We start from the raw sequence: 57,671 nt of genomic DNA, 5'->3' as shown, positions 1-57,671 counted from the left end.
TCGTATAAATCAGAGCACCACTCCCAAACATTTCCCAACATATCGTATAGTCCCCATTCATTCGGCAATTTTAGTCCGACATCGTGCGTTGTTCGATTCGAATTTTCTTTATACCAAGCGATAGCGTCCAAATCATTGACACATTTCAATAACCCCGCTTTACAGGAGTATTCCCATTCTGCTTCAGTCGGTAGTCTAAACCCATCCGCCTCAATGTTCATCGAAACATGCTCGTTTTCAAGTTTGCCGACGCTATAGTAAGGGGTAAGTTGAAAAAGGTTGGAAAGTGTATTGCAAAAATTAACAGCATCAATCCAGCTTATCGTTTCCACCGGTTTGTTGATTCCGATGAAAGAGCTGGGGTTATGGTTTAATAACAACGTATATAAGCGCTGGGTGACAGGGAATTTTGCAAGTGAAAAAGATTCGATATTTGCATCCCATTTCATTTTTGTTCTATCGTCTCTCATTTGTATTGTCCCCGATGGGATTTGTACAAATAGATCTCTTAAAATGGATTTGATCTCTTCAGTATTCATCTGCTGCTGCTCTTCAATTCTAATGGTTAGCCTAGCAAATATATCATTATTATATAATTTTCGTTAGGGACGATACTGGACTGATGGCGAGGGCACAAAGCAGTAAAGGATAGATATCATTTATGTTTGCTTTAAGTTTTAGAAAGTTTATTGGGGGAAATAGTAGGTTAGTGGATGGGAGGTAAGTAGGTATGAGGTGGGATCTTAATCCTCTTCTGAATTAAAATCATCACCATCATACATAAATTCTACTAGGATCGTATTGATCTCTGCTAATAATACTTCGTCTTTAATCATTTCTTTTAATTTTTATTAATACGAATATAAGGCGGCTCTTTGATGTTAATATTAATAGTGTATTAAGATTGTGTTAAGTGTAGTATAGGATAATATTATGACCGATTTATAGCATTCGTTCTTTTAGTTCTGCACATTTTTTTTCAAAAGTTGCAAACGTGTCGTCTGCCCATGGTTTAGCGAAGTTGTTTCGCGATCTTAAAATTGTGTCGTTGCTAATAACTTGACCTTCAGTTGGTATTCCGTAAAGATAGATTTTATGGTTTTCATCCAGTCCGACCGGTTTCCCATTTTTATCGATTGCAATCTTGCCTGTTGACAACTGGTCGTTCATCCATTCCTTGATAATACCTTTACTCAGCATCCGATCATATAAGGGATGATTTTTTGTCCGCAGATTGCCTTTTTGAATCCGCGCATTCAACAAATACTGAAAATCTTTTTCCATGTATTTATTCTTCAATCGAATTTTATTACCAGCTTGTGTAACCGATGCAGTTTCTGAAAAAATAAATTTGACGAATCCTTCGCGCATCAAACAGAAGAATTTTTCAGACACCTCACGTGGAGGGCCATACGCTAGATGATTTATGTTTGGAAACCATCTGTCTTCAAACGCTTTTTGTGAGTTGGCGGTAAAACCTACCTGATTATTTATTTTTACAATTTGCTCAAAAGCTTCTCTTAACGCGGCTGTCGCTGCTGCCATAGGACTGTGGAATTCTCCAAATTCAGTCATCTGCAGACAGTAATTGCTCAGATCTAAGATGAATTCTTGGTAATTGGTATCCGATGGTAACTTAGAGTAGGACATGGGATTGACCAAAGCAAAAAGACTAAACATTTTCTCTTGACTATCATCATGCAGAAAAGCTAGAATACTTTCATTGTCAAGCCCTTTGAATTCAGGAATAAGAGGATAGAAGGCGAATTTAACTTCAAGATCTAGAATTGGAATAATCTCGTTGATGAAGTCAATCTTTCTGTTCTGAGCAAGCAAGTTTTCCAACCACTCGTCCGTCATAAATGCGAGCGTCCGCTTATGGGAATTGGAATAAGCGTTGACTGGCATATTCGGTAGGTTCCGACGAGAAAACGGATACATGATAGGTTCATGTCCCGAACTGAGATAATGGTATTCGTCATCCTTTTTATAGAATATCCCTCCACGGCCCTCAGTCAATTCTAGCATAGCGTCTAAAAAAGTTAAGCCTGTTCCATAAATTGCTACGTCTTCACGCGCAGGAATCTCGCTTAGTCGCTCAATCGGATATACCTCGTCAATAATCGTGTAAGATGCATTGGCGTCCTGTTTCAGATGCGAGAAGCTTGTGCTTTCGTAGGAGTGCCCAGTCGCCAAGATGACGGAGTCATAGTGAAAGGGTATCTTTCCTTTTGCGCAAGTTAGTACTGATTTGTCATCTCCGATATCAAGATCACAAATACGTTCTTTTACTAGGTGTATCTCAAGCATGGGGTTTTCTTCTTTCATAATGCTTAGAACAGCATCGATGAAATAATATCCCAATAATTCGCGTGTGCATAGGTGATTCCATGCGGGTTCTTTACCTGATATGGAATGCTTTTTCAGCCATTGCATCAAGGAGAGCTGATGTGGAATGTCGCTCTTCACAACTTCTTCCCAGCAGGTAATATCAGCGATATACCTATTTACCAGGAAATATTCAGGGAGATCGGTATGGAAGTTAGGTCCAGTTCCGAAATGATAATCATTATTAAACCAGTGTATATGAATCTTTTGATTTCCGTGTGTTGATTGACCTAGTCTTTTATTGGCTAGATCTTGGAATGTATCTAAAGCATAGAAACCTTTTGGTCCTGCCCCAACTATAGCGATATGGAAATCACTAGGAGAGGTGGTCGGAAGCTGATTTACAGATTTGACAAACGATTTAAGCTCGTTAGGTAAATTTAAAAGTTCTGAGTTTAAGCTCGATGAATTCCAAATCATAGGTTTCGTCCTGTAATTTTTTGATAAATAATACTCAAACGTTCGCTATTCATAACAATTAGCGGATAGATGCTGTTTTAAAAATATAAATTTTCCCATTAAATAAGAAACACTTTGTTTTCTGTTTTGAGTAATCTTTACTAAAATGGTAATAAAAAAGATTTATCCTTGATTAAATAGCAGTAATTGGTTCAATTATTTAGAAAGATGTTATAACAAATATTGTTTTATTTGTTTCTTATCTCTCTTTGTTATTAACTAAAATAAAGAAAATGTAAAAGAAAAGTTGAAGTCATCACTTCTTTGTGTTTTACATTTTTAATATCTCGGTTAAATATATTGTTATAGGATAATAATAAATAAATCGCGTTATCTGGAAACCCGACTTATCCTAATTATCTTTTTCGGTATAGGAATGCTAATTCATTTCTTTAAAAGCATCCGCAATTAGCTCGAATGCATGAAGTCGTTTAGCATCGTCAAAGATGTTATTGGTAATCATGATTTCTTTAGCGTGCAACTCAGTAGCGAAGCTTTTTAATTCTTTTGCAATCTTGTCTTTAGTTCCAATAAAAGTGCATTTCGTCATGCCTGCAACAGCCTGTTCAATTTCCGGAATGCCATGATATATGGGTTTCTCGGTTGGTGGCGAAAGTGGCATTCGATGATTGGTGATGATGCCGGCGAACATATTATAGACACTGTTTGCTAGTAATTCTGCCTCTTCTTGGCTATCAGCGGCAACGACATTGACACATACCATAAAATAAGGTTCCTGTAATTGCTCAGAGGGCTTGAAATGCATACGATATATCATGGCTGCCTGTTCTAACATGGCAGGTGCGAAATGCGCCGCAAATGCATAAGGTAGTCCTAATTCAGCAGCGAGGTAAGCGCTGTCTGTACTGGATCCTAAAATCCAGATAGGTACGTCGAGACCTTCGCCTGGGAATGCGCGGACTTTTGCAGTTGCATTTGTATCACTGAAATACTGTTGTAAAGCTTGCACATCGTCGCGGAAATAAAACTGTGTATTGATGTTGTTTCTTCGTAATGCCATAGCAGTCCCTTGGTCAGTGCCAGGTGCTCGTCCTAATCCTAAGTCAATGCGTCCCGGGTAGATGCTTTCTAGCGTACCGAATTGTTCCGCAATCACTAATGGCGAATGATTGGGGAGCATAACTCCACCGGATCCAACACGGATATTCTGCGTATGGGCAGCAATATGACCGATCAATACGGAAGTGGCAGAGCTTGCAACATATTCCATATTATGATGCTCGGCAAGCCAAATACGCGTATAGCCTAGTTTATCGATGGTTTCCGCACCGATTTTAGCACGTTCAATTGATTGTGCAATCGTCTTATTCTTGCCCACATTGGCTAATTCTAAAAGAGAATATTTTATCTGCTCCATAACTTCAAAGATAAGAGCAAATTTGATGTGGTATTGTAATAGAATTGTAGGATTTTATCGCAGACGCCGGCAGGCTATGGCAATGTAATTATTGTTGATATCCGTCGTAAAGAATAAATAATTCTGTCCCCCGTCTTTGATTTTAAGCTTCTTCCGTATCAGTTCTACCTTATCCGGGAAGTTGCGGGTCGCGACATTGGCTTGGGGATATGGGTTGTTCTTTTTAAAGTTGCCGTAAGGGATTACTTCGATGATTTCGAAGATGCGTCCGGGGAACTCTGGGATAAAGTTGTCGGATGTATACAGGTGGGCATGCTGATGAAGTTTGCCCAATCCAAAAGACTTACCTACAATTTTGAATGCACCGGCTTTACTGATGGCGACATCGGGATCATAGAGGTAATGTTGAGGCATTGAAAAGCGACTGATCGTTCCTCTTTCATCCGCATAGGTAAATTCAAAATCTTGTAATTGGTCGTGAAAGAGACGGATAGCCTTGATTGTCGTTTCACCAGTATACCCGCGTTCTTGAATAAAGAGCAATTCCTTGCAGTCGTTATCTAAGCTGATCACATATACATATTTTACATGTTTCAAGCTGCTCAATGCTGTTGATATATCGAGGAGCGGAGCGAGCTTGGCAATAACTATACGTGCTTTTTGGAAATATAAGTCTTGATGCGCCACGATATTTGGCTCGCAATCCTCCAACAGAAAGACCTTGCCCTGATTCACTCGCCTAGATGGGTCGACATAGATATAATCAAATGCGTCATCCTCGCTTTCTTGCAAGTACTTGATACCGTCGGTAACTACACATTGTAGATTATGTACGCGAAGGATCTTTGCGTTATAGTCTACAATCTCGGAAAGGTTGGCATTGAGTTCGCAATGTATAACTTCAGATGCTTCCTGTGCCAAATAACAACTATCTACGCTAAATCCTCCAGTCAAATCAATAACGCGTGCGCCTTTCTTAATAAGAGTCTGCTTGATAAGAGCGGTATGCTCGGAAGAGCATTGTTCAAGATTGAGCTTGTCGGGATAGTAGATACCATCGCTGAACGCCCAGGTAGGGAGTTTGCGGACGCTTCGTTGCCATCCATCAATTTGGGAGGCAAGTTCTGCAGAAGAAACGGTAGAGAAAGGGCTCTTCTTTAAAGCAATTTCTGTAGGCGATTTTTCGCGGTTTGCTTTAATAAAATGTTGAACCTCTTTGTCTAAAATTGCTTTATTCATCTTTGTTCTTCACCAGCATTTGGCAGGTATAACTATCCTTAAGTTCGCGAATAATTTCCTTATTTACCAAAACACGGTTGATAGTTTCTTGATTGTAGTAGCGAATCGTAATCAATTCCAATCCTGTAGCCACGGAAACCTTGTATCGTTTTTCTAATTGATCAAGTAAGTTCCATACGTTTTCTCCCGTATCATCCACACTGACGCTAAAGCTAATAGCGGAGTTGTGCATCATGTTTATTTTGATGCGGTTTTTGTGGAATTCATTGAAGATGGAACTTAAATTGTCCTCTACGATAAAAGAAAAATCTCGAGGTTGGATGTTGATGAAAACCTGGTTGACCTTGAAAATAAAAGAAGGTACCGGTAGTGTCTGATTCGTTGTTTTAATCTGGGTTCCTGGAGCCTCAGGGTTCAAAAATGAACGCACATTTAACGTGATTTTCTTGTTCTGCAATGGCTTGATTGTCTTCGGGTGAATAACAGTTGCGCCATAATACGTCAATTCAATCGCGTCGGTATAGGATAGTTCTGGAATAAGCTCGGTTTGATCGAACCATTTTGGGTCAGCATTCAATACACCCTGCACATCTTTCCAGATCGTGATGTTTTCCGCGTTCAAGCTCGCTGCAAAGATTGCGGCAGAATAATCGGAGCCTTCACGCCCTAACGTCGTTGTGAAGTTTTCTGAGGTAGAGCCAATATAGCCTTGCGTAACGATGATATGCTCATCAAGGATAGAAGGGATTTCTTTACGAATTTTTTCTTCAGTTTTTACCCAATCAACATTCGCTTCGCGGTAGGTGTTATCGGTAAGGATATAGTCTCTCGCGTCGACCCATTTGATAGGGAGGCCCATGTATTGCCCGTATCCGGCAATGATTTTCGTCGATAAAAGCTCGCCGATAGACACGATTTGATCAAATAAATAATCATAATCGTCTTGCGGCTCATCTTCCAATATCCATTCAATTTCAACGAAGGTGTTAGCAATGTCGTCGAAAATAGGGAAGGACTTGTTTTCGAAAAGCTCGTTTAAGATTTGGAAATGCTCATTTTTAAGTTCCTCTAGGAGCGTAAAGGCGTCAGGGCTTCGCTTTACATAGCTATCCGTTATTCTGGCTAGCTTGTCCGTCGTTTTTCCTATCGCCGAGACAACGACTAGTAGTTCGGAGTTTTTGTATTTCTCGATAATGGAGACTACATTTTTGATATTTTCTGAACTCTTTACAGAGGCACCTCCAAATTTAAAAACTTGCATTTATGCTATTGTGTTGAATGATTATACTCTTTTACCTGCTTTATATAGTTCTTTCCTGTTTCGGTTAATACATCCTGTATGGCGTCAAATGGAACAACTATAGTTGTCGTTCCGGCAGCATAGGGCTTAATTTCGTATTGATTGTAATGAAAGAAGAGTCCCTCTTTATTTATGCCGTAATTAGCAGCGAGGGAAAATTTTCCATTTTCGAAGAAATATGCCTTGTCTAAACTTGCAGTATCGGATAAACCTTCTTCTTCGCGAAAGAATTTCTCTGCAATTTTAGTAAATTCTTTCATCTTATTTTCGGAAATAAACGTATTTAATGCCAGTTTTTGATAATTTTCTATATCATATACGTTAATTAGTTCAAAAGTGTTGCCATGAGCGCCTCCAGAGAACTCGTAAGTCATGTTTTTTAAGGTCAATAGCTGCGGTGTATTCAACAAGATATCCACGTCGGTAATCTTCGACCAGGATAGGTTATAGCTGATCTCATTCTCCTCAATAAAATTCCCATAACCTTCAATAAAGTTATTCGCATATTGATCTATCGACTCTTCACCTTCCAGCAGAATCGTCTCTGTCACTAGCTCGTTCATTGTACTGTCCTCAAATCGAGGATAGGTCACCCGGACGAAGGTTGTATCGATAGTGCCCTCGTTTTCAGAAAAATATTGGCTTATTTTTTTTACCTCTAGTTTTTGATAAGTTAGTGTGTCGGTACGGGAGATAGTGCTGTTTCCCTTATGATTTATTCGTGTGTTTTCGACCTTGTTGCTTTGGCAAGCTGCGATGCTCGATGCCAATAATGCTAATGCTAGCGTTGTTTGTTTACTGTTTTTTAAAATCAATTGAAACATTTATCCATTCCCCATCTAATGTTGTATCATATTTTTTGTAGAAGTTTATCGCCGGTTCGTTCCAATCGAGCACCTGCCACATCATTCCACTATATCCTTCTGCTTTAGCATACGCTATTGTATGGTCTAATAGTACTTTTCCAAAGCCTTTTCCGCGTACCTCTTCTGTTACAATCAGGTCTTCCAGATATAATCTTCGGCCTTTCCAAGTGGAATAACGAATGTAATAGAGAGACATTCCAACAATTACTCCATCAAGCTCGCCAACAAAAGCGCCCCAGACAGGGTTCTCACCAAATCCAGACGCTTCGAATTCCTCCATACTGACCGTTACTTCATCGGGAGCCCGTTCATAGCGAGCGAGTTCTTTGATAAGTTCTAAAAGCCTTGGGCAGTCTGCGCGCTCTGCTCTACGGATCTTTAGCTCCATTTATTTGTTTTTATAATGTTTTATCACGCGTTTTCCAAAGATTGTACTTCCCAAGCGAATCATGTTGCTACCCTGCTCGATTGCTAAAGTATAATCGGAAGACATACCCATCGATAGTGTGTCGAATGCGTCATCTTTCCTGAAGTAAGTCGCTTTTACGCCATCAAACAACATTTTGAGCTCGTAGAATTCCTCCTTAACAATTCGTTCATTCTCAGTATTGCTCGCAATACCCATTAATCCTCGAATTCGAATATTTTTTAAAGTGCCGAATTCCTCGCTGCGAAGCAATTCAATAAGCTCAGCATGGTCTAGTCCAAATTTGGTGTCCTCATCGGCGATAAAAACCTGTAATAGACAGTCGATAACGCGATCGTGCTTTAAGGCATGCTTATTAATCTCCTCCAACACCTTTAAAGAATCCACGGAATGGATCAAATGGATGAAGGACGCGATATATTTTACTTTGTTCGTCTGCAGATGGCCTACAAGGTGCCATTCAATATCTTTAGGAAGGGACTCTTGTTTCGCTACCAGCTCTTGTACTTGGTTTTCACCAAAGGCACGTTGGCCGGCTTCGTAGGCTTCCAATATATCTTCGTTGGGTTTTGTTTTCGAAATTGCAATTAATTTGACTCCGATTGGATCAAGTTCTTTGTGCAACTCCTGTATGTTGGATGTAATGCTCATCATGTTTTGGGATTCACTTCGAATTTTTATACAAAGCTATGTGCAAGCTTTTGCGTATTTTTGTACAAATTTACAAAATGCAACGATTAATATTTGGTTTCATCCTGTTGTTTTTTATAAGCACTTCCTGCAAGAAGGGGCTACCTAGTGGAATATTGAAAGAAGACACGATGGTCGAACTGCTTGGCGAGGTGCATGTGCTTGATGGTTACCTGACTACGATTCCTATTGATAGTGCAAAGAAAGTGATGGATCCGCTATATAATGAGTTGTTCAACAAATATGGTTTAGACTCTGCATCTTTTACAAAGAATCTAGATTACTATTATGGTGATCCGGCCTTGTCGGTCGAGACCTATGATCGAGTTGTGAAATCGTTGCAGGAAAAAGAGAATGCGTTCATCAAAGAAGATTCTGTCCGTAATGCCATATTTTCTGATAGCATACGTACTGTAAATTTTCAGAATATGAGATGGCAGGGAAGAGTGAATTCCTTGATGAATGCGAAAGCAGATACACTACCATACGGAATAGCAGAGATTACTCGTCGTATGCTATCGCCAACAGGATTGGATTTAATTTGGAAAAACAATATTTACGATAAACCTACGCAGGTTCCAGGGGCAGCGGTTCAGCCGCAGACCTTAACCGAGGAACAACTGCCGACAGTTACCGATTCAGTTCAACCCCAGGAGGCACAACCTCAGGAAGCAGAACCTCAGGAAGCTCAGCCACAAGAACTAAAGCCTGTTGGAAATGGGCGACCTACCGATGTAAGACGACCATTGCGCACACCCGATGGTACGCAATTAAAACCCGTAAAGCCGCGAAGGCCTTTACAGACAGCAAATTAAAACATGATTTACCCCAAGAACGCAGTAGATAAGTTAGGATATACAGATATAAAGGCACTCATCAAGGAAAAATGTCTAAGTGAGGCTGCAAAAGAAATGGTGGACAAGATTCAGCCCCAAGTAAAATTGGAGTTGATCGATCGCTATTTGCGTCAAGCAAACGAGTTTAAGAACTTGTTGCAGAACGATGCGGCACTGCCTGTAGATCATATATATCCCATTAAAGCAATTATAGAAAAAGCAAAGGTGGAAGGGGCTTTTCTCTTCGAAGATGAGTTTTATCGAATCTTACTTTCCCTGAGAACCGTCTATGCCATTATCCGCTATTTTAACGAGCGCGAACAACAATACCCCAATTTAGAGCTATTATTTGAACATCTGCCGATTGAAAAAAGCATCGTTCGGAGTATAGAGCAGGTGATCGATGAACGCGGAAAGATGAATGATAATGCTTCTCGCTTATTGTTAGAGATAACACAACAGATTAGCAAGAGCGAACAGGAAGCCAGAAAACGAATTGATAGCATCTATAAGCAGGCACAACAGAACGGTTGGACTGCTGATGGCAGCTTAACCATACGCGATGGTCGATTGTGTATCCCGATTCTTGCCGAGAATAAACGTAAGATCAAGGGATTGATTCACGATGAGTCCGCGACTGGGCAAACCGCTTATATCGAGCCTGAAGAAGTGTTTCATTTAAACAATAAAGTTCGGGACCTTGAATTCGAAAGAAGACGTGAGGTTATTCGGATCCTAACCGATTTGACGAGTACTTTGCGCCCGCATGTTCCCTTATTGCTTGCCTATCATGGGTTATTAACCAAACTAGACTTTGTCAGAGCCAAAGCCTTATTTGCGTTGGATATCGATGCAGAGATGCCTGAATTGTCTAAGGAAGCTGAAATCCGATTAGTCAATGCAAAGCACCCCTTATTAACGTTAAGTGCGCGCCAGGAAGGGCACCAAGCGGTCGTTCCGTTAAACTTAAAGATCGATGCGATAGATCGCGTGTTATTGGTTTCCGGACCAAATGCTGGAGGGAAATCTGTTTGTATGAAGACCGTAGGGCTCTTGCAATTGATGTTCCAGTCGGGCTTGTTGATTCCATGCGACCCTACATCCAAATTGGGACTATTTAAACAGGTTTTTGCCGACATTGGGGACGATCAATCCATTGACTCCGACTTAAGTACCTATAGTGCCCATCTTTCGAAGATGAAGCATTTCACGCAATTTGCAAGCGCCAGAACTTTAGTACTGATTGATGAGTTTGGTACAGGAACCGACCCGCAATTTGGCGGTCCAATCGCAGAGGCTGTGCTGGAGGTCTTAAATAAGAAAGAAATCAGAGGCGTCATTACGACGCATTATTCCAACTTGAAGGTCTTTGCCAGCAATACTTCGGGAATAGAAAATGCTTCCATGTTGTTTGATAACGAACAAATGAAGCCCCTGTATATATTACAGACCGGAAAGCCGGGTAGCTCTTATGCTTTCGAGATCGCTCAGAATATAGGCCTACCGAAAGAGGTATTGCATCTGGCAAAACAAAAAATCGGGGTTCAACAGAAGAAAGTCGATACTTTATTGGTGGATCTCGAGCGCGAGAAGAAGGAGATTTATGATACCAAAACGGCGATTTCCTTGCGAGAGAAAGAACTTTTAAATCAGCAATCGGAAGTCAAAGAGCTGCAAACCTACTTGGATGAAAACAGGCATAACCTGTTGAAGGAAGCGAAGGAGGAAGCTCGGCAGATTATTAAAAATGCGAACAAGCTGGTCGAAAATACCATTTCAGAAATTAAGCAAGCGAAAGCTGATAAGGAAAAGACCAAGGATTTACGTGTTGGGCTACAACGTGCATCAGACTCTTTAAAAGAGAAGCCTAAGGAGCAAGCGAAGGCGGCGCCTGTCGTAGCGTCGGACGAGCCAATAGAGATTGGCGATTGGGTCCGCATCGTCGAGACGGGAAATGAAGCGCAGGTTATCGAAATTGCTAAAAACAATTTAATTCTCGCACTAGGCGATCTCCGCACGGTTGTCAAAAAGAATAAAGTCGAAAAGTTGCGTGGGAAAGAGAAAGCTAAGGCGGTCAAAAAATCTCGCCCAATTTCTGCAGAGAGCGTTGCTGATTTCCATCCAGAAGTTGATGTACGCGGCATGCGAACTGAAGATGCGCTCCAAAGGATTGAAACGGTGCTCGATAGAGCCGTTATGATCGGTTATCCCTCCTTAAAAATCATTCATGGAAAAGGAGACGGTATATTGAGACGATTTATCCGCGATTATTTACGTAAATACAATCAAGTCAGTCGCTTTGAAGACGAACATGCCGACCGTGGTGGCGATGGTATAACCTATGCATATTTAGATTAGTTTCTATACAAAATATTTGAGTACCTCAATCATGGGATCCTATGCAGATATTGCATAGGCTCCTTTTTTGTTTTAGGGTGGTAAGGGTACTTTGTTTTTTAACGGAGGTTGGTTTGTCTTTCAGGGGAGATTGATTTGTCTTTTAAGGGAGGTTGGTTGTTTTGAACCAGGAAAGGAAGGATTCAAGGATGAGCAGGATCATGCATAGCTGCTATATATTACTGCCAATTTATAGTCCTTTCACAACCCAATCATAGCCCTTCAGGAGCGGTTCTGATTGGGTTGTGAAAGGGCTTTGAAAGGGTTATGTAAGGGATTTGAGTTAACGAAGATACTTATTGCGTTGGATGAAGAGAGGGGGGAGCTATGGGGAGGCAGGATTCTTTGTTTTGAACCAGGAAAAAAAGGATTTTAGGATGAGCAGGATCGGGCTGAAAGGAAAAAAAATGTTAGAAATTATACATGATCCTGATTATCCTTGCATCTTTCCTTTCCTGGTTCAAAACAAAAATATCCTGCCTTTCCTGGTTCAAAACAAAAATATCCTGCCTTTCCTGGTTCAAAGACAATACGCTCATCCTAATATTCTTTCTTTCCTGGTTCAAAACAAAATACCCTTACTTTCTTGGTTCAAAACCTCCTTCTTAATGCTTCACAAAAAAACTGTACAAAAAGGAAGCAACGCGGCGTCGATAGGTCTAATTTCTAATGTCTATTGTCTAATATCTACACCATTAATATAAAGGTTAAATTTTTTAATTATTAAGTTTCTATTAAAGCAAGGTAAGTTTGATAAAAGCTCTATATATTTAACTTGTAATTTAAAACAAATCAAATGAAGAAATCTTTACTATTCTTTGCTTTGGTACTTGCAAGTTATAGCGCGGTCCAGGCACAGGTTACAAGTAGTAGTATGACGGGTGTTGTCAAACAACATAGTGGTAGTATGACAGAAGGTGCGAGCATAAAAGCCATTCACACGCCATCAGGTACGGTTTATTCCAGCTCGACGAATGAGGCTGGACGTTTTAGTTTGGTCGGTATGCGCGTTGGTGGTCCGTATCGCATTGAGATTAGCCATGTAGGGCAAGAGCCGATTGTCTATAACAATGTATTTATACAATTAGGTAGAGCCTTTGAGTTGAATCCTACATTTGGCGACGATGTGACGATTATTGATGCGGTTGAGATCACGGGGCAGGGGCGCGGACAAAACTTGAAGACCGGAGCGAGCACGCAGCTTTCGAACCGTCATCTACAAAGCATGCCGACAATTTCGCGTAGTCTTAAAGACTTTACTCGTCTAACACCGCAGGCTGATGTTCGGGGCGAGGCGACTTCGATCGGCGGAATGCACAACCGCTTCAATCAGTTGACGATTGATGGAGCAGTCAGCAATGATGTTTTCGGTTTGAATGACGCCGGTACGAATGGTGCGAGTACTGGTACATCGCCCATATCCTTGGATGCAATTGAGGAAATCAATGTACAAGTGGCGCCATTTGATGTGCGTGCTAGTGGATTCGCTGGTGGTGGTATTTCAGCTGTAACTCGTTCGGGTACTAACGAGCTGAAAGGATCTGCATATTTCTATATGCGCAATGAGAACCTGACAGGTATGACGCCTCCGGATTTGGTGAGAAATGAGGAAGTACGTAAGAAACTAGAAAGCTATAATGAACGTCAGATGGGGTTTCGTCTAGGCGGACCAATCATTAAAGATCGTTTATTTTTCTTTGCAAATTATGAGCGTACAGAGAATGTTACTCCACTAGGTTTCCTTCCAGGAACATCAGCTTCGAATGTCTCTTTAGACGCTGTAAAGAAAGTAGCGGAAATCATTAAAGGAATGGGTTATCAACCAGGTGGCTATTTAGACTTGGAGTCCAACAACTATTCAGATAAGATTTTTACAAGATTCGACTTTAACTTAAATGAGCAGCATAAATTGACAGCGCGTTACAGCTATGTGAAAGGATCTGCTTTTCAGATATGGCGTAATGCATCAACTGTTATTTTCCAAATTGCAGGTATCAATAGAACAAGTGACACCCATTCTGCTGTCGTAGAGTTAAATAGTCGTTTCTCAAATATCCTTTCAAATAACTTGGTTGTCGGTTATACGAATGTTCGCGAGCCGCGCGGATTCTTAGGAGAAGCCTTTCCTCGTGTAGCTATCAGCAGCAGAAACTTGAATATCAACTTGGGTCCGGAGCCGTTTTCTACGATTAACCAATTGAATCAGAATATCCTGACCTTGACCAATAACTTGACGCTGTTAAAAGGTAATCATACGATAACTTTCGGTACACACAATGAGTTTTACAAAATGTATAATGGATTTATCGGAAATGGATTCGGCAGTTATGTGTTCACGGATTCGCCTGTGACCGACATTAACCCGGCGACCAATGCGCCTTATACGGCACTTGAGAATTTCGAGCGTAAGCTTGCCAGCAATTTCAGATATGCATATAGTAATACCGACGATCCTAGACAAGTTGCAGACATCAGTGCCATGCAATTAGGTTTTTATATACAAGATGATTTCCAAGTTGCTAGTAATTTTAAGTTAACTGCTGGTTTACGCGTGGATATTCCGATTTATACAAGCAGTCCTTTGGAGAATAAAGATTTTAATAATTCGATTTTAGCAAAACGTTACGATGTTCAGACGAATCGTATGCCGAATACGGCGTTTATGTGGTCTCCTCGCGTAGGTTTTAACTGGGATGTCAACAAGGATCGTTCAGCAATATTGCGTGGTGGTGTTGGTATATTTACTTCTCGTTATCCATTTGTATGGTCGTCTGGTGCTTATACACAAAGTGGTGTATTATTGGGCGGAGTGCAAGCGAGTGTGCGAAGCAATGTGGCTCCAAACATTCCTTTTATACCGGATGCTAACAAGCAGCCAAAAAGCACGGAAGAGTTTAAACCATCAGGAAATATCTCTGTGTTGGCGAAAGATTTGAAATTGCCACAAATGGCGCGCGCATCCATAGGTATGGATTATCAATTGCCATGGGGTGTGCAGGCGACGGTAGACGCGATGTTCTCGAGAAACTTAAGCAATTTCCGCTTTAGAGACTTAAACGTGAAAGATCCGATCGGACAGTTGGAAGGTGCAGACAACCGCCTAATGTATGAGCAAGATGTGAGAAAACGCCTTGTTTTGCCAAACTATACGCAGGTGATTTACATAGACAATGTGAACAAGGGTTATGCTTGGTCTGGAACCGCGCAACTATCAAAGCATTTTGACAAAGGATTCTTTGGTTCAGTGGCCTATACCTATACCGAATCGAAAGATTTATTCTCAGGCTCTTCATCACAAAACCAGTCGAACTTCTACAGAACAGGTACTATTAATGGTTCAAACAATATCACTTTAGGTCACAATTCATTTAGTACGGGTAGTCGTATTGTAGCGTATGCATCATACCACAAGGAATATTTGAGAAACTTAGGAACAACAATTTCATTGGTTTATAATGGTCAGTCAGGTAATCGTTTTGCTTATATGATTGCCGGAGATCCAGGAGGTCACTCGGCCGGCAGAAGCGATCAGTTCTCTTTGATGTATATCCCGAAAAATGCGAGCGAAATTAAATTCGTCGATATCCCTAAGGGAAAATCTGCAGCCGAGCAATCTGCTGAATTCGAAAAATATATCGAGTCAAATCCATATCTGAAAAGTAGAAGAGGCCAATATGCGGAGCGTAATGGCGATCGTACTCCATTTTCACACCAGTTTGACTTGAAACTTTTACAAGATGTATTCGTCAATGTTGGAGGTAAGAAAAATACAATCCAACTATCGATTGACATCATGAACATTGGAGCTTTAGTTAATAAAAATTGGGGTAAACAGTATCAGGGAGGTCAAAGTTTCTGGGACAATAGTTTCCGTCCGATTGTATTTGACAGTTTTGAGAAAGATACAAACATCCCTCAATACCGTCTTGGCAATTTGAACGATGGAAAACCATACTTCCAACATGATCTTTCATCGCGTTGGTCTGCTCAGGTCGGACTTCGCTATATCTTCAATTAAGAATACAGGTTTCGTTTAGTTTAGTGGTTCATAATGACGGAGGGTACAATATTATATTGTGCCCTCTTTTATTTTCTGTAAGTGTTTGTTTTCAAAGGGCATCAAAAACGCTCCTTTCTTTTGCTGTTTCAATGGAAAGTAGAAGTTCTTGTTATTGATACACTTCGTATTGATTTTAGATAATTTGCATTAAATCGTTACCCGAAATTATCGAACTCCGCATTTTATCTTCAAATTTTGAAAAAACTTTTCCACATTTCACAAAATGTTAAAATTTGTTAAACTGATAATGTTCAGCTATTTTTTTTGTCAATTTTTTAACCAATAGGCGTCGTTCGTACAAAAAGTTGTCATGTTTACTATTTTGGTTTACTCGTTTTTGCCAAAAGAATGCAAATCTATGGTTGTTAGTATATTAAGTTTATGTTAAGCATTAACAGAACATGATTTAACTTTATAATTTTGCATCGGAAAACAAAACAAACCATATGAAGAAATCTTTACTTTTCTTTGCTTTGGTTCTTGCGAGCTACGGAACTATCCAAGCGCAGGTAACCACTAGTAGCATGACTGGTGTGGTCACTCAAACCAATGGATCCACTACTTCAGGAGCTACTATCAAAGCTACCCACTTACCTTCAGGAACTGCTTATTCAGGTTCTGCAAATGATGCGGGTCGTTTTAACTTATCCAACATGCGTGTTGGTGGTCCATACCGTATTGAAGTAACATACGTAGGACAAGATCCAGTAGTATACGAAGATGTATACTTACAATTAGGTCAACCATTCGTTCTTAACCCAGTATTTGGTGACGCAGCGAATGTTATTGATGAGGTTGTCGTTACTAGAAGTGGAAGCCGTGTTAACAAAACGGGTGCATCGACTAACGTTGGATTAAAACAAATTCAAGAATTACCTCAAGTTAGTAGAAGTATTACTGAGTTCACACGTTTGACTCCTCAAGCAAACGGAAACTCGTTCGCAGGTAGAGATGCGAGATACAACAACTTACAAATTGACGGTGCAAACTTTAACAACGGTTTCGGTTTAAGTACAAACGCTCTTCCGGGCGGTAATGCACAGCCTATTTCACTTGACGCGATTCAAGAAATCTCCGTAAATATCGCTCCATTTGATATCACGCAATCTGGTTTTACTGGTGCTGGTATTAATGCTGTTACGAAATCGGGTACAAATGACTTCCATGGATCTATTTATGGGTACTATAACAATGAAAATTTAACAGGTTTCAAAATCAATAAAGAGACTATCAATTACGAGCCAGGTACTAAACAAAACTATGGCTTTACTTTAGGTGGTCCGATCATTAAGAACAAGTTATTCTTCTTTGTAAGTGGCGAGAAAGAATTAGCAACTGGTATCAACGCTTCAGGAGCTAACCTTTGGGTGCCTTCAGAAGACGGTACAATGAACATCGAGAGAAATATTACTCGTGTTAAACGTTCTGATCTTGATGCAGTTAAGAATCACTTAATCAATCAATTTGGTTATGATCCAGGCGCTTACGAAGGATATGCAAATACAGCAGAGCAATTCGGTTATAAATTCTTAGCTAGAGTTGACTGGAACATTAATGACAAGCATAAAGCAGCTTTCCGTTTTAACTACTTAAACGGTGAGTCTATGCAAGTTGCGAATGCTTCTTCAGGTCCTCAACCACGTTCGTCATGGGGTCGTGTAAGTGAGAATTCAATTACTTTCCAAAATGGTAACTACGCTTTCAACAATATCGTTAGTTCATTCACGGCTGAGTTAAACTCTAACTTCACTTCACAGTTATCGAACAAATTCTTGTTTACTTACTCAAAGATTCAAGATACAAGAAAAACTCCAAGCGATAAATTATTCCCATTTGTTGACATTTGGGACGGAAGTGCAACAGGAGGTAACTACATCAGTTTCGGTACAGAGTTGTTCTCTTACTTAAACGACGTTATCAATGATAACTTCTCATTTACAAACAACTTAACCTATAATACAGGTAAGCACTCTTTCACTGGAGGTATCGCATTTGACGTTCAGAAATTCGGAAACTCTTATACGCGTATGGGTACAGGATATTACCGTTACGCATCTGTTGAAGATTTCTTGAAAACTGGTACTCCGGCAGAGGTTGCACCAATTATGTATGGTTTGACGTATCCTTACGAAAACCAAGATACGTATTCAAGAATCAACTTCGGACTTGCTTCAGCATACGTTCAAGACCGTATTTCGATTACCGATCGTTTCAATGTAACTGCTGGTATCCGTTTAGAAATGCCAATTTACATGAACAAATTGACAGCTAACCCGTCAATCGACGCGTTGGAATTGTTAGATGTTGATGGAAATCCAACGCACTACAATTCTGGAAAATGGCCGAACCAAAAGCTAATGGTTTCCCCACGTTTAGGATTTAACTATGACGTATTCGGAGATCGTTCATTAACGCTTCGTGGTGGTACGGGTATCTTCACAGGACGTGTTCCTTTTGTATGGTTAACAAACATGCCAACAGGTGCTGGGGTATTACAAAATACTATCGAACCAGGATCATACGATCAAATTAAAGGATGGATCGGTAATGTTAAGTTCCACCCAGAAGATATTTACTATCATTTGAACAATGTTCCTGCAGGTGCAGAGAATGTGTTTATCAAGACTCCAAAAGATGGTGCTCCATCATCATTTGCTCTTGTTGACAAAAACTTCAAAATGCCGTCTGTTTGGAGATCAAGTATCGCTGCAGACTACAAAATTCCTAACTCGCCAGTTACTTTAACGACAGACATCTTATATACAAAAGATATCAATGGTGTATTCCAATTAGGAGCGAACAGAAAAGCTTCGACAGCGAAGATGGATTATGCAGGTGTTGACAGAGATTTCTATCCAAACGCTGCATCTTATCAGTACAACACAGCAATCGGTGCTAACAACGCGACTGTATTAACAAATACGAAGTCTAAGGGTTATGCATTCTCAGCTACGGTAGGTGCTTCAGTTGCTCCTTGGCATGGTCTTTCTGGATCATTGTTCTACACCTATTCAGAAGCAGAAGAAGTTAGTGCAAATGCTGGTTCAAGTGCAAGTTCAGCATGGGGAGGTTCTCCAGTTATCAACTCGCCAAACCAAGATTTCTTAAGTATCTCTGACTTTGCGGTTCCTCATAGAGTTGTTGCTAACCTTAGCTACACAATTCAGAACACAACATTAGGTATTTATTACAACGGTTCTCACCAAGGTAGATATTCATTATACCACAGCTATGACTTAAATGGTGATGGTATTTCGAATGATTTAACGTTCATCCCTAAACAAGCTAGTGATTTGAACTTTGCTAACATCCTTAACAAAGACGGTTCGGTAATGTATTCAGTTGATGATCAAAGAAAAGCTTTCGATGAATATATCGCTTTAAATGATTTAGAAGAATACAGAGGTGAGATTGCACCAAGAAATGCTTTCTTATTACCTTGGTTGAACAGATTTGATGTTCGTTGGACTCAAAACATCTTGAAAGATGTAGTAACGAAAGAAGATAAACTTCAGTTTACTCTTGATATCATCAACGTTGGAAACTTACTTAATTCTGAGTGGGGCGTTCAAGACTGGATGTACACTAACGGTAGAGCGATCTTAGGTCGTGTTGGTAGAAATGCAGTTGCAGATCCTCAATTCCAAATGTTATTAGATGACAAAGGTGAGATGGTTAAACGTCCATACTTGCCAGCAACTAGAACTTCAACTACTTGGAGTGCAATGGTTGGATTGAGATATTCATTCTAATATTGAGTTCAGTTTTCGGACTGAGTCATGATATAAGAGAGGCTGTCTAAAAAGGTCTCTTAAAGAAAGAACCCCGTCATTAAAAAATGGCGGGGTTTTTCTGTTTTTTTGTCCTTAAGATTTTGTATCTTAAGGTGCACCCAAAAAAACAATATGGCAAACATACAATTCAAAGCGCTTCCATCCAATAGTCCGAGTCTATTTCCTGAGAATATTTTAGATCGTATTCCAATGAATCATCCGGTTCGTTTGGTGAGTCAGGTTGTTGATCAGTTGGATCTTGAACCTATTATCCGTCAGTATAAAGGCGGAGGCACCACTAGTTTTCACCCTAGAATGCTCATTAAGGTGCTGTTCTACGCCTATTTAAGCAATATCTATTCTTGCCGAAAAATCGAGCAGGCCCTTCACGAGAACATCCATTTCATGTGGCTTTCAGGGAACAGTACACCTGATTATCGTACGATCAATTATTTCAGAGGAAAGCGTCTTAAAGGACAGATACAAGAGCTGTTTGCCAGTATCGTTCGTATGCTACATGATATGGAGTATGTTAGCTTGAAAGTTCAATATGTAGATGGTACCAAGATCGAGTCTGTCGCTGGTCGTTATACGTTCGTTTGGAAGAAATCGGTCGAGAAGAATAAGGTAAAGTTAGAAGCAAACATTGCTTCGGTTCTTTCGGAAATCGAGGCTCAGATCGCCCAAGACCAATCTTCATTAGGTAATCAAGAAGTTAGCAAGGCCATCGATAGCAGTCAGTTGAAGGAAAAGATCGAAGCGATCAATGCCAAGTTCAAAGGAGCCAATAAATCTACTGATAAGCAACTTAAGAAACTTGAAGAGGACTATTTGCCTCGACTAGAGAAATATGAAGAGCAACTGGAAGTACTGGGAGATCGCAATAGTTATAGCAAGACCGATACCGATGCTGTGTTTATGCGGATGAAAGAGGACCACATGAAGAATGGCCAGCTTAAGCCAGCCTATAATACCCAAATCATCACCGAAGATCAGTTCATCACCCATTACAGCATCCATCAAACAACTGCCGACACCACAACCCTGCCGGAACATTTGGAAGGCTTTGAGTGCCATTACGGAAAACAAAGCGAACAGCTTGTAGCAGACGCCGGTTATGGTAGCGAGCAGAACTATGAATTGATGGAAAAACAGGGCATAACTGCCTTTGTCAAGTACAATTACTTTCATGTGGAACAGAAGCGCAAGCATAAACAGGATCCTTTCTCGGTACAGAATCTGTATTACAACCAGCAAGATGACTATTATGTATGTCCCGCAGGACAGAAGCTCAGCTTTATCGGTCATGCAACCAGAGTTAGTGCCAACGGATACACAGCCCAGGTCAGCTGTTATCAGGCTCAGCGATGCGAAGGCTGCCCGATGCGCAGTGGGTGTCATAAAGCTAAAGGCGATTGGCTCATTGAAGTGAACCATAGACTCAATCAGCTCAAGGATAAAGCCCGGGAAAGGCTGGTATCGGAAGAGGGAATGTACCATCAAAGCAAGCGACCCATAGAAGTGGAATCCGTTTTCGGTCAGATGAAAAGCAACAACAGGTTTACCCGGTTCACAATGAAAGGACTGGAGAAAGTCGCTGTGGAGTTCGGATTGATGGCCATTGCCCATAACCTCAGAAAATGGGCGAAAAAGTGGGCAAACGATGTCTTCTTTGGGAATGGTTATAGCGATAAAACACTATATACCATAAAAATTGGAGTCAGGAGCGTTAAAACCATAAAATATCGACTTACTGCTTAAAACTCAAAAATGAAAACAGTAATGAAATCGCAAAAGCTATAAAACAGAAGAAGGTGCCTTTTTAGGAGGGCACTGAAAAAGCCTCAACTTTCTAATGAGACTTAAAGAAATGACTGAGTATAGGTTTTCCCCTACTCGGTCATTTTTGTTCAAAGGGTTTCTGGAAGTTTGTTTTTTATGAGCTTATTGAAGGTGTAAGCGACTAGGACTTGCTATTTGAGTTTTTAGCATCCCATCTAGGCTTTTTTGAGGCAATATCTCACCTTTTTATATCAATTTCAGGATTCTTTTCAGGTTTACGGTGAAGATGGCCATTGCGCCCTGCATTTCCATATTATGGATTCCATAAGCATCAGCTCTGCCATAGCCATGGACATTCTTGAGCTCACTGTTCTTGGCCTCGATCTTATACCTTTGCTTAGACTTGCTTCGATAATAATCGGTTTGCTGGAAAGCCATCTGCTCCCTATGGAGTTCGGATTTTATGGAGACTGAATAGGATTTGGTTCTGGCCCCTTGCTTGTAACATCCTTCCCTAAGAGGACAGACCTTACATTTCTCCACATCAAAGTAATAGGTCTCCGTTTGATTTGTACCTTGTTCCTTCTTTCCCTGACGCGCCTTGCGGATGGCCAAATGTCCTGCGGGACAAACAAACATATCCGCATCTTTATTATAGTCAAACTTGTCTTTATCTTTCCTAAAGCCTTGGGTAATGGATGGATTTAATTTAGCGATGATATCAATGTTTTGTTCTTTTGCCACCTGAAGATTTTCTTTTCCCGAATACGCGGCATCACCTATTATTGTATCCACTTGCATTCCATTCTGCTGGCTGATCTCTAATAACCTAGGTAGTTCAGGGCCATCACCTTTTTCGCCTGTAGTAACGACCGCTGCTGTAATGATGCGTTCCTCAGTCATCGCCAGATGTGTTTTATAGCCAAAGAAACTGCTGTCCACTGACTTGTGTCCAAGTCTGGCCTCATCATCCTTAGAGAGCAGATAGTATTCTTTTGTGTCTTCAATGGTTTCCTTCAACAGATTCAGCTTTTCTTTCACAGCCGGTATTTCACTGATAGATTGATCTTCATCAAGGACCCTCTGTAATTCCCTGCAATAAGCAAGCTCTTGATCCAGGTCGTTGGATTCATTCTTTTGTGGTAGATTCCTCTTGTATTCCCCATCAATCTGATATATCGCTTTTCTTAATAGTTTGGAGCGTTCCCTGAGTACTGCCAATGCTGTGTGCGGATTCGATCTGGAAACGGTATGGGTCGCGTCTACGATAATAGACTTTGATTTTATAATGCCTTTTTCAAGAGCAATCGTTACGGTCCTATTGATCAACAGGTTCAACAGATCCATATCTTTTAATCGTAGTTTGCGGAATTTGGTAAGCGAACTTGAATTGATCACATCCTCCTCTGGTGCCATTTCAAGAAAATATTTGAAGGACATATCATATCTGGAACGTTCAACGACATCTACATCCGAAACGGTGTAGATCGTTTTTAACAGAAGGTATTTGAACATCTTGATAGGGCTCTCCGCTGTACGGCCATTCGTCTGGCAATACTTAGCCAAAAGCTCGTCATAGATAAAACTGAAATCGATAAGATCGTTGATTTTTCGAAGTAGATTATCTTTTGGTACGATAATATCGTACAATCCTGAATAGGAACTGAACTGTATTTTTTGTTGGGTAGAGAGCATCCTAATGTCCATTAAAGCCTACCTTAAAATACGAAAAAGGGAGCAGAAAACTGTAGTTTTCGACTCCCTTTTTTAACCTTTTTTTCTAAGGGGACTTTTTCAGTGCCCTCCTTTTTAGACACCTTCTTTTTTTTGAGGGAGTCGTTATTCTATTCCACCCTTCGCCATTTCATCATAAACACCTGTTCTTCTTCCTCATCATCTGAAAGAATCTGAATTCGCCATTCCATCTCATTTTCATCAATGGGATACACTTCATATTCAGCGACTGCAACAAAATCCTCATCAGAAATACTTTCATTGCGGACAAGGATATTATCTCTCAGGTCCCAGGAGAAATCGCTGCTAGGCTGCTCCTCGCAGGAACCATCGGAATAGATGTAAAACTTGTCCGAACCTGTCTGATCCTCGTTAAACTGATAATACGTCTTACCTTCGCATTCTGCATGGAAATCAGCTTCGATATTACCGGCAATTTGAGAGCCTCGAAAACTAAGGTTCCATTTACCCAGCAAATAGCTCTTTAAATCTGTATGTGACATTTCTTCGTTTTTCGATTAGAAGTTTGGTTTCAATAAATACTTATCGTAGAATCGGAAGATATGTTCGGTCGCTTCCTCCGCTGTGTCTACCAGACGATATAGCATCAGGTCTTCTTCTGAGATGTATTTGTTGGTTAGCATCGTATTGGTAATCCAATCGAATAAACCGCTCCAATATTCTGATCCGACCAATACAATCGGGAAGCGGGCAATCTTGCCGGTTTGTATCAACGTAATTGCCTCAAACAACTCATCCATGGTACCAAAGCCTCCAGGAAGAACAATGTATCCCTGTGAGTACTTCATGAACATCACCTTGCGGACGAAGAAATAATTAAACTCAAGGAGTTTATCGCGATCGATATAACGGTTATGGAATTGCTCGTGTGGAAGCTCAATATTTAAACCCACCGACTTTCCGCCAGCGTTGTAGGCTCCTTTATTCGCAGCCTCCATAATACCAGGTCCACCGCCCGAAATAACACCATAACCACGCTCTGCTAATAGTCGTGCAATCTCTACCGTCATCTGATAATATTTATGCTCATCGGGCGTTCTGGCCGATCCAAATATGGAAACACAGGGACCAATCTTCGCTAATTTTTCAAATCCATCAACAAACTCCGACATGATTTTAAAGATTTGCCAAGAGTCTTTTACTTTTATTTCCTGCCAATTTTTATTGGCAAAGGAGTTTCTAATTTTATCGTCTTTTATCATACTAATAATTTATTCCTTTCAGCCTCCCTTTACCATACGGGAGCTTCGATGTAATATAACGTTTTCCTAATGATTTCCGAACGTTAAACAGTTGTTTTTATCCAGAAAATTTAGTCAAATGATATGCCCAATTTTGAAAATTGTCAGCCTTTAATTAGTTTTAGGAAAATAAACCTATTAAAGACAACAACTAAACCTAACAATGAACAGACGTAAATTTATTAGCTCTACTGTACTTGGTGCAGCAGCCTTTACTATACTTCCAAGGCACGTGCTAGGGGGAAATGGTTTTATAGCCCCGAGTGATCGAATCAATTTGGGATATATTGGTGTTGGGAAGCAAGTCGGGACGCTTCTCAGAGGGCATATGGCCCTGCCAGAGACGATGATCGTGGCTGCCGCTGATGTCGACAGCAGCAAACTCAATCGCTTCCTAGAAAACGCGAATAAGGCCAATGCTGAAAAATCAGGACATCAGGTGCAAGGCTATAAGGATTATCGTGAGTTGTTAAGGCGTAAAGATGTTGATGCTGTCATTATCGCTTCGCCGGATCATTGGCATGCCCTTCATGTAGTTCATGCTGCAAAAGCAGGGAAGGACATCTACTGCGAGAAACCGCTTGCCCTTAGTATTGATGAGGGAAGAGCGATGGTCGATGCGGTTCGAAAATACAAGCGAGTATTGCAAACAGGTAGTATGCAACGCTCGTATTACAACTTCCGTCAAGCTGCTGATTTAATCAGAAACGGCTACATTGGTGATATTAAAGAGGTGAATGTCTCGGTTGGCGAACCAGTAAAAGAATGTGATTTGCCATGGTTAGAGGCGCCAGCGCATTTAGATTGGGATATGTGGGTTGGACCGTCTCTCTATCGGGGATATCATCCGGTTTTGAGTCCGTTGCTGGATGCTAAGGAGTGGGCTATGTGGCGTCTGTATCACGGCTTCGGCGGTGGATACATCACAGACTGGGGAGCACACATGTTTGATATTGTACAGTGGGCACTCGATATGGATCACTCAGGGCCAGTGTCATTTACTCCGCCAGATCAAGCGAACGCAAAAGAGGGTTTGTATTATACCTATAAGAATGGAATTAAAGTGCACCATAAGTCTTGGGGAAAATTTAATGCCATACAATTCTTAGGAACTGAAGGTAAGATTGAGGTATCGCGGGAGTTTTTAACATCTGACAAGGAGAATTTACCAAAGCTCGTAATCCCTGAAAAGGACAGAAAAGTCTATTATTCGGAAAACCATTATAAGGATTTTGTAGATGCGATTAAAAAGCGTTCTAAACCAATATGCGACGTTGAAATTGGTCATCGCACTGCTACGGTATGTAATGCAATAAACATTGCTTATCAGCTTCAAAAACCATTGAAATGGGATCCTAGAAAAGAAGAGTTTGATAATGCGTATGCCAATAATCTAAAAACTAGACCATACCGAGGAACATGGGATTATAGAGACTTCTAAGGTTTTCAAAGAATCATGTTCGAATAATAGAATGTGGTTGATATCGTTAATGATACAACCACATTTTTTTGCTATTATTTCGTAATTTTGAAGAATGAATTTTTCATCTAAACTATTAGAACAAGCCGTAGAGGAGTTTGGGAAGTTGCCGGGGGTAGGGAAGAAGACTGCGTTACGGTTAGTTTTGCATCTACTAAAGCAATCCGATGCGGATGTTTCGCGTTTTACAGATTCTTTAGATCGCTTGAAAAGCGATATTAAGTACTGCAAGACATGTTTTAATATTTCTGATCACGATGTTTGTGAAATATGTAGCTCTCCAAAGCGCGACCATAGTTTAGTTTGCGTAGTAGAGGATACGAGGGATGTGATGGCAATTGAGAATACCAATCAATTTAATGGTGTTTATCACGTGTTGGGCGGATTGATTTCACCGATGGAAGGCGTTGGACCTGCAGATTTGAAAATAGAAGGTCTTGTTGAGCGCGTTCGTAAGGGGGAAATTCAGGAAGTAATCTTAGCCCTAAGTGCAACCATGGAAGGGGATACCACCATATTCTATTTATACCGTAAGCTTCGTGAGTTTCAAATTCAAATTAGCACCATTGCACGCGGAATTTCGTTCGGAGGTGAATTGGAATATGTGGATGAAATTACCTTAGGTCGCTCTATTGCGACACGGGTGCCCTATGAGCGCAACGTAGGTTAAACCGTTTTCATCTTCCCAATAATCCAATAGAAGCCAAATCCACATATGATCAAAGTCGATCCGGTCACTAACCACAGTGTGGAGTAGCCATAGTGTTCAGCCAAATAAGTTCCAAGATAAGCCGCAAAGATATTTGCGGTTGCAAAGGACAGTGAGTTTAGCCCCATATACGCGCCTTGATTTCTTTTTCCCGCTCGCTGAATCGCCACAGTTGCGGTAAAAGGTAGGGTCAGCATCTCTCCGGTTGACAATAAGAACATAGCAAAGAATAGCCATGCAATTCCGAAATCAATATTCAGCATCAGATAAGACACCCCGGCAATTGCTGTGCCCCATAACATAATTTGACGAACACTGAATCGATGCTCTACCAAATGCACCAAAACCATTTCAAAAAGCACAATCACGAATCCACTAAATCCTAACAACAAGCCTATCTGTCCGGTATTCAACATGTGGATTTCTTTATAGAATAGCGATAAGGTTCCTAATAGTTGAAAGAACGCCATGGAGAAAAAACAGCAGAAAACGCTGAAGATGATGAATAAGCCGTCTCTATAGGCGCTCCGCTCAGGCGCCTCATCTTTGTCAAGGCTTTTCTTATGTACATCCTGTAGGTTCGACTTGGGAGCACGATTACGGAAGAAATACACAAAAACAACAGCAGCAACAGCAGCGCCGATTGCATTACCATAAAAGATCCAATCGTAAGAAAAACCAGCTAGGAATCCACCTAAAGCAGGGCCGATGGAGAAACCTAAGTTGACCGCCATGCGGTTTAGGGAATAAGCTCGCGTAATATTCTCGGGTTTGGCATATCGAGCTACAGAAACCGAGTTTGCCGGACGAAACACATCGGCAACCAAAGAAAGACTGAAGATCATGAATGCTAAACCTTCAAACGTTCGGAAGTTAGGGAGGATAAGAAATAAGGGAATTACACCTATTAAGCTCCAAATCTGAACTTTATAGCTTCCCAGTCTATCTGTTAACCATCCACCAAGCCAAGATCCACATACAGAACCCAACCCAAAACAGCCTAGCACAATACCGATTTGAGGTTTGCTGAAATGCAATTCCTCAGACATATAGATCCCCAAAAAAGGAATTACCATAGAACCGGTACGATTGATCAACATGACCAATGCCAATAACCAAGCTGCAGGAGATAAGCCCTTATAGGAATTTATATAGAGTCTAAGAAGTGATTTCAATACGTTACGCTATTTTAAGAAGTAATAATATTAGGCAAATGATTTTTTATCCAAACTTGCGTCGATGATGTAATTGTGTGCAACGGCCTTTTTAGTACCTTTTTGCTTGTTCAAAATAAAATCAACGCGACCAAGGTTTACCCCGGAACGACCAGTCTGGTTAACTAGCGTGACTTCGTTGTCTAGGTTCTTAACCTCGGTTGGTTTATCTAGAAAAGTATGCGTATGACCGCCAATAATCAAATCGATGTAGCGGCTGTTCTTTGCTAACACTAAATCTGATACCTGATCGGTATCATAACTATAACCAATATGGGATAGACAGATCACTAAATCACATTTCTTTTCTTTTTTCAGGAAAGGCGTCATTTTGTTTGCCACCTCGATGGGGTCCAAAATCTTCATGCCCTTATAGCTGTTCGGATCTACCAGTCCTTCCAAATTCACGCCTACAGCGAAAACACCAATCCTAACTCCTTGTTTTTCAAAAATTAGGTGATCTTTTGTTTTTCCTTCCATAACCGTCCCGGTGAAATCATAGTTTGAAGACACAAAAGGGAAATTAGCTTTATCAAAATGCTTCAACAGACCATTGAGGCCATTGTCAAATTCGTGGTTACCGAAGGTTCCAGCATCATAACCAAGTTTCGACATCAATTCCAATTCCACCTGTCCATCGAATACATTGAAATAGGGGGTTCCCTGGAATATATCGCCTGCGTCAAATAGTAATACGTTATCTTCTGCGGCGCGAATTTCTTTGATGAGGGTGCTACGGCGTGCAACGCCTCCTAAACCTTGAAATCTCGACCCGTCCATAGGAAATGGTTCGACACGACTGTGTACATCATTGGTGTGTAGAATAGTCAATTTAATATCCTTTGCTTTCGCAAAGCTTTCCAATGGAAGACTTCCTAAGCTCGCTGTTGCACCTAGTGCGGCCAAGCTTTTTAAAAATGCTCGTCTATTTAATGATTTCAACTCTTCCATCTAATTTCGCTTCTACTTTTTTACCCGATTTTGTTAACTCTTCAATGTGACTGATTAAAGCCTCCCGAACACGCTCGGTCGAGGTGTGCAACTGAATAGGGTTGCTCAAGCCCTCAACGTGATCCCCGCCATTCGCCACGAAATCATAAGTAACCAATTTATACGTTTTGTTCGGGTCGATTGGCTGATCATTAATTCTAAAGTCGACCAATTGTTTGTCCTTAATCTTTATTTTAACATTCCCTACAGGTTGGCCATTGCTCTTGGCGATAAAATTAGCCAATGTCATCACATCGGAGCCTTTTAATTCTAGTATGGTGACGTAATTTTCAAAAGGCATTAACTCAAAGATCGTTCTGACCGTCACATCGCCTTCTTTAATGCTTGAACGAATCCCGTCTTTAGTGGCTAAGGAGAATGACACTTCCGGATCTATTTTCTTGCCTATCGCTAATAACGCATCGATAAAGAAATTACTTAAGTTGGTTTCGGGAAGATTACGATTATGGATCATGTTTTCCGGTGCTAAACCAATAACTCGATTCATCGCTACATCCAACTGAACTTTATAAGGTTCGATATAATTACGAATGCTGCTGTCTTCGGCAATACTATTGTCGATTGCAAGCATTTGTTTGTTGCTTACTGTGGCTTGGTAATACGAGGTTTTACACGAAGCAAACAGGAATAAGGTGGAAATCAACAGAATGTTGAAAGACCTTAAATTAAGTACTCTCATAGTATTGAATTAATACGCAAAGGTATTAAGATTGCTGTAGAATACGAATTTAAGGCATTCTAAAATTAGGAAAATGACAAAATGGTAATTGTGCCCTAACCTAACCTTAATAATATTATTGGAAAGTCTATTTTCCTTCCGTTTTACGCAAGCTTCAGTTTGTCGGCGAAGTATTTCTCGATAAAATACCGGCTAAGCCCTAGAATTGCACCTTTGTCTGATAATTCCGAAACGAATAACTCACAGTCTTTCGATATTTTGCCCATAGTATAGGTTTGTATCTGCTGCTGTATTGGGTTGGTAATCAGCGAGGCTGCGGATGCAAAGCTTCCGGACAGTACAATGCATTCAGGATCCAGAACCTGCAGAAATTGAGCTATCGCTTTACCTAAATGTGCACTTACATCCGAGATTAACTCTATGGCATATTGATCTCCATCAACTGCGGCTTTGAGAATGTCTATAGGTCTAAGATCTTGATCATTAAACATATTGGTAATTAAGGTCGGCGTGCCATTAGCAATATCGTTTTTCGCACGCTTGACTAAGGCAGTGCCAGAAGCTACAGTCTCTAAGCAGCCACGTTTACCACAATAGCAAAGTTCGCCGTCCTCAACAAAGCTGATGTGGCCCATTTCGCCAGCAAAGCCATGCTTGCCTTGGAAAACCTTACCCTTCGAGATAATCCCTACTGAAACGCCCCAATCAATCAATACCACTAAACCTTCTTCTCGATGTTTCAACAAACCGTAGTGCATTTCTGCAATAGAAGCGATGTTGATGCTATTCGTAATGCAGGTTGTTTTATTGAAAGTTTCGGCTAGGTGGGTTTGTAAGTTGAAGTTTGTTGCATGGAAAAAAGTATAGTTCTCGCCGGTATCCTTATTAATAAGTCCGGGCATCGAGATGGAAAGACCGGTGACTTGGGGCCATTCTATGCCTTGATCAGCCACGTATTTTCGGATGATATCGATAAAGGCTGGAAGGTTGCTCACGTCTCGGCTAAGCATCAATGGATATCTTACGGTTTTTGCCAATAAATTGCCGTTATTATCAATAAACGAAAGACTACAGTTGAATCGATCCATTTCGATACATAGTATTCGGAAGAGTTCATTCTTGAGCTGATACAAATTAGGTTTGCGACCGCCGATCGATTCGCCACGCTCGTGTTGGGTAATCAGTTTTTGCTCTAGTAAATCAACGATTAATGCGTTTAGGGTAGGGAAGCTTAGGTCTAGACTTAGCATCAGCTCATTAACTGAAGCACGGTCTAATAAATATACGGCCTGCAGCACTCTGAATTTTTTCTTCGCAGTGCGAGCGAGCTTTTGGTTTTTATTAGTGGGATTGATAAAAAGTTTCTCAACTGAATTCATATTGTTCTTTAATAAAAAGAGATGCGTCTTATAGCACCGAATAAACCGGATTACTTCGTAATATTAAGTATTAAATTATAAAAATAGTAATGTTATATTATTTTAAACATTATCCGTTTGTTGGTGTGTATTTCAAATATAAGTCAAATAAAAGAAATAACGTCCATTTTTATTTTATAAAAAAACTTATTTGTTTCTTAATATGAAAAAATTAATAATAGAATCAATATTCATTTCAACAGTTTCTAAACTTAGAAAGATTAACTTTATTCATTAAATCAAGTAACATTCCGCAATGTAAATAATTTTTAGATTATAATTACAACATATATGGAAAATAAATTTCCTAATGTTTATAGTTTATGCTTTTTGTCAGTTAGGTTCTTAATGCTGTCTATATATTATTTCATGGAATAAAAAAATGTAGCAACTTTATTACCTAATTTATTTGTAGTGTATCAACGAGAAACGCAAGGGTTTGTAAAACTAGAAAAGCGGGCTGCTTATACAGCAACCCGCTTTTCGATATCAGTTAATCGATAAGACTAACTTATTGTTTGTCTACTTTATATACTTTTCCAGAATCCGTAACGGCGTATAGTGCGCCATCCTTACCTTGAATCACATCTCTGAATCGTTGACCTTCTGATTGTAGTAATCGCTCTTCACCGACAACCTTATTGTCTTTAATCACCAATCTAGCAATATGTGTACTGCTCAATCCGGCTATAAATAGGTTGTTTTTCCACTCCGGAACATTGTCCGCGGTATAGAAAGTCATTCCACTCGGCGACAATACAGGGTCCCAATAATAAACCGGTTGTTCTAATCCTTCTTTTTGCTGAATTGGAGGGTTACCGATTACATCACCTTTATATTCTATACCATAGGTGATTGTTGGCCAGCCGTAATTCTTTCCTGGCGACACGATGTTGATTTCATCACCCCCGCGCGGTCCAAATTCCGAATTCCATAAATCTCCTGTAACCGGGTTGAAGGCCAAACCTTGCGTATTTCTGTGTCCATAGCTGTAGATCTCCGGTTTGGCATCTGCTTGTCCTTCAAACGGGTTGCCGGCAACAGGTTTTCCATCTTTCGTTATGCGGACAATTTTACCCAATGCAGAGTTTAAATGCTGCGATTGTGGGCGAGTTTCTAAATCAGAACGCTCACCTGTGGAAACAAATAAGTTTCCATCTTTGTCGAAAATAATACGGCCACCGTAATGCAATTTGCCGTTATAAGTAGGTAGAGCTTGGTAGATTACGCTCGCTCCTTCGATAGTTTTCTCATCTGCAGAAAGCTTGCCTTTTCCTACAGCGGTGTGATTTCCACCAGAAACAGGCTCCGCAAATACCCAGTAAACCATGCGGTTGCTCTCAAAGTCAGGATCCAATGTAATCCCTAATAAACCGCCTTGTCCTTGTGCATCTACTTTTGGAATACCTGTAATTGCATGTGATACTTTCCCGCTTGCGGGATCCACAATGCGCATAGTGCCTTCTTTCTCTGTGATCAATAGACGACCATCAGGGAGTGAAGCAATGCCCCATGGGCTTTTCAAACCTTCGGCAACAACTTTGCCTGCAAAGGCAGTTGTCGTTTTTACGCCCGCAATACGAGTCTGTCCTTCAAAAGCAGGCTTATAATCTGTGTTTCCTTTATTCGTCTCTACCGGTGGTAGTTTCGTGGTATCTTGTGCTGTTGTATCTGTAGGGTTTGATCCTGCAGAATTTGCGCCATTGCACGCTACTAACGTAGTGGCAGCAGCGCAAAATAGCGCCTTAGAAATAGTGTTCTTCATATGTTGTATGTTTGTTTCTAGTTTAGTTGAATTCAGGACGTTTAGGGAAGTTTGCAACATGCGCATACTTCGGTCCCATGCTGATAATAGCCTCTTTCCAAAGGTCTTCACCGTCTGTGATAAATGCTAAATCAATGTTGAAAGAGTTGTGAACGGCCCATGAGTTCTGCTGAATCTCGTTATTCAGTTGATCTGGTGACCAACCTGAATAGCCAAGAAAAAGCTTTACCTCTTCATTGCTGATCAGTCCCTCATTCAATAAGTCCTTTAGGCGATCAAAATCTCCACCCCAATACAAGTCGTCAATAATGTGATTGCCACTCATGAGCTTGTCATAGGCCTTATGTACAAAAAATAATGCATCACCTTCTACGGGGCCACCAAAGTACAGCGGTACTTCCGTGTTATCCATCCCTTCAATCACGTCAGATAAGTATAACATAGATCGATGATTAAGAATCAAACCAACGGTTCCTGTTTCCATGTCATGTTCGCAAAGAAGGATAACTGAGCGCTCAAAATTCTGATCCAGCATAAAAGGTTCAGATAAAATCAAGCTTCCACGTTTGGGGATAAATTCGTTGAACATAATTAAATCGATGTTGCCTTGTATCAAATTTATATAATAAAGTTGTAAATCGTTTCTAAATACCTATATATTTTACCAATAAAACGCCAAAAAGTTCGCTATTTTGTTAAGTTTGTAGGAATAAAAATATCTACTATGTCGATTCAACATAAGGAGATTGCTGCCATTCGTCAGGACTATGCGCTGAGTAGCTTAAGCGAATCGGATGTGTTAGGAAATCCCATCGAACAATTTGAAAAGTGGTTCAACGAGGCTCGCCACAGCGAGGTTATCGAAGTCAATGCGCTCGTTCTATCTACTGTGAACAGCGATCTAAAACCTTCTTCCCGCGTGGTCCTGTTAAAGGATATCAAAGCAAACGGATTTAGTTTTTTTACTAATTACGAAAGCCGAAAAGGGCAGGAGATGGATGAGAATCCATCGGTTAGCGCTTTATTTTTCTGGCCGGAGCTGCAACGTCAGGTACGTATCGAAGGGCAAGTTGAAAGACTGCCGGCAGCTGACTCCGACGAGTATTTTGAATCGCGTCCTCGTGGTTCTCGAATTGGTGCCATCGCATCACCGCAGAGCCATGATCTGACAGATCGAGCGGAGTTGGAAAATCGCGTCAAGGCGATTGAGGAAAAATATGCAGACAGCGATCATATTCCTCGTCCTGCAAATTGGGGCGGATATCTTCTGAAGCCGAGCAGGGTAGAGTTTTGGCAGGGTCGGAGTAGTCGCTTGCACGATCGTATCGTGTACACTGCAAACAGCGAAAAGTGGACAGTAAAACGTATAGCGCCTTAATATGATTGAAAAAATTCATACCGATCTTGCGAGGCATATTCATGCAGATGCAGTGCTGGAGGTTCAGGATAGCGGATTGCAACCTGCGCTATACATCAATCCTATTTCCTTAAAACAGGTTTGTCTATATCTGCGGGATACGGAAGGTTACTATTTTGATCTGCTTGCAGATATAGCTGCGGTCGACTATTATCCGGCGAATTATTTCGAAGTGGTCTATCATCTCACGTCGATCCCTTATCAAAAACAATTGGTATTAAAGGTGAAGCTAGAGAATGAACGACGGGCAGATGCTTTACCTAGCTTACCTTCGGTATCCGAGATTTGGCGTACCGCAGATTGGCACGAGCGCGAGGCCTTCGATCTGATGGGGATTTACTTTGAAGGACATCCTGATTTGCGAAGAATACTGATGCCTGATGATTGGCAAGGCTATCCCCTACGCAAGGATTATGAAGATCCAGAAACTTTTCACGGCATAACAGTTAAGTAAGATGGGTAAAGATTTATACGAAGCAGGCTTACGAAATTACGAACAGAAAATCGCAAGCGTCTCCTCACAGGAGATGGTTATCAATATGGGCCCTCAGCACCCCTCTACACACGGCGTACTTCGGCTAGAGCTTATCACAGATGGGGAAATCGTAAAAGATATTATCCCACATCTCGGATATTTACATCGGTGCTTTGATAAGCATGCCGAGTCCATAAACTATACGAAAAGCATTCCCTTTACCGATCGATTGGACTATCTGGCGTCTATGAACAACAGCCATGCTTTCGTCATGGGAGTAGAACGTATGCTCGGAATTGATCAAAAGATACCCAAGCGAATCGAATACATTCGCGTCTTAGTGTGCGAACTTAATCGTATTGCATCACATCTTATTGCTATCGGAACCTATGGTATCGATATTGGTGCTTTTACACCCTTTATGTGGTGTTTCCGCGATCGCGAGCATATTATGAATATGCTGGAATGGGCATCAGGATCCAGAATGTTGTATAACTATATTTGGATAGGTGGTCTTTTTTACGATGTTCCCGTCAATTTCGAAGAACGTTGTCAGGAATTTATAGACTATTTCAAGCCTAAGTTGGTCGAATTGGACGACCTGCTTTCCAATAATCAAATTTTTATTTCCCGGACCGCCAATATTGGTGTATTGCCGGCGGACGTAGCCATCAACTATGGTTGTACGGGTCCAATGCTTCGTGCTTCAGGTGTAAAATGGGACCTCAGAAGGGTGGATGCATATTCGGTCTATCCGGAGCTAGATTTTGAAATTCCTGTTGGAAAAGGCGAGATGGGAAAATTAGGCGATTGTTGGGACCGCTATAAAGTCCGTGTTGATGAAGTAAAGGAATCTGTTAAAATCATTGAGCAATGTATCGCACGACTGCAATCTGATTTTAAACGGACCACAGAATTCGACCCGCGGGCACTGGTTCCGAAGAAAGTCAACCTAAAAGCGCAAGATTATTATGTTCGCGCAGAAAACCCCAAAGGCGAACTCGGATTCTATTTCGTAACAGCAGAAAAAACAGATATTCCAAGGCGCGTAAAAGCAAGAGGACCAAGCTTTAATAACCTTTCAGTCTTGCCTGAATTGGGGAAAGGTGTCTTGATTGCTGACTTGATCGCGATATTAGGATCGATCGATATTGTGCTTGGTGAGGTCGATAGATAAATAAAACATGCAAAAACATGCAAAATTATTTGAACAGTTGTAGAAATATTTCTATATTTGCTGTCTCATAATTTAAGTTTATAATTGGTTAATAGTTAGGGATGTAATTGCCAGATTGCATCCCTTTCTCTTTTTAATACCTGCGAAACTTTCGCAACTCTTTTTTGAGCGTGCAAACAAAACTCGAAGTAAGATTATTCTTTTAACGTTGATGCTGGGGATTATAGTTTGATTGCCAATAGTTCTTCTGCAAAATGATGCAGTAGCATTCAACGAATTGCTGTCAATGGCGTGCTGAAAATTGGTAAAACTATTGGGCTCTTACATATGCATAATTCCATCATGCATATTTTAATATCCTCCAGATATTACCTCTTAATCCAACACAGATCTGCTTCAGCTTGGTAATTAATCATGACCCTTTCACAACCCTTTCATACCCAATTGGAAGCGGTTCTGATTGGGTTATACATTGGGTTTGAAAGGGCTTTGAAAGGGGAATGGGCAAAGCAAGTCTGCTCGAAAAATTATTTTAGTTAAGGATTTGGCGTTTTGAGGTAAATGAGCCCATATCTGATAGGGTACCCCGGCTCTATTTAAGGTATTCTTCTGATATGATATTGACGAGACTGTTCCTAAAATAACTCAAATGATTTGAGTCAATTTTCATTTAAAACTTATATTTTTAATAAAATAAAGTGCGGATAATATTAAAATACTCTACGTATGAATTTATTTATGTTGGTACTCGGCGGTAAGCCGGAAGGTCGATTTACGGAGCAACACGATGTGTTCTTTGGTATTGCTAATGAACTAAAAGATCTGGTTCCTTACATGAATAGTTTTTGGCCGGCGCTGGAGGGGAAAATGCACATCGACTCCTGGCGTAAGGTAACGAGAGTTGGAAATTATGAGGTTCGCATCGTTGACAAGTCAGAAACAAAAGCGACAAACGTCTTGAAGCTGTTCTTTGTAAATCTGGGAGGCTATAAGCCCAACGATATGGAAGAATATCATTACAAAACCTTAGTCGTTGCGAATGATTTGGCTGAAGCTAGTAAAATTGCGAAGGAGTCCACGTTTTATAAGCATTATGAATCTTCACATATTGATGATAAATATGGTATCGATGTAGACGATATCTATCAGATAGAGGATCTGTTACAAGCGGAATTTAAACAAAAATATCAGCTGCAGTATGAGATTGCAGAAGATACGGTAGAGGACAGGCTAGAGGTAGGCTACTTAAAGATTAGCAAGTTGCTGGCTAGCTAAATTAATAGCCAGCCGAGAAATGCTTTTTGATAAATTGATTGTTTTCTAGCTCATCTACGATGGCAACAGCAACATCTTCGACAGATATAATGCTTCTGCCTTCATGGTCGAATACGGGATGTCCGATTGCTGTTCTATATGCGCCTGTGCGCGTTCCTGGATTTCCGGGATTCATTTCGATGGAAGGGCTAAAGAAAGTCCAATCTAATTCGTCTTCCCGTTTTACGACTTCCAGATAATCAGCTGCGGCTAATGCACCAGGTTTAATTTCGCCCGGAAAGCCAGCCGTATCGACTAATCGCTCGTCGTTTTCTACTTTAAGGCTTCCCGCGCCACCGACAATAATAAGCCTTTTGATACCCGCATCTTTCACAGCTTCTAATATGTTTCGTCCTCCAACTAGGAAAACATCATAAATGTTCGGATTGCCCCAGCCGGCGTTATATGCTGATATCACAGCATCGTTGCCTTTCAACGCGCTTGCCAAACGGCCTTCTTCATTGATGTCGACTTGAACGGCTAATACATGATCTTTGTTTTTTAATTCTTCAACATCTCTAGCAATTGCAGTTACTTCGATGTTCCTTGAAACTAACTCCTCTAAAATATGAGAACCCACATAGCCGGTGGCTCCAATTAATGCTACTTTCATATGTATTTGCTTTTAGATAAAAATGCCTTGGCGGACATGATCGGCCAAGGCATTTATACAACAATTGATATATGTTGTAGTTTGACCGTATACTGACTTACTGCTTTTTGAACTTCGCGAATGAATCTAATATGTAAGCGGTCAAATCTTCTTTTCTTGCCTGTTTGATAAATGCATAGCTAGGTCGGTATTTATCTTTGAACAGAGCCAATTGATCATTTGGCATCGAAATCAGAGATAAGATTAGCTCGTCCGTAAATGTACGGTCCACTAAACGCTGTTCTTGTTCAAGTTGAAGGATCTTGATGCTATTTCTTGCGATCCGTGCTTCTTTCCCGAATAAGCGCGATGGTGAGACACGTAATCCCCCACGGTTTTGGCTTGTTTCAACTGCCTTGCTGTTGTTTTTTGCCTTTTCAATCTCGGTGTTCAGGCGACTATCCGTCATACGGGTAACTGTCACTTCATCAATCCGGATAATACTCTTATCGCGCACTAAATAAATTCTAGAAACTCCGTCCTGGTAGATGAAAGCGGTATCTCGATCATAGCCTTTCGCTCTTAATACGAGGTAGTCATTCTTTTTTCCGTCTATCGTAAAACTTCCGTCAGAAGCACTTGTTGTTGATTTATTGTTGCTGATGTTTTCGATCTGCACATCGCTCAATCGCTGACTGCTTTCGAGATCGAACACCAAACCTTTAATTTGTTGGGCAGATAGTATGCCTATATTGCTGACGAGCAATAGGGCGATGATGTATATTTTCTTAAGATTTTTCATTCTTATTTTGATTTCCAGCTGTTGTTTTCAGGATTGCTATCTGGATAAACGCCATCCGGATCGATCTTTACTGAAGTAAGCTTCTCTGTAGTATTCAACAAAAATCGCCATGATTGGTTTCTTTCCCAAATTTCTACAGGCAATTTAGTACGCACTTTCTTGCCGCTAACAGTTGTCGCTTCGATTACGACTGGCATCGCCATTTTTTCTAAGTTGCTGATGCTGATTATTGCACCCTTCGTTGGGTCTAAATCTTGGTAATGAACGTCTGTAATTGCTTGATCTAAAGCCCAGTTGTTGAGGAACCAACCCCTCCAAAACCATGCAAGATTTTCGCCGGTCTCATTTTCTATTGTACGGAAGAAATCATCGGGAGTCGGGTGCTTATATGCCCAGTGTTCGATATATTTTTTGAAAGCATTGTCGAATCGTTCTGCACCTAAAACCTCATCACGCAATATTCTTAGTGCGAAGGCAGGTTTATAGTAGGCTAGGATACCTATATTTCTTTCCTTCATACCTTGAGGGGTAGTCATCACGGGTTCTAATGCAGGATTCATCAATACTTGTGTCATCGAGTTTTTAGTTCCCATTGGGCGGTTGTATTCCCCTTTGTTGAAGACTTCAGTTGAAAGTTCATTGATGAAGGTGTTAAATCCTTCGTCCATCCATGCGTGCAAGCGTTCGTTGGAACCGACGATCATCGGGAACCAGATATGCCCGAATTCGTGGTCAGTAACGCCCCAGAGGCTAGCCGCCTTTGCGCGGTTTCCACAGAATACAATCGCAGGGTATTCCATACCTCCGACATTCGATGCTACGTTGATAGCAACCGGGTAGGGGTATTCCATCCATTTCTTTGAATAGTATTCGATGGACGCTTTGGTATATTCTGTCGATCGCTCCCATGCGTTGCCGCCATTACTTTCTTTCGGATATGCTGAAAGCGCTAGCGACTTTTTGCCGCTCGGCAGATTGATTTTCGCAGCGTCGATGATGAAGGCTTTCGATGAAGCCCAAGCGACATCACGCGCATTCTCTAAACGATATTTCCAAGTCAGCGTTTTCTTCTGTGGTCGCGAATTAGCATTGCTAACTTCGCTTTCGGAGCGGATAAGGACCGTTTTATCGCTGTCTTTTGCTTTGTTATAACGGTCTAGTTGATCCTTGGTCCAAACGTCCTGCGGGTTTAATAGCTCGCCGCCCATCACGACGATATGGTTTGCCGGGGCGGTAATTTCAACGTTGAAATCTCCGTACTCCATATAGAATTCGCCAGGTCCAGTATAGGGCAGGCTGTTCCATCCTAACACATCGTCATAAACAGCTACCTTAGGATACCATTGCGCAATGGCATAAATGTCGCCATTTGCGGTTGGAAGTATTCCGGTGCGGTCGGCGCCGTATTCCGGCACGATATAAGAGAAATCTAAGCTAAACTCAGTCTTTCCACCATTTGCCGCGAGCGGAGTCGGCAGATCAATACGCATTCTCGTATCGTTTATACTGTTTTTCAGTTCTTTGCCGCTTTGATCTTTGATATTGCTTAACGTATAACCGCCATTGAAACTTGAGCCAGCATCGCCATATCGGCTGTTGCTCAAGGGAACAGTTGCCTGTCCGATGGATTCCTGGTTAAAGAGATTTTGTTCTATCTGAAGCCAGATAAATGCTAATTCATCCGGACTGTTATTGGTATACGATATCTTGACCGTTCCTTTAACCTCATGTGTTTGGTCGTTCAAGCTAACCTTTATATCGTAGCTCGCCGCGTTCTGCCAGTATTGATGGCCCGGTTTTCCTGAAGCCGAACGATAGGGCGATCCGTTGTTACTGTAGAATATAGGGTTGAAAGCTTCCTTATAATTATATTGACTTTCTTTTGTTTGGGCAATGCTTTCCTGTTGACCGAAGAAACCGATCATAAGACTTGCTAGTGTCCATTTAAAAATTGTTCTCTTCATAATTGGTTTAAAGTTTTGCTTTGTATTCCTCCTCATCAAAGCCTAATAAAATTCCCTGTGGCGACTCGATTAAGGGACGCTTAATCATGCTGTTGTTTGCGAGTAATACTTGATTTGCAGTATCGGCGTCTTGCACTTTTGTTTGCTCTTCTGCGCTGAGCTTCTTCCAGGTGGTTCCTTTTTTATTCACTAAGGCTTCCCATGCTATTTCTTTTTCCCATCGTTCTAATTTTTCGAGGGTTGCCGGTTCCTTCTTATAATCATGAAAAACATAGTCTTTTTTGTTTTCATTTAACCAGTCGAGCGCTTTCTTAACCGTGTTGCAATTTTTAATTCCGTATACCTGTAGCATGTTGTATTAATTTGTTAATAATGATCTAACAGGATAAAGATATTAAATACATTGTTAAGGGTGCGCAAAATAGTGTTAAATATGCCTTTCAGCTCTTGTTATAGAGTTGTCATAAGGACTGTTAAAAAGATGGTATTTTTCAATTATTTTATGGTATGGAAAATTAGTTTCTCTTCGTTTAAAGGGAATTTAAGGGGTAATATTCGGATAGTGTAATTTTTACACTATATTTTTTCGAATAATAAAAAAACGCTATCTTTAAGCATTCACAACAAATATTTAGAACGAATAAACTATGAGCCTAAAAGATTTCAAAGGTGTTTTAACCGGCGATCAAGTACAAGAGTTATTTGAGATTGCTAAAAGAGAGAAATTTGCTTTACCAGCGGTAAACGTTATTGGAACGGATTCCATCAATGCCGTTATGGAAACAGCAAAAAAAGTTAATTCACCAGTAATTATACAGTTATCAAATGGTGGAGCGCAGTTTTATGCGGGTAAATCATTAAACAATGATGGATTGCAAGCTTGCATTTTAGGAGCGGTATCTGCTGCGCAGCACGTACATTTATTAGCAGAACACTATGGTGTTGCTGTTATCTTGCATACGGATCATGCTGCTAAAAAGCTTTTACCATGGATCGATGGTTTATTAGATGCTGGCGAGAAATTCTTCGCACAACATGGCAAGCCTTTGTTCTCATCTCATATGTTAGATCTTTCGGAAGAACCAATTGAAGAGAATATCGAAATTTCTAAAAAGTATTTAGAGCGCATGAAACCACTAGGTATGACTGTGGAAATCGAGTTGGGTGTAACAGGTGGAGAAGAGGATGGCGTGGATAATTCGGATGTGGATAGCTCAAAATTATATACACAACCTGAAGAGGTTGCTTATGCTTTCGAAGAGTTAGGAAAAGTTTCTGATAAATTTACTGTAGCTGCAGCATTCGGAAATGTGCATGGGGTTTATAAACCAGGTAATGTGAAGTTACAGCCTGTTATTCTTCATAACTCGCAAGAGTTTATTCGTGAGAAATTCAATTTAACAGCAGAGAAGCCTGTGAACTTCGTGTTCCACGGAGGTTCGGGTTCATCGCCTGAGGAAATTGCTGAGGCGATCTCTTATGGTGCTATTAAAATGAACATCGATACAGATATGCAATGGGCATTCTGGGATGGCGTTCGTGCATACGAAGCGAAGAACCGTGATTACTTGCAAGGTCAAATCGGTAACCCAGAAGGGTCTGATTCTCCAAACAAGAAATACTATGACCCACGTGTTTGGTTAAGAAAAGGTGAAGAAGCATTCGTTACGCGTTTGACACAAGCTTTCGAAGAGTTGAATGCAATTGATGTGAACAGCAAATTATAATATTAATATAATCTAAGGAAAGGGCGAAGTGAACACTTCGCCCTTTTTCATTTTCGTGTCAAATGAGAGATTTCAATAATTATATTGCGATAGATCACATTTTTTTCAGAAAATAATTCCTAATATTACCAATAAGGGAAGAGGAAATGTATAAGGAAAGTTTTATAACATATCTAAGATTTGAAAAGCATTATTCGGTGCATACCTTGACCGCCTATGAGAAAGAAATAGATCAATTTCTAGCTTTCGCGGACCAAGAGTCGTATACCTTTGATGCTATCGATTTCAAATTTCTCCGTTATTATTTTTCGACGCTACGAGAGTCTAAAAAGGAGGCTCGATCAATTAATCGTTCCATCTCCGCTTTGAAATCCTATTATAAATATCTACTTCGCGAGGGTTTGGTAGAGCGCAACCCAATGTCGTTGATTAAAGCATTGAAAGTGCCGCAGAAATTGCCGACGATCGTTGAAAAAGAAAAGATGGTTAGCCTGCTGGATCAAATTGAAGGGGAACTGAGCAGTTTTGAAGATTTACGCGATTTTATCGTGCTTGAACTACTATTTGGAACAGGTATCCGTGTATCGGAATTAGTGTCGATTAAAGAAATAGATGTTGACTTTTATAATAAAAAAATACTTATATTCGGAAAAAGGAGCAAAGAGCGTTTTGCGCCTATCAACAACACTTTACTAGAAGAACTGAAACGGTATATGTTGGAAAAAAAACAACAGAACTTTCAAAACATTATACCGGAGTTAGTCGTTACCAAAGAAGGAAAGCCTGCTTATCGGGAGCTCATTTATAGAATCGTTAAAAGGTATCTCAGTATGATTACTTCACAGAAAAAAAGAAGTCCTCATGTGCTCAGACACACCTTCGCGACAGCGCTCTTAGATAATGGGGCAGATTTGAATGCAATTAAAGAGTTATTAGGTCACGCTGGGTTGTCGGCGACACAAGTATATACCCATAACTCAGCTGAACGTTTGAAATCAATTTATAAACAAGCCCATCCAAAGGCTTAAAAAAGGAGGAAAAATGAACATTACAGTGCAATCTATTAAATTTAATGCAGACCAAAAGTTAATTGAGTTCATTAAGAAGAGATCAGAGAAGTTAAATCAGTTTTTGGACAACATCATCGAGGGCGCATGCTATTTGCGTTTAGAAAATGTTGATGACGAAGCAAACAAGGTAGTCGAGTTAAAATTTAATGTTCCCGGCAATCAGTTGTTCGCTAAGGCACAAGCAAAGACTTTCGAAGAAGCCACAGATGTTGCTATCGAATCGATCCGACGACAGATTAATAAGCACAAAACAAAAACACGAACAAACGCAAGTAACCACAAAGAGATATTAAATCAAGAAGAAGAATTCTAAGAAATATAAAATTTGAAAAGAAAAGCTGCCTCAATGAGACAGCTTTTTTTATGCATATCATTTTCGTACAAAAAGAAATGTGTTGATTAGTGGTAATCGTATATTTCCTGTACGTACGTGACAAATACTTGATTGATAAGTTTGTAGTTAATTATCTATACAAATAGGTAATTAATAGTTTTATCCTTAGGGAATTCTTGCTAACTTGAGGTTAATAAAACAAACAACATGCCCCTAAATAAATTAAAAACATTGGAATCATTGGTTAAAAGTGCCGATGGGAGGAAGCTTATGGACGACACCAAGCTTGTTATGTGGTTAAACGAAAACTCCGCTGTCGACGAAATAATTTATAGGATCGAAGAATTGATAGAGATGAAATGCGTAGAAAAGGAAATTTTGGATGACAATGGCATACGTCTTATCTACAATCAAAAGTCTATACAGATCGCCGACTCAAATGGAGAAATAAATTTAAACAAATTACTAGCTGCCATAAACGAACTTTTGCATCCAGATTATGAAATTAGGTTTTGGAAAGGTTCTTATGGAATGACGGATTTGGCATTCATTCCTTTAGCGAAGGAATTGTGGGATGCTTTGGAAGAGCATCTGAGCACTTCTTTAGTGAACGAGGAATTCCGCCGGGTAGAGTTTGATACGCAACTATTCTACCTTGATTCAGTAAGTGTTCAAAAATATTTAGACGAATATCTAAAATTTAAATCATTGTTCTAGGAGCGAACGAACTTTATTATGTTTATTTATTTGGATTAATTCTTAATATTATTTAGATTTGTTCCAGACTAATGAAAAACATGATTTGTCCTTTAGCAAACGTTGAAGAAGTATTTGTATCCGATGACGCTGCGGTCTACCAATGTAGCCGACAAAACTGTTATTGGTTGGAGTTTCAAGGTGCCACTACGGCGTTCAATGTAAGAGATTTTTTCGCTTTCAAAAAGAAGATTGATAGTATCGATCTTGAAGCTATGCTTACGGATTCGTCACGCAACGGTGACTTTGAAATCATCATGCCGTTTCGCACCGAACGTTGTTTTATTCTATCCATTGAGGAGATCCTTCAGCTTCGCGAAGTCCTGTCAGGAGCGAAGTTTATGATCGAACTTAATGGGGTGATTCATAGTTGTCTACACTCAAGATCCCTATTAACATTTTAAGCTGTAATTATACTAGTTCTAAATAAGTTAGCTATTTTATGGCCTAATTTAGACTGAATTTGTATTGCAGAAAAATCCAATAATTTTTATTGCAACACGTTATCTTTGTAGTGTTGGATTTGAAAATCATTCAATCCGCGCTGGACATTTTTATATATAGTTGTTATGAAAGATTTATTGAAATTAAAAACATCCATCTCCGAGGAGATCGAAAACATATTAAATGCACAAGTTAAAGTTGAAGCACACTCATCATCATTGTACTTAGCAATGTCAGCATGGTGTGACGATCAAGGATTAGATAATGCTGCAGCATTCTTTGCAAAGCAATCTGACGAAGAGCGTGCTCATATGTTGAAGATCTTTAACTACATCTCAGCAAGAGGTGGCCGTGCGATCTCTCCTGAAGTTACTAACGTTCCTGTAGACTTCGAATCGTTCAGAGGTGTATTCGAGCAGACATTAGAACAAGAGATGTTTGTGACCGAACAATTTAACAAGATTGCTGATAAGTGTATGAAAGCGAAGGACTTCGTAACGTTCAACTTTATTCAATGGTTCTTAGAGGAACAAGTTGAAGAAGAGTATGTTGCTCGTCGTATTCTTGAGCTATTCGACGTAATCGGAGAAGACGGAACTGGAAGATGGGAAATTGACCGTCATCTAGTAAAAGTAACTTTCGACGGAGAATAAGTTAAAAAATAATAAAAAGGGGCTAAAATTGTATTTTTAGCCCCTTTTTTTATACAAAAATTTTAAGTTCCTGCGTTTTAATGTTAAATTTCATTTATTGTGAATTAGTAGATTTAAATTACTCTATAGGAACTATCTTAGGTGCATAATCTTTATTATATCTTGACCGTGTTGATGGTCTGCCTTTCGGTCTCTCCGAAGCTGCTTGCGCAAGAAGGCGCCAGAAGCATTGAAGGGTTGGTGGTAGATACTATTGGTATGGGCTTGAAAGGGGTTTCAGTGCGCTTAAGCAGTACGGCAGATACGATTGTTGTTACGACGAACGCCAATGGTTTCTATCGTATCAACAAGATAAAAGGTGAGCATATCAGTGTAACTTACAGTATGCTGGGGCATCAAATCGTTAAGAAGACTTTTCCCGCTAACCGTTTTATAGATCAGATTTTTGCGCCAAAGGTTACTCTCCATCCGCAGGCCAACTTAATCCCAGAGGTACGGGTGATGAAATACATTCCGATAGTCAATAAGGGAGATACTATACAGTTTAATATGAAGGCCTTTTCATTTCCACAGCGATCGCTGCTCGAAGAGGCGTTAAAGAACATTCCGGGATTTCAAGTTTTGCGTGATGGGACGCCATTTTACAATGGCCAAATAATTACCGGGGTACAAGTTGATGGCCGAAAATTCTTCGGAGGTGATGTGCTAACCGCGACGAGGAATCTTCCTACTGAATTTGTCAAGCAGATTGAAGTAATCAATGATTACGGTACTGCATCAGCAGAGAAAGGAATCAAGAATACGGAGCCCGAAAAAATCATTAATATCATCTTAGAAGATAATAAGAAGAAAATTACGTTCGGACAAGGGACGCTTGGCGGTGGAACGCGCGAGCGATATTTGGGTAGTTTGGGTATCAATAAATTTAATGATGGTCAAGAGATCTCTGTTGTTGGGTCCTTAAATAATACCAATACCAGTTTGTTCGCATTTGGTTCTCCTAATGGTGCCGGTGGCAGAGCAACTTCGCTCGGGGAGTTCGGCGACTACGCTGATCAATCTGATGGCTTGAATAAGCTGGGGTCTGTAGGTGTCAGCTTTTCTGATAATTGGGGGAAAGACATACAGATATCTGGAGGCTATAACTATCAAAGCCGTCACAATCTGACAGAAGGTAACTCTTTATTAACTTCTTCCTATAGCAATTTTAAGATCCATAAGAAAGAGGATTATAGTACTACGACCCTAGATAACTATCACAAATTATTCTTTGAAATCAATTCTAAATTTAAGAATCAGGATATATTTAAAATCAAACCTACGATTACCTACAACAGAACTTTTGTAGATAATAATAAATATACCACCCGCCAGAATTATAGAGTTAGCGAAAGTGGTGAACAGAAAGATAGTTCTGTGAATTCTACGCCGACGGCAGAGGTGTTGATGTTCTATTCCAAGTATTTCAAGAAACCGGGAAGAAAGTTAGTAGGTGATTTTAGATTTAATTTTCAAACGATAGGGAAGGATGAACGTGTCACAGAGAGCTACGTTATTTATGATACGACCAGCGTGAACCCATCTATCAGTATGTTTGAACAGGAGCAAATTGTTGATGCACGAAACGATCTTAATACGATTAAATCATCTGTTTCGTATGTAGAGCCTTTTTTCAAGCACAGTCTTTTGGAGGTTTCCTACGATATTGACATTACGGATATCGAGGCACGCCGGATGGTTAGAAAGGAACCATTCGAAATAATAGATTCCTTAGGCGTTGAGTATGCTTATCAGTTTCGGAGCTTTAAAACCGGATTAAACTATCAGTATGAACCCAATAATAGATTCCGTGTTAATTTGGGCTTTGCGGTCCAGCCTCTTAGTCTAGATGGTAAAGTTAAGGGAGATTCAGCGACTTACAATTACAGTAATGTAAACCTTATTCCAACGACAAACGTTCGATACAAGGTAAATGATGAGCTTGATTTACAATTTTCCTACCTTGGGAAAAACAATCAGCCCAATTTCCTGCATATTTCGCCAGTGCGTGATAACTCCAATTCCAGAAATATTATCGTTGGTAATCCTGCATTGAAGGCCGAATTCTATAATAAGATTTCTACTAGCCTGCGTAAGTTCGTTACGAATAGGGGCCAATATTTCGAAACCAGCTTCGCTTATACCTTTATCAATAATAAGATCGTAAGTACAAAAAAGTCAGTATCCAAAGAGTCGACTATACAGGAAACCTCTTTTGAAAATACAAACGGTTATTACGATGTTCGGTGGAACTACCTATTTAATACGCCAGTTATCAACGACAATTTCCAGCTTGATCTAAATGGTGATGTTGAATATTATAACAACCTTTCTTTTATTGATACCAGAAAGAGTACAACTCGACAATTGCTTTTTAATCAAAACCTGCAGTTCCGTTATAACTGGAATGAGTACTTCGAGTCGGTGTTCAATACCAACTATTTCTTGAATAGAGCTATTTACGAATTGCCATATCGGAATAAGATTGCGGCGCATTCTTTTCTTTTAAGCTTAGGTGGCAAAGGGTATATCAGCAATAAGTTCGTGTTAGGCGCAGAGATGTCGCAGCGATTCTACAACGGGTATGTTAGTGAGTTGAGTGACGTGAATCCAACAATCATCAATACTTACCTAGAGTACACCTTTATGAAGAATAATCTAGCATTGCTTCGCTTGCAATGCTTTGACCTGCTTGATCAAAATAAAAATGTCGGCGTATTGACAGAATATGCGGGGAATGATGTTTTCGAATCTAGAAATAACAGATTAGGGCGCTATTTGATGTTGACACTCAATATCAGATTGCAATCCTATCCAAATAAAAAATAATGAAAGCCATTGTAATTACAGCGTTCGGCGGGCCTGAAGTATTGAAGATTGAGGAACGCCCGGATCCGATCCTTCAAGAACATCAGGTGCTCATCCGCGTGAAAGCTGCTGGTATTAATCGTCCGGATGTATTTCAACGAAAAGGCAATTATCCGGCACCTGAGGGCGTAGCTGCGGACATCCCAGGTTTAGAGGTGTCCGGTGTTGTGGAGGCGCTAGGAGCCAAGGTAACTAAGTTTAGAATAGGAGATGAGGTCATGGCGCTATTGGCTGGTGGCGGATATGCTGAACTTGCGGTGGTAGATGAGGGAATTTGTATTGCGAAGCCTCGTAATATTAGCTTTTCTGAAGCCGCAGGACTTCCCGAAACCTTATTCACCGTATGGCATAATGTGTTCCAACGAGGTAGATTAAATAGCGGAGAGAATTTCCTTGTACATGGCGGTGCGGGAGGGATCGGCACGACCGCGATACAGCTTGCCAAAGCTTTCGGAGCCCATGTGTATACTACTGTTGGAACAGCGGACAAAAAGCTGCTCACAGAGGAGTTAGGGGCTACCAAAGCGATTATTTACCGCGAGGAAGACTTTGAAGCGGCTTTGGCTGCCATCGGTATGGACGTTATCCTAGACTCGATCGGGGGAGAATACTTTGAAAAGAACATTCAAATCTTGAATCCAGAAGGACGACTGGTTTATATCAATGCGATGCAAGGTGCCAAGGTCGAATTGAATCTCTTAAAGCTTATGCATAAGCGCATAACCCTAACAGGATCCACGCTTCGCTCACGCGATATTGCCTTCAAGACGTCGCTTGCTCGAGAAATCCAAGAAAAGGTGATCCCGCTCATCGAAGACGGCAGGTACAAAGTAGAAGTGAGCCAGATATTCGATTATCAAGATGCCGTGCAAGCTCATCGACAGATGGAGAGCAAAGATCATTTCGGGAAAATCATCTTGTCTTTCGAAGGCTAAATACTTTTAGCAGCTATTATCAAGGAATATTTTCTATATTTAAGCAACGAATTAATCCTAAAAAGCCTATGCGATTAAAAATTCTTGCAACAGCTTTCCTATTGGGGGGCTCTATCCTTACAACTTACGCTCAAAAGATAGGAAAGATCGAACGTCCTATTGATATGGTGAGCACGCTTGTCGGTACCCAATCGACGTATTTTCTTTCTAGCGGCAATACTTATCCAGCGATTGCCATGCCGTGGGGAATGAATTTCTGGAGCCCGCAAACCGGTAAAATGGGCGACGGTTGGATGTACACTTATACCGCTGAAAAAATAAGAGGAATTAAGCAAACTCACCAACCATCCCCTTGGATGAACGACTATGGGCAGTTTTCCATAATGGCGATGGTTGGCAACAAAACCTTCGATCAGGATAAGCGCGCTAGTTATTTCTCCCATAAAGCTGAAATTGCGAAGCCGCATTACTATTCCGTATACCTAGCGGATTATGATACCAAAGTAGAAGTTACCCCGACGGAGAGAGCTTCCTACTTCCGTTTTACATTTCCCAAAACAGACTCCGCTTTCGTTCTGCTCGATGCGTTCGACAAGGGATCTTTTGTTGAGATTATCCCTCGCGAGCAAAAGATTGTTGGTTATAGCACAAAGAACAGTGGGGGAGTTCCGGATAACTTTAAGAACTACTTTGTCATGGAGTTCGACCGTCCATTCGCGAACCTTGCAACCTTCGCTGACTCGGTGTTGACCGATGGTCGTTTAAAGATACAAGCAGATCACGTAGGCGCTCTAGTGGGATTTAAGACAGCGAATGCAGGAGAGAAGCTGCTCGTTAAAGTCGCGTCATCCTTTATCAGTCCAGAACAGGCAAAGCTCAATCTAAAAGAACTTGACAACATCAGTTTCGACGAGCAGGTAGCAAACGGCGAGGAGCGTTGGAATACCGAGCTTTCGAAAATCGAAGTAGAGGGCGGAAGCATCGATCAAATCCGAACATTTTATTCTGCGTTATATCGATCGCTATTGTTTCCGCGTATGTTCTATGAAATTGATTCTGCTGGCCAGGTCGTGCACTATTCACCTTATAACGGAAAGGTGCTGCCGGGTTATATGTTTACAGATACAGGTTTTTGGGACACCTTCCGCTGTCTGTTTCCGTTCTTGAATTTGATGTATCCTGATGTGAACGAAAAGATTCAGGAAGGGCTTGCAAATGCCTATAAAGAGGGAGGCTGGCTCCCGGAATGGGCAAGTCCCGGCTACCGAAATATTATGGTAGGGAATAATTCAGCATCGATTGTTGCAGATGCCTGGATAAAAGGGGTGAAATCCAAAGATATTGAAACCCTGTACGAGGCTGTGAATAAAGGAGCGAATAATGCTGGTCCTATTACGGCTGTAGGTCGCGCAGGAGCAACATACTACAATGAGTTGGGCTATGTTCCCTACGATGTGAAAATACATGAAAATGCCGCTCGCTCGCTTGAATATGCCTATGATGATTTTGCTATTTATCAGTTAGCCAAATCGCTGAATAAACCCCAGGAAGATTTAGATTTTTACAAGGAGCGCTCCTTCAATTACAAAAAGCTTTTCGATCAATCCATCGGACTGATGCGCGGTAAGAACAAAGATGGTTCATGGTCTACACCATTCAATCCTTTTAAATGGGGCGACGCCTTCACTGAAGGTAATAGTTGGCATTACAGCTGGTCGGTTTTTCAAGATGTTGAAGGACTAGCTAACCTGATGGGTGGACATAAAGCTATGGAAATTAAACTCGACTCCGTATTCCATCTTCCACCGGTATTCGACGATTCCTATTATGGATTCCCAATACACGAGATCCGTGAAATGCAGATCGCCAATATGGGACAGTATGCGCACGGAAATCAACCTATTCAGCACATGATATACTTATACAATCATGTTGGAGCACCTTGGAAAGCGCAATACTGGCTTCGTGAGACCATGAACCGCATGTACTCTCCAAACCCAGATGGCTACTGCGGCGATGAAGATAACGGACAAACTTCAGCGTGGTATGTCTTCACGGCGATGGGCTTTTATCCCGTAACTCCAGCAACTGACGAATATGTCTTAGGATCGCCCATATTTGATAAGGTAACCATCAGCCTAAACAATGGTAAGAAGGTAACTATTGAAACAAAAAATAACTCGGATCAGAATCGCTATATCCAAAGCATGAAGTTCAATGGTAGAAGCTATAGTAAAAACTTTATCAATCATAGCGAGCTTATGAAGGGAGCAAACCTAAGCTTTGATATGGGCGCAGAACCCAACAAAAATAGAGGGGTTAGCAGGGGAGATTTGCCGTTTTCATTGTCTAAGTAGATATTAGATATTAGATATTAGATATTAGACGTTAGATTCTGCATTTTGAGATAAGATGTTTCGATTGATTTAAGTCAGGATAAGTTGTTTTTGATAAAAAGTTGTTTGAACCAGGAAAGGAAGGATGCAAGGATTAGCAGGATCGAGACTGTAACCTGAACTGTGTCAGGGGAATAATTAGATGTAATTCATTATATTCAATTATTCAAACGATACGGTCATGAAAGAAAAGACCCCATTTGACTTTGAACGCTTCAAGGAAGAAGCGCTTCAAGGATTATCCGAAGGCAAGAGCCTATCTCCCAATGACGGCGTTCTGGCGCCCCTGATGAAACATTTATTGGAATCGATGCTTTCGGGCGAGATGGACAACCATCTTGAAGAAGAAAAAGCCTCAGGCAATAGTAATCGTAGGAACGGCAAGACCAAAAAGACGGTCCGGGGTCCGCATACGGGCACCTTCGAGTTGGAGACGAGCCGCGATCGATCTGGAACGTTCGAGCCTAAGATTGTCCCCAAACGCCAATTAATCATTACAGAACAGTTAGAAGGTCATGTTTTGAGTATGTATGCCAAAGGTATGAGCATGCGTGCTATCAGCGATTTCATCCGCGAAATGTATGCTATGGAGATTTCCGCGACAGAGATTTCTCGGATTACCGAAAGCGTCATGCCTGCTGTCAATGAATGGCGAAGTCGCCCCTTAGAAGCTGTTTATCCTTTTGTATTTCTGGACTGCATGCACTATAAGGTTCGTCAGAACGGAACGGTAGAATCAAGAGCCATCTACAATATATTGGGTATAGGTATGGATGGTCGTAAAGACCTGATCGGGCTTTATAGTTCAGAACATGAGGGCGCTAAATTTTGGCTTTCGGTTCTTACGGACCTAAAGCAACGCGGTGTTGAGGATATCCTGATTGCCTGTATTGACGGGCTTAAGGGCTTCCCTGAAGCTATAGAGGCCATATTTCCAAAGACCAGGATCCAGCTCTGTGTTGTTCATCAGATCCGTTCGAGCATACGCTATGTGACAGATAAGGACAAAAGGGAAGTAATAGCCGACATGAAACCAATCTACAGAGCGGTCAATGAAGAAATGGGTTATGAGAACCTGCTGTTGTTCGAGGAAAAATGGGGGAAGAAATATCCTCTAGCAGTTAAGTCATGGCTGGAAAATTGGGTAAATCTTTCCACCTTCTTCGAATATGATCAGCAGATACGAAAGATTATATATACGACTAACCCCATCGAGGGGATGCATCGACAGATCAGAAAGATAACCAAGACAAAGGGAGCTTTCAACTCAGAACAGGCGCTCTTAAAACTGATGTATTTGATCATCAAGGATATTCCCAAAAAATGGACTATGCCCGCACATAACTGGGCACTGACGATATCCCAACTCTACATTAAATTTGGTGATAGAATCAGGCTAGATAAGAGCTTTTAGGTTTAGGTTAATTCCCCATTGACACAGTTCATGTTACACAACCGCAGGATCATGTAAATCTTCTAAATCCTTCCTTTCCTGGTTCAAAGACAATGCTACTTGACCATCCTAAAATCCTTCCTTTCCTGGTTCAAGACAATGCATCCTGACGATTCTTACATCCTTCCTTTCCTGGTTCAAAGACAACGCATCCTGATCATCCTTACATCCTTCCTTTCCTGTCAAAGACAATACATCCTGACTATCTTCGCAACTTCCTTTCCTGGTTCAAAGACAACGCATCCTGACGATCCTCGCATCCTTCCTTTCCTGATACAAAGACAAGAGATACTGACTATCCTTGCATCCTTCCTTTCCTGGTTCAAAACTTCTCTAGTTTAATCGAAAGGTTGAAACAACCCTCCATTAAAAAAAACCACGCGTCTAACATCTAATATCTCACATCTAATATCTAACAAAAAAAGCCTGGAATCTCTTCCAAGCTTGCTCAATTTCTTTTATCCTTTATAAGGCCACACATAGCCCTCCCAACATGATGTATTGGTAAAAGTGATTCAGATTATTCTCGATTAAAAATCGTCGTCTTCATCGTCGTCGAAGTCATCGTATCCTCCGCCGATAGCGTCGATATCATCTAATTCGAAATCGTCTTCATCGCCATCGAAGTCATCAGAATCATCATCTGGACCGTTGAAGTTGAATACTCTTTCTTCAACCATTACATCATTTTCAATTACTTGCATTGTCGCCATTTTGTTAATTATGATATTGTACTTTGTATCTTTTGTATGGTAAAATTATAGAAGATAATTCAATTCAAAAATATTTTTTTGAAATTATTTCTTACTGTATAATCTTTAACATTTACAAATTTTATTCAACAATTTCACCAATGCTATTCTCCTCAGCCACAATGTCTTTCAGCTGCGGAAGCTCTTTTGTGCTTCGCAATCCAAAATGCTGCATGAACTCAAAGCTCGTGGCATATAAGAGCGGTTTTCCGATGGAATCAGCTTTGCCAACGATACTGATCATGCCCTTGTCTAAGAGGCGTTGAATCGTATAATCACAGTTGACCCCACGTATCTGTTCGACTTCTAATTTTGTAATCGGCTGACGGTAAGCGATGATGGCTAAGGTTTCAAGACCTGCCTGCGAAAGCTTCCTCTTCTCCTTATGCAACTGCAATTGATTGATCGATGGATGATAGACTGCTTTCGTTAAAAACTGATACTGCTCATTGATGATATGAAGTTCGAAAACCTGATCATTCGACGCATATTTTTGTTTTATCTTCTCAACAAACTCTTCAAGCTCTTCTTTCGTAATCTCTATTGCCAAAGCCTCTTGCAATACCAAGCGTAGGTCATGAAGATTGATGCCCTCTGTAGACGCAAAAATGATGGCCTCAATATTTAATAGAATATCTTTCAATGTGCGGCTATTAATAGTTAATCACTTGTTCTTCCATATCCACCGGCAGCTCGCGGTACTGATAAGTCTGCGTTCTTAGCTGTGGTTCAAAGCCTGCCTCTGCAATGGCATCCTGAATAGATTTCGATGTAAATCTATGCGGAGCACCAGCAGCAGAAACAACGTTTTCCTCGATCATGATCGAACCGAAGTCATTAGCGCCGGCATGAAGACATAGCTGTGCCGTTTGCTTTCCTACGGTCAACCAAGAAGCCTGTATATTCTTTACGTTAGGCAACATGATACGGCTCAAAGCAATCATGCGTACATATTCATCCGAAGTAACATTGTTGGTAATACCGCGAAGGCGCTTCAACAAAGTGCCATCATCTTGGAACGGCCATGGAATGAAGGCGATAAAGCCATAATGGTCTTCCGGTTTTTCATCCTGCACCTCTCTGATCCATACCAGATGCTCGAAGCGTTCTTCGATCGTCTCGATATGTCCAAACATCATGGTTGCAGATGTTGGAAGGTTGATCTTATGTGCTGCACGCATCACATCCAACCACTCCTGACCACCACATTTCCCTTTTGAAATCAAGCGGCGAACGCGGTCATTCAAGATTTCCGCACCGGCTCCCGGTAGAGAGTCTAATCCAGCTTCTTTCATTGCCGTCAGCACGTCGATATGGCTCATATTTTCCAGTTTAGAAACGTGAGCAATCTCTGGCGGACCTAAGGAGTGAAGTTTTAATGTAGGATATAGCTCTTTCAGCTTTTTAAATAAGTCGGTGTAAAACGCCAAACCTAAATCAGGATGGTGCCCACCTTGTAGCAACAACTGATCGCCACCATATTTAAAAGTCTCTTCAATTTTTTGCTTATAGGTTTCTATATCCGTGATATAGCTCTCATCGTGTCCCGGTCTACGGAAGAAATTACAGAATTTGCAGTTCGCAATACAAACATTGGTGGTGTTTACATTACGATCGATCTGCCAAGTCACTTTGCCGGAAGGAACTTGAATCTTTCGAAGTTCATTCGCAACGTAAGCTAAATCGGTCGTAGGCGCATGATGATAAAGAAAAACCCCTTCTTCTTTCGAGAGGAATTCAAAATTCAATGCGCGTTCAAGTAAGCTGTTTACATTCATCACTAACAAAGATACGGAGTTTTTTACAAATCGGAAGGCTCTAGCAGCCGAAGGAAAGACGAAGATTGTATGACGATTTTTTTACAGGACTTTAACCTTCGCTTAATAAATTGTTGGATACTATTGCTTATATTTAAGACAACACAAAGGAGGATCCTATGCGCCAGCAAACTATTCACATTGAACGAACTTATCCCATCGCCCTAACTGATTTATGGCAAGCTATCACTAATAAAGACAATATGAAGGAATGGTTCTTTGAGATTCCCAATTTCACGATGGAGATCGGTGGGGAATTTGAATTCTACCGACATAATAAGCGCGAAGATTCTCTTCATCATTGCCAGGTCTTAGATGTGATACCCAATGAGCTTTTTAAGTTTACCTGGCGCCATCCAAAACAAAGCAAAGGCACCTCTATCATTACTTGGCGATTAATTCCGCGCGGAGGGGCAACGACCCTGCACCTGACCCACGAGGGCCTCGAGAACTTCCACGACGCCGGAGAGCAGTTCAGTCAAGTACGCTTTGAAAACGGTTGGAATTATCTACTTGGCGAATCACTCAACAAATATGTCGATAAACTAACAGTCTCCAACCAATAACTCAAGCGCTTACCTACGAAATCGTGTCTCTTCCAGAAATTATTTGCAAATTAGTTTGCAATACTCTTTCTTTTTTCCTTTAAATTTAGACTTTTGTAGATTCTAAACCTTAATTGATTAAGCCACAAAAGCTATTTATGAAGAAGATCTTTTCGAGCTTGTACGTCCAAGTCATTCTCGCTATTATCATTGGTATCCTTATCGGTATTTTTTATCCGGATTTCGCAGTCAAGATGAAACCTCTAGGCGACGGTTTTATCAAACTTATCAAAATGGTCATCGCACCGCTGATTTTTGCCTCCATTGTAATTGGCATCGCCGGTATGAAAGACGTAAAGAAAGTAGGGAAGATCGGTCTTACAGCCATTATCTATTTCGAGATTATGACCACCATAGCATTATTGATTGGCTTAGTCTTCGTCAATTGGATTCAACCTGGTACTGGTATGAACGTCAATCCGGCAGAACTAGACCCCACAGCGATTTCCGAATACGTGTCAAAATCGCAGGAGCATAAAACGACCATGGATTTTATCATCAGCATTATTCCGGATAATGTCGTAGCGGCTGTAGCGTCGGATAATTTGCTTCAAGTACTTCTGTTTGCGGTGTTGTTTGGGGTAGGGCTAACTAAGATAGGCGAGAAGGCTTCGGAGCCTGTATTAAATGTCTTAGACTCCTTCTTAAAAGGTCTATTTGCAGTTATCAAAATCATCATGTATCTAGCACCAATTGGTGCTATGGGTGCGATGGGCTTTACCATTGGCAAGTACGGTGTCGAAGCCTTGTCCTCGCTGGGGTTGCTGATGATTAGCTTTTACTTAACCTGTATCATTTTTATCATTTTCATTATCGGTGCTGTGCTGCACTTTTACGTAGGAGTCAATATTTTCAAGTTTCTTAAATATATCAAAGAAGAGATCCTGATTGTATTAGGTACTTCTTCATCCGAATCAGCGCTTCCAGGCATCATGAAAAAGCTGGAAGATGCCGGTTGCTCAAAGCCTATTGTTGGGCTCGTTATTCCCACCGGATACTCCTTTAATCTGGATGGAACCTGTATTTATCTAACGATGGCAGCCGTATTTATATCGCAGGCCTTAAATATGCATTTGAGTTTAGAGCAGGAAATTACGCTGCTATTGGTGCTTTTGTTAACATCTAAGGGTGCCGCAGGCGTTACAGGGAGTGGTTTCGTAACATTAGCTGCGACATTGCCTGTGGTAGGTCATATACCGGTCGAGGCGGTCGGC

Annotated in this window: 46 protein-coding genes and 1 pseudogene (2 of these 47 only partly in view); 23 read left to right on the top strand and 24 right to left on the bottom strand. The window is 40.7% G+C overall.

Annotation, left to right across the window (positions count from 1 at the left end):
- The 8 genes from DSM08_RS12110 to DSM08_RS12075 form a co-directional block, all read right to left on the bottom strand.
- A protein-coding gene (locus DSM08_RS12110) for a formylglycine-generating enzyme family protein (RefSeq protein WP_149526402.1) crosses the window boundary here: on the bottom strand, nucleotides 1–539 show its 5' portion. Its footprint begins 190 nt before the window's first position; the window shows 539 of its 729 coding nt (coding positions 1–539); it begins with the start codon at nucleotides 537–539; its stop codon lies off the left edge, out of view.
- Nucleotides 540–942: 403 nt separating this feature from the next.
- Nucleotides 943–2,808 (bottom strand): FAD/NAD(P)-binding protein, encoded by a 1,866-nt coding sequence (locus tag DSM08_RS12105; protein ID WP_149526401.1) that lies wholly within the window; start codon nucleotides 2,806–2,808, stop codon nucleotides 943–945.
- A 418-nt stretch (nucleotides 2,809–3,226) separates the two neighbouring features.
- On the bottom strand, nucleotides 3,227–4,225 hold the full coding sequence (locus tag DSM08_RS12100; RefSeq protein ID WP_149526400.1) for an LLM class flavin-dependent oxidoreductase: 999 nt from the start codon (nucleotides 4,223–4,225) through the stop codon (nucleotides 3,227–3,229).
- A 54-nt stretch (nucleotides 4,226–4,279) separates the two neighbouring features.
- Nucleotides 4,280–5,464, bottom strand: a complete 1,185-nt coding sequence (locus DSM08_RS12095; RefSeq protein WP_149526399.1) for a class I SAM-dependent methyltransferase — start codon at nucleotides 5,462–5,464, stop codon at nucleotides 4,280–4,282.
- Nucleotides 5,457–6,725 (bottom strand): aspartate kinase, encoded by a 1,269-nt coding sequence (locus tag DSM08_RS12090; RefSeq protein WP_149526398.1) that lies wholly within the window; start codon nucleotides 6,723–6,725, stop codon nucleotides 5,457–5,459. Before DSM08_RS12090 ends, DSM08_RS12095 begins: the two co-directional genes overlap by 8 nt.
- 5 nt (nucleotides 6,726–6,730) lie before the next feature.
- A complete protein-coding gene (locus DSM08_RS12085) occupies nucleotides 6,731–7,588 on the bottom strand; it encodes a DUF3298 and DUF4163 domain-containing protein (RefSeq protein ID WP_149526397.1) in 858 nt (285 codons plus the stop codon).
- Nucleotides 7,560–8,018 (bottom strand): GNAT family N-acetyltransferase, encoded by a 459-nt coding sequence (locus DSM08_RS12080; protein ID WP_149526396.1) that lies wholly within the window; start codon nucleotides 8,016–8,018, stop codon nucleotides 7,560–7,562. The genes DSM08_RS12085 and DSM08_RS12080 overlap by 29 nt, the downstream gene beginning before the upstream one ends.
- Nucleotides 8,019–8,708 carry a YggS family pyridoxal phosphate-dependent enzyme gene (locus DSM08_RS12075; protein WP_149527713.1) on the bottom strand — a complete coding sequence of 230 codons (690 nt, stop codon included), beginning with the start codon at nucleotides 8,706–8,708 and terminating at the stop codon, nucleotides 8,019–8,021.
- A 77-nt stretch (nucleotides 8,709–8,785) separates the two neighbouring features.
- Here DSM08_RS12075 and DSM08_RS12070 point away from each other — a divergent pair, with 77 nt between their 5' ends.
- The 5 genes and pseudogenes from DSM08_RS12070 to DSM08_RS12050 form a co-directional block, all read left to right on the top strand.
- Nucleotides 8,786–9,562: a DUF4296 domain-containing protein gene (locus tag DSM08_RS12070; RefSeq protein ID WP_187773855.1), complete on the top strand. Its 777-nt coding sequence runs from the start codon at nucleotides 8,786–8,788 to the stop codon at nucleotides 9,560–9,562.
- A gap of 3 nt (nucleotides 9,563–9,565) precedes the next feature.
- Entirely contained in the window at nucleotides 9,566–11,941 is a 2,376-nt protein-coding gene (locus DSM08_RS12065; protein ID WP_149526394.1) for an endonuclease MutS2, read from the top strand.
- An 835-nt stretch (nucleotides 11,942–12,776) separates the two neighbouring features.
- On the top strand, nucleotides 12,777–15,998 hold the full coding sequence (locus DSM08_RS12060; RefSeq protein WP_149526393.1) for a TonB-dependent receptor: 3,222 nt from the start codon (nucleotides 12,777–12,779) through the stop codon (nucleotides 15,996–15,998).
- Nucleotides 15,999–16,486: 488 nt separating this feature from the next.
- Entirely contained in the window at nucleotides 16,487–19,792 is a 3,306-nt protein-coding gene (locus tag DSM08_RS12055; RefSeq protein ID WP_149526392.1) for a TonB-dependent receptor, read from the top strand.
- 153 nt (nucleotides 19,793–19,945) lie between these two features.
- Nucleotides 19,946–21,487 (top strand): annotated as a pseudogene (locus DSM08_RS12050) (IS1182 family transposase); the annotation flags it as partial.
- A 354-nt stretch (nucleotides 21,488–21,841) separates the two neighbouring features.
- Here the strand turns inward: DSM08_RS12050 and DSM08_RS12045 are convergent.
- The 3 genes from DSM08_RS12045 to DSM08_RS12035 all read right to left on the bottom strand — a co-directional run bounded on the left by DSM08_RS12045 (nucleotide 21,842) and on the right by DSM08_RS12035 (nucleotide 24,552).
- Nucleotides 21,842–23,290: an IS1182 family transposase gene (locus DSM08_RS12045; RefSeq protein WP_149526622.1), complete on the bottom strand. Its 1,449-nt coding sequence runs from the start codon at nucleotides 23,288–23,290 to the stop codon at nucleotides 21,842–21,844.
- Between the two features lie 149 nt (nucleotides 23,291–23,439).
- Nucleotides 23,440–23,832, bottom strand: coding sequence for a lipocalin-like domain-containing protein (locus tag DSM08_RS12040; protein WP_149526391.1), 393 nt, complete (start codon nucleotides 23,830–23,832; stop codon nucleotides 23,440–23,442).
- A 15-nt stretch (nucleotides 23,833–23,847) separates the two neighbouring features.
- Nucleotides 23,848–24,552: an LOG family protein gene (locus DSM08_RS12035; protein WP_149526390.1), complete on the bottom strand. Its 705-nt coding sequence runs from the start codon at nucleotides 24,550–24,552 to the stop codon at nucleotides 23,848–23,850.
- A 202-nt stretch (nucleotides 24,553–24,754) separates the two neighbouring features.
- On the opposite strand from DSM08_RS12035, the gene DSM08_RS12030 reads away from it, so the two are divergent.
- Both DSM08_RS12030 and recR read left to right on the top strand, forming a co-directional pair.
- The gene (locus tag DSM08_RS12030; RefSeq protein ID WP_149526389.1) at nucleotides 24,755–26,032 is read left to right on the top strand and encodes a Gfo/Idh/MocA family protein; all 1,278 of its coding nucleotides are present in this window, start codon (nucleotides 24,755–24,757) and stop codon (nucleotides 26,030–26,032) included.
- A 94-nt stretch (nucleotides 26,033–26,126) separates the two neighbouring features.
- On the top strand, nucleotides 26,127–26,741 hold the full coding sequence (gene recR, locus DSM08_RS12025; protein ID WP_149526388.1) for a recombination mediator RecR: 615 nt from the start codon (nucleotides 26,127–26,129) through the stop codon (nucleotides 26,739–26,741).
- Here the strand turns inward: recR and DSM08_RS12020 are convergent.
- The 6 genes from DSM08_RS12020 to DSM08_RS11995 form a co-directional block, all read right to left on the bottom strand.
- Nucleotides 26,738–27,955: an MFS transporter gene (locus tag DSM08_RS12020; RefSeq protein WP_149526387.1), complete on the bottom strand. Its 1,218-nt coding sequence runs from the start codon at nucleotides 27,953–27,955 to the stop codon at nucleotides 26,738–26,740. The genes recR and DSM08_RS12020 overlap by 4 nt on opposite strands.
- 30 nt (nucleotides 27,956–27,985) lie before the next feature.
- On the bottom strand, nucleotides 27,986–28,945 hold the full coding sequence (locus DSM08_RS12015; protein ID WP_149526386.1) for a metallophosphoesterase: 960 nt from the start codon (nucleotides 28,943–28,945) through the stop codon (nucleotides 27,986–27,988).
- Complete coding sequence (locus DSM08_RS12010; RefSeq protein ID WP_149526385.1) at nucleotides 28,920–29,684, bottom strand: 5'-nucleotidase C-terminal domain-containing protein; 765 nt, start codon at nucleotides 29,682–29,684, stop codon at nucleotides 28,920–28,922. The genes DSM08_RS12015 and DSM08_RS12010 overlap by 26 nt, the downstream gene beginning before the upstream one ends.
- A 143-nt stretch (nucleotides 29,685–29,827) precedes the next feature.
- Entirely contained in the window at nucleotides 29,828–31,063 is a 1,236-nt protein-coding gene (locus DSM08_RS12005; RefSeq protein ID WP_149526384.1) for an ROK family protein, read from the bottom strand.
- A 550-nt stretch (nucleotides 31,064–31,613) separates the two neighbouring features.
- Nucleotides 31,614–32,867 carry a PQQ-dependent sugar dehydrogenase gene (locus tag DSM08_RS12000; RefSeq protein ID WP_149526383.1) on the bottom strand — a complete coding sequence of 418 codons (1,254 nt, stop codon included), beginning with the start codon at nucleotides 32,865–32,867 and terminating at the stop codon, nucleotides 31,614–31,616.
- A gap of 22 nt (nucleotides 32,868–32,889) precedes the next feature.
- On the bottom strand, nucleotides 32,890–33,456 hold the full coding sequence (locus DSM08_RS11995) for a YqgE/AlgH family protein (RefSeq protein ID WP_149526382.1): 567 nt from the start codon (nucleotides 33,454–33,456) through the stop codon (nucleotides 32,890–32,892).
- A 135-nt stretch (nucleotides 33,457–33,591) separates the two neighbouring features.
- Here DSM08_RS11995 and pdxH point away from each other — a divergent pair, with 135 nt between their 5' ends.
- The 4 genes from pdxH to DSM08_RS11975 all read left to right on the top strand — a co-directional run bounded on the left by pdxH (nucleotide 33,592) and on the right by DSM08_RS11975 (nucleotide 37,211).
- On the top strand, nucleotides 33,592–34,245 hold the full coding sequence (gene pdxH, locus DSM08_RS11990; protein WP_149526381.1) for a pyridoxamine 5'-phosphate oxidase: 654 nt from the start codon (nucleotides 33,592–33,594) through the stop codon (nucleotides 34,243–34,245).
- 1 nt (nucleotide 34,246) lies between these two features.
- Nucleotides 34,247–34,738 carry an NADH-quinone oxidoreductase subunit C gene (locus tag DSM08_RS11985; RefSeq protein ID WP_149526380.1) on the top strand — a complete coding sequence of 164 codons (492 nt, stop codon included), beginning with the start codon at nucleotides 34,247–34,249 and terminating at the stop codon, nucleotides 34,736–34,738.
- A gap of 1 nt (nucleotide 34,739) precedes the next feature.
- A complete protein-coding gene (locus tag DSM08_RS11980; protein WP_149526379.1) occupies nucleotides 34,740–35,936 on the top strand; it encodes an NADH-quinone oxidoreductase subunit D in 1,197 nt (398 codons plus the stop codon).
- 726 nt (nucleotides 35,937–36,662) lie between these two features.
- Nucleotides 36,663–37,211, top strand: coding sequence for a DUF1543 domain-containing protein (locus DSM08_RS11975; protein ID WP_149526378.1), 549 nt, complete (start codon nucleotides 36,663–36,665; stop codon nucleotides 37,209–37,211).
- A gap of 1 nt (nucleotide 37,212) precedes the next feature.
- Here DSM08_RS11975 and DSM08_RS11970 read toward each other — a convergent pair whose 3' ends face one another.
- The 4 genes from DSM08_RS11970 to DSM08_RS11955 form a co-directional block, all read right to left on the bottom strand.
- Nucleotides 37,213–37,863, bottom strand: a complete 651-nt coding sequence (locus DSM08_RS11970) for an NAD(P)-dependent oxidoreductase (protein WP_149526377.1) — start codon at nucleotides 37,861–37,863, stop codon at nucleotides 37,213–37,215.
- Nucleotides 37,864–37,960: 97 nt separating this feature from the next.
- Nucleotides 37,961–38,644 carry a hypothetical protein gene (locus DSM08_RS11965; protein ID WP_149526376.1) on the bottom strand — a complete coding sequence of 228 codons (684 nt, stop codon included), beginning with the start codon at nucleotides 38,642–38,644 and terminating at the stop codon, nucleotides 37,961–37,963.
- Between the two features lie 2 nt (nucleotides 38,645–38,646).
- Nucleotides 38,647–40,608 (bottom strand): M1 family metallopeptidase, encoded by a 1,962-nt coding sequence (locus tag DSM08_RS11960; protein ID WP_149526375.1) that lies wholly within the window; start codon nucleotides 40,606–40,608, stop codon nucleotides 38,647–38,649.
- A 7-nt stretch (nucleotides 40,609–40,615) separates the two neighbouring features.
- Entirely contained in the window at nucleotides 40,616–40,960 is a 345-nt protein-coding gene (locus DSM08_RS11955; protein WP_149526374.1) for an ArsC family reductase, read from the bottom strand.
- A gap of 295 nt (nucleotides 40,961–41,255) precedes the next feature.
- On the opposite strand from DSM08_RS11955, the gene fbaA reads away from it, so the two are divergent.
- The 10 genes from fbaA to DSM08_RS11905 all read left to right on the top strand — a co-directional run bounded on the left by fbaA (nucleotide 41,256) and on the right by DSM08_RS11905 (nucleotide 53,244).
- Nucleotides 41,256–42,335, top strand: a complete 1,080-nt coding sequence (gene fbaA / locus DSM08_RS11950; RefSeq protein WP_149526373.1) for a class II fructose-bisphosphate aldolase — start codon at nucleotides 41,256–41,258, stop codon at nucleotides 42,333–42,335.
- Between the two features lie 146 nt (nucleotides 42,336–42,481).
- A complete protein-coding gene (locus tag DSM08_RS11945) occupies nucleotides 42,482–43,363 on the top strand; it encodes a tyrosine-type recombinase/integrase (protein ID WP_149526372.1) in 882 nt (293 codons plus the stop codon).
- A 13-nt stretch (nucleotides 43,364–43,376) separates the two neighbouring features.
- Nucleotides 43,377–43,718: a ribosome hibernation-promoting factor, HPF/YfiA family gene (hpf, locus tag DSM08_RS11940; protein WP_149526371.1), complete on the top strand. Its 342-nt coding sequence runs from the start codon at nucleotides 43,377–43,379 to the stop codon at nucleotides 43,716–43,718.
- Nucleotides 43,719–43,946: 228 nt separating this feature from the next.
- Nucleotides 43,947–44,456, top strand: a complete 510-nt coding sequence (locus DSM08_RS11935) for a hypothetical protein (RefSeq protein WP_149526370.1) — start codon at nucleotides 43,947–43,949, stop codon at nucleotides 44,454–44,456.
- 80 nt (nucleotides 44,457–44,536) lie between these two features.
- Entirely contained in the window at nucleotides 44,537–44,899 is a 363-nt protein-coding gene (locus tag DSM08_RS11930; RefSeq protein WP_246172233.1) for a hypothetical protein, read from the top strand.
- Nucleotides 44,900–45,064: 165 nt separating this feature from the next.
- Nucleotides 45,065–45,592, top strand: a complete 528-nt coding sequence (locus DSM08_RS11925; protein WP_149526368.1) for a ferritin — start codon at nucleotides 45,065–45,067, stop codon at nucleotides 45,590–45,592.
- A gap of 141 nt (nucleotides 45,593–45,733) precedes the next feature.
- On the top strand, nucleotides 45,734–48,460 hold the full coding sequence (locus DSM08_RS11920) for an outer membrane beta-barrel protein (RefSeq protein ID WP_246172231.1): 2,727 nt from the start codon (nucleotides 45,734–45,736) through the stop codon (nucleotides 48,458–48,460).
- Complete coding sequence (locus tag DSM08_RS11915) at nucleotides 48,460–49,434, top strand: NAD(P)H-quinone oxidoreductase (protein WP_149526367.1); 975 nt, start codon at nucleotides 48,460–48,462, stop codon at nucleotides 49,432–49,434. The genes DSM08_RS11920 and DSM08_RS11915 overlap by 1 nt, the downstream gene beginning before the upstream one ends.
- Before the next feature lie 68 nt (nucleotides 49,435–49,502).
- The gene (locus DSM08_RS11910) at nucleotides 49,503–51,791 is read left to right on the top strand and encodes a GH92 family glycosyl hydrolase (RefSeq protein ID WP_149526366.1); all 2,289 of its coding nucleotides are present in this window, start codon (nucleotides 49,503–49,505) and stop codon (nucleotides 51,789–51,791) included.
- A gap of 220 nt (nucleotides 51,792–52,011) precedes the next feature.
- Nucleotides 52,012–53,244 (top strand): IS256 family transposase, encoded by a 1,233-nt coding sequence (locus tag DSM08_RS11905; RefSeq protein WP_149526365.1) that lies wholly within the window; start codon nucleotides 52,012–52,014, stop codon nucleotides 53,242–53,244.
- Nucleotides 53,245–53,813: 569 nt separating this feature from the next.
- Here the strand turns inward: DSM08_RS11905 and DSM08_RS11900 are convergent.
- From DSM08_RS11900 to mqnC, 3 genes are all read right to left on the bottom strand, one after another.
- A complete protein-coding gene (locus DSM08_RS11900; RefSeq protein WP_149526364.1) occupies nucleotides 53,814–53,996 on the bottom strand; it encodes a hypothetical protein in 183 nt (60 codons plus the stop codon).
- A gap of 121 nt (nucleotides 53,997–54,117) precedes the next feature.
- On the bottom strand, nucleotides 54,118–54,678 hold the full coding sequence (scpB, locus tag DSM08_RS11895) for an SMC-Scp complex subunit ScpB (protein WP_149526363.1): 561 nt from the start codon (nucleotides 54,676–54,678) through the stop codon (nucleotides 54,118–54,120).
- 10 nt (nucleotides 54,679–54,688) lie between these two features.
- On the bottom strand, nucleotides 54,689–55,813 hold the full coding sequence (mqnC, locus tag DSM08_RS11890; RefSeq protein ID WP_149526362.1) for a cyclic dehypoxanthinyl futalosine synthase: 1,125 nt from the start codon (nucleotides 55,811–55,813) through the stop codon (nucleotides 54,689–54,691).
- Nucleotides 55,814–55,971: 158 nt separating this feature from the next.
- Here mqnC and DSM08_RS11885 point away from each other — a divergent pair, with 158 nt between their 5' ends.
- Together DSM08_RS11885 and dctA are read left to right on the top strand one after the other, a co-directional pair.
- Complete coding sequence (locus DSM08_RS11885; protein WP_149526361.1) at nucleotides 55,972–56,418, top strand: SRPBCC family protein; 447 nt, start codon at nucleotides 55,972–55,974, stop codon at nucleotides 56,416–56,418.
- Between the two features lie 137 nt (nucleotides 56,419–56,555).
- Nucleotides 56,556–57,671, top strand: partial view of a C4-dicarboxylate transporter DctA gene (gene dctA, locus DSM08_RS11880; RefSeq protein WP_149526360.1) — the 5' portion only. It continues 138 nt past the right edge of the window; 1,116 of the gene's 1,254 nt are visible here — the first part of the coding sequence; it begins with the start codon at nucleotides 56,556–56,558; the stop codon falls past the right edge of the window.

The organism is Sphingobacterium hotanense (genome assembly GCF_008274825.1).
GTDB classification, from domain to species: Bacteria; Bacteroidota; Bacteroidia; order Sphingobacteriales; family Sphingobacteriaceae; genus Sphingobacterium; species Sphingobacterium hotanense.
Note: the sequence above shows the minus strand (reverse complement) of the source record. Positions and strands in the feature narration are given on the sequence as shown.

What these genes read in the sequence shown, in the direction of transcription:
- DSM08_RS12105 (WP_149526401.1), bottom strand. Translation starts at nt 2,808, where the DNA reads ATGATTTGGAATTCATCGAGCTTAAACTCAGAACTTTTAAATTTACCT.
- DSM08_RS12100 (WP_149526400.1), bottom strand. Translation starts at nt 4,225, where the DNA reads ATGGAGCAGATAAAATATTCTCTTTTAGAATTAGCCAATGTGGGCAAG.
- DSM08_RS12095 (WP_149526399.1), bottom strand. Translation starts at nt 5,464, where the DNA reads ATGAATAAAGCAATTTTAGACAAAGAGGTTCAACATTTTATTAAAGCA.
- DSM08_RS12090 (WP_149526398.1), bottom strand. Translation starts at nt 6,725, where the DNA reads ATGCAAGTTTTTAAATTTGGAGGTGCCTCTGTAAAGAGTTCAGAAAAT.
- DSM08_RS12085 (WP_149526397.1), bottom strand. Translation starts at nt 7,588, where the DNA reads ATGTTTCAATTGATTTTAAAAAACAGTAAACAAACAACGCTAGCATTA.
- DSM08_RS12080 (WP_149526396.1), bottom strand. Translation starts at nt 8,018, where the DNA reads ATGGAGCTAAAGATCCGTAGAGCAGAGCGCGCAGACTGCCCAAGGCTT.
- DSM08_RS12075 (WP_149527713.1), bottom strand. Translation starts at nt 8,708, where the DNA reads ATGAGCATTACATCCAACATACAGGAGTTGCACAAAGAACTTGATCCA.
- DSM08_RS12070 (WP_187773855.1), top strand. Translation starts at nt 8,786, where the DNA reads ATGCAACGATTAATATTTGGTTTCATCCTGTTGTTTTTTATAAGCACT.
- DSM08_RS12065 (WP_149526394.1), top strand. Translation starts at nt 9,566, where the DNA reads ATGATTTACCCCAAGAACGCAGTAGATAAGTTAGGATATACAGATATA.
- DSM08_RS12060 (WP_149526393.1), top strand. Translation starts at nt 12,777, where the DNA reads ATGAAGAAATCTTTACTATTCTTTGCTTTGGTACTTGCAAGTTATAGC.
- DSM08_RS12055 (WP_149526392.1), top strand. Translation starts at nt 16,487, where the DNA reads ATGAAGAAATCTTTACTTTTCTTTGCTTTGGTTCTTGCGAGCTACGGA.
- DSM08_RS12045 (WP_149526622.1), bottom strand. Translation starts at nt 23,290, where the DNA reads ATGCTCTCTACCCAACAAAAAATACAGTTCAGTTCCTATTCAGGATTG.
- DSM08_RS12040 (WP_149526391.1), bottom strand. Translation starts at nt 23,832, where the DNA reads ATGTCACATACAGATTTAAAGAGCTATTTGCTGGGTAAATGGAACCTT.
- DSM08_RS12035 (WP_149526390.1), bottom strand. Translation starts at nt 24,552, where the DNA reads ATGATAAAAGACGATAAAATTAGAAACTCCTTTGCCAATAAAAATTGG.
- DSM08_RS12030 (WP_149526389.1), top strand. Translation starts at nt 24,755, where the DNA reads ATGAACAGACGTAAATTTATTAGCTCTACTGTACTTGGTGCAGCAGCC.
- recR (WP_149526388.1), top strand. Translation starts at nt 26,127, where the DNA reads ATGAATTTTTCATCTAAACTATTAGAACAAGCCGTAGAGGAGTTTGGG.
- DSM08_RS12015 (WP_149526386.1), bottom strand. Translation starts at nt 28,945, where the DNA reads ATGGAAGAGTTGAAATCATTAAATAGACGAGCATTTTTAAAAAGCTTG.
- DSM08_RS12010 (WP_149526385.1), bottom strand. Translation starts at nt 29,684, where the DNA reads ATGAGAGTACTTAATTTAAGGTCTTTCAACATTCTGTTGATTTCCACC.
- DSM08_RS12005 (WP_149526384.1), bottom strand. Translation starts at nt 31,063, where the DNA reads ATGAATTCAGTTGAGAAACTTTTTATCAATCCCACTAATAAAAACCAA.
- DSM08_RS12000 (WP_149526383.1), bottom strand. Translation starts at nt 32,867, where the DNA reads ATGAAGAACACTATTTCTAAGGCGCTATTTTGCGCTGCTGCCACTACG.
- DSM08_RS11995 (WP_149526382.1), bottom strand. Translation starts at nt 33,456, where the DNA reads ATGTTCAACGAATTTATCCCCAAACGTGGAAGCTTGATTTTATCTGAA.
- pdxH (WP_149526381.1), top strand. Translation starts at nt 33,592, where the DNA reads ATGTCGATTCAACATAAGGAGATTGCTGCCATTCGTCAGGACTATGCG.
- DSM08_RS11985 (WP_149526380.1), top strand. Translation starts at nt 34,247, where the DNA reads ATGATTGAAAAAATTCATACCGATCTTGCGAGGCATATTCATGCAGAT.
- DSM08_RS11980 (WP_149526379.1), top strand. Translation starts at nt 34,740, where the DNA reads ATGGGTAAAGATTTATACGAAGCAGGCTTACGAAATTACGAACAGAAA.
- DSM08_RS11975 (WP_149526378.1), top strand. Translation starts at nt 36,663, where the DNA reads ATGAATTTATTTATGTTGGTACTCGGCGGTAAGCCGGAAGGTCGATTT.
- DSM08_RS11970 (WP_149526377.1), bottom strand. Translation starts at nt 37,863, where the DNA reads ATGAAAGTAGCATTAATTGGAGCCACCGGCTATGTGGGTTCTCATATT.
- DSM08_RS11965 (WP_149526376.1), bottom strand. Translation starts at nt 38,644, where the DNA reads ATGAAAAATCTTAAGAAAATATACATCATCGCCCTATTGCTCGTCAGC.
- DSM08_RS11960 (WP_149526375.1), bottom strand. Translation starts at nt 40,608, where the DNA reads ATGAAGAGAACAATTTTTAAATGGACACTAGCAAGTCTTATGATCGGT.
- DSM08_RS11955 (WP_149526374.1), bottom strand. Translation starts at nt 40,960, where the DNA reads ATGCTACAGGTATACGGAATTAAAAATTGCAACACGGTTAAGAAAGCG.
- fbaA (WP_149526373.1), top strand. Translation starts at nt 41,256, where the DNA reads ATGAGCCTAAAAGATTTCAAAGGTGTTTTAACCGGCGATCAAGTACAA.
- DSM08_RS11945 (WP_149526372.1), top strand. Translation starts at nt 42,482, where the DNA reads ATGTATAAGGAAAGTTTTATAACATATCTAAGATTTGAAAAGCATTAT.
- hpf (WP_149526371.1), top strand. Translation starts at nt 43,377, where the DNA reads ATGAACATTACAGTGCAATCTATTAAATTTAATGCAGACCAAAAGTTA.
- DSM08_RS11935 (WP_149526370.1), top strand. Translation starts at nt 43,947, where the DNA reads ATGCCCCTAAATAAATTAAAAACATTGGAATCATTGGTTAAAAGTGCC.
- DSM08_RS11930 (WP_246172233.1), top strand. Translation starts at nt 44,537, where the DNA reads ATGATTTGTCCTTTAGCAAACGTTGAAGAAGTATTTGTATCCGATGAC.
- DSM08_RS11925 (WP_149526368.1), top strand. Translation starts at nt 45,065, where the DNA reads ATGAAAGATTTATTGAAATTAAAAACATCCATCTCCGAGGAGATCGAA.
- DSM08_RS11915 (WP_149526367.1), top strand. Translation starts at nt 48,460, where the DNA reads ATGAAAGCCATTGTAATTACAGCGTTCGGCGGGCCTGAAGTATTGAAG.
- DSM08_RS11910 (WP_149526366.1), top strand. Translation starts at nt 49,503, where the DNA reads ATGCGATTAAAAATTCTTGCAACAGCTTTCCTATTGGGGGGCTCTATC.
- DSM08_RS11905 (WP_149526365.1), top strand. Translation starts at nt 52,012, where the DNA reads ATGAAAGAAAAGACCCCATTTGACTTTGAACGCTTCAAGGAAGAAGCG.
- DSM08_RS11900 (WP_149526364.1), bottom strand. Translation starts at nt 53,996, where the DNA reads ATGGCGACAATGCAAGTAATTGAAAATGATGTAATGGTTGAAGAAAGA.
- mqnC (WP_149526362.1), bottom strand. Translation starts at nt 55,813, where the DNA reads ATGAATGTAAACAGCTTACTTGAACGCGCATTGAATTTTGAATTCCTC.
- DSM08_RS11885 (WP_149526361.1), top strand. Translation starts at nt 55,972, where the DNA reads ATGCGCCAGCAAACTATTCACATTGAACGAACTTATCCCATCGCCCTA.